The following is a 44,543-nucleotide window of genomic DNA, read 5'->3' on the forward strand; positions in this document are numbered from 1 at the left end:
AGTCGATGACGGCAGATTTACAGTCTGCTCCCTTTGGCCGCTCGGGAACCCCACCACGGGGTAATGCTTAGTACTGGCCTGCTTCCTTCTCGGGAAGCGGGGCGCATCATACCAAATGATGCGCCCCTGTAAAGCATTCCTTTGACAAAAATAAACTGGTTGCCTGATTTTTACCCGTAACGCCGTAAAGCTAACCAATTCATTTCTCAGTCGATTAAAGAATAATCGTCCGGTTGCCGTAGACGAAGACGCGCTGCGCCAGTACCTGATACAGCGCCCGGCTCAATACGTTTTTTTCGACATCGCGCCCGGCACGCATCATATCTTCTGCGGTATAAGTATGATCGACGTGAATGACGTCCTGCATAATGATGGGGCCTTCGTCCAGATTATCATTCACGTAGTGGGCGGTGGCGCCGATGATCTTCACGCCACGCTCATAGGCCTGATGATACGGACGCGCGCCGATAAACGCCGGCAGGAACGAGTGGTGAATGTTAATGATCTTGTTCGGGAAACGGGCGACAAATTCCGGCGTAAGCACGCGCATATACTTGGCCAGCACCACGTAATCCGGCTCGTGGGCGGCAATCGCGTCGCCCATCTGTTTGTCGTGCTCTTCGCGGCTCAGCCCTTCATGGCTGACCAGTTCAAACGGGATGCCAAAACGTTCCACCAGCGGGCGCAGGGTGTCATGGTTACCAATAACCGCGGCAATATCGACATCCAGCCCGCCGTAATTGGCTTTCATCAGCAGATCGCCGAGGCAGTGGGCCTCTTTCGTCACCAGAATCACCACCCGGCGGCGGCCTGCCGGATTGAGTTCACGAATCGAGCCTTCCGGCAGGGCGCTGTCCAGATCGGCCAGCAGAATAGCGTCGTTGAAAATGCCTTCCAGTTCGGTGCGCATAAAGAAACGACCGGTGCGGTGGTCAACAAATTCGTTGTTCTGCACAATGTTAAGTTCGTGCTTGTAGCAGATATTGGTGATACGCGCGATGAGGCCTTTCTGATCAGGGCAAATAGTGCGTAGTACTTTACGTTGTAATGAATGCATCGCGAGGAAAATCCTGTAGTGTTTGCAAGCGCTGCGGCAGCGTTACTGGCCGCAGCATTTTTTAAATTTTTTACCTGAACCGCAAGGGCAGGGGTCGTTACGGCCAATCAGCGGTCGTGTCCCGTCGATATAGTACCACTGTCCATTTTCTTTTAAGAATCTGGAACGTTCAATAATGGCGCCCGGGCGGTTATTGTCATTAAAGCGGGCGATAAAGCTGACAAAGCCTTCATTTGCGGCTCGTCCTTCATCGCTGGCGAACAGGGTTAAGCCCAGCCATTCTGTGTGGGCAAAGCCTTTCTCCAGTTCGGCGCGAAACTGCCGCGCCTGACAGGACGGATGCCAGGTTTTGATCAGATAGTCGGCATCTTTCATGACGAACGCGCTGTAACGGGAGCGCATAAGCTGTGACGGGCCTGGCGCAAGCTCAGCGCCGGACAGATATCGCTGGCAACATGAGCTATACTCCAGTGCGCTGCCACAGGGGCATAATTGCGACAAAACAGCCTCCATGGAAGAATGAGTAACGGCGCTTCTACGCCAAAGGGCTTTATGTTAACTGAGCCGTGACAATGTTGCCACGCTCAGAGTGGAAGGATAGTTATCAGTACTAATGAGAAAGCTTAAAATTGGTCTGGCGTTAGGTGCGGGTGCCGCCCGCGGATGGTCGCATATTGGCGTCATCAACGCCCTCCAGCAGGCCGGCATTGAGATTGATATCGTGGCCGGTTGCTCTATCGGTTCGCTGGTAGGGGCGGCGTATGCCTGTAACCGGCTCCCGGCGCTTGAGTCCTGGGTCTGCTCTTTCAGCAACTGGGACGTTCTGAAACTGATGGACCTCTCCTGGCGCCGCGGTGGACTGTTGCGGGGTGAAAAGGTATTCAATCATTATCGCCGCATCATGCCCGTGACCGATATCGAACACTGCGAACGGCGATTTGCCGCCGTCGCGACAAATTTAAGCACTGGCAGGGAGCTGTGGTTTACCGAAGGCGATCTGCATTTAGCGATTCGAGCCTCCTGCAGTATGCCGGGGTTAATGTCGCCGGTAAGGCATAATGGTTACTGGCTGGTCGATGGCGCGGTGGTCAATCCGGTTCCCGTGTCGCTTACGCGGGCAATGGGGGCCGATATCGTGATTGCCGTGGATCTGCAACATGATGCCCACCTTATGCAGCAGGATTTATTCTCCCTCGAAACGCCGCGGCGGGAAGCCGAAGCGAAGGAGGGGCCATGGCATACTCGTCTGCGCGCACGCTTGACGCAAATGAGTTCCCGCCGGACGGCCGTGACGCCGACGGCGATGGAGATCATGACCACCTCTATCCAGGTCCTGGAGAATCGTCTTAAACGCAATCGTATGGCGGGTGACCCGCCGGATATCCTGTTGCAACCGTACTGTCCACAAGTCTCGACGCTTGATTTCCATCGCGCCGGCGAGGCGATTACCGCAGGGCAGCTGGCGGTAGAAAAGAAAATGGATGAATTATTACCCTTAGTGCGTACCGCGATTTGACGCACGAGTACCTGACTTAAGCAAATTCTGACAGGCGATAGTGAGAATAGCGTGCCACTATTGAATTATCGTCAGCCAGGGGAGATATCATGACGCAGCCATTGGCGGGAAAACAGATTCTGATAGTTGAAGACGAACCCGTTTTCCGCTCACTCTTGCATGGATGGCTGACCTCGCTGGGAGCAACGACCTTCCAGGCGGAAGATGGCAAGGATGCCCTGCATAAAATGACGGAGGTGCATCCGGACCTGATGATTTGCGACATTTCGATGCCGAGAATGAACGGTCTGGAGCTGGTGGAGACGTTGCGTAATCGCGGCGAGCAGCTACCGATCCTGATGATTTCCGCTACCGAAAACATGGCCGATATAGCCAAAGCGTTGCGGCTTGGCGTTCAGGACGTGTTGTTAAAGCCAGTAAAAGATTTCAATCGCCTGCGTGAAACCGTTTATGCGTGCCTCTATCCTGCGATGTTCAGTTCACGTGTGGAAGAGGAAGAGCGTCTATTTGAGGACTGGGACGCGCTGGTCAGTAATCCTACCGCCGCCTCACGATTACTGCAGGAATTACAGCCGCCGGTGCAACAGGAAATGTCGCACTGCCGCATTCATTATCGCCAGCTGGTGTCGGCGGATAAACCCGGTCTGGTACTCGATATCGCGCCGCTCTCGGACAATGATTTGGCCTTCTATTGTCTGGATGTCACACGAGCAGGAGATAATGGCGTACTGGCAGCTTTATTATTGCGCGCGTTGTTCAATGGCTTGTTACAGGAGCAACTGGCGCATCAGGGACAACGGCTTCCAGAAATGGGGAGTCTGCTAAAACAGGTGAATCAGCTGCTGCGTCAGGCAAACCTTCCCGGTCAGTTTCCTTTGTTAGTGGGGTATTACCACAGCGGACTGAAAAATTTAATTCTGGTGTCGGCGGGGCTCAATGGCACGCTGAATACCGGTGAGCATCAAATTCAGATTAGTAATGGCGTTCCTTTGGGAACGTTGGGTGATGCTTACCTTAACCAAATTAGCCAGCGTTGTACCTCATGGCAGTGCCAAATTTGGGGGGCTGGAGGGCGTTTACGCTTAATGTTGTCTGCGGAATGAGCAATTACGGTTATATCTAAGCAGACGGGATTACCCGTTGCCCTTTAGCGGTGGTAACATCGAGCAGTTTTATGCGTAAAAGTCCTAATTCGAGGCTATCGGAAGCTTTTCAGACCAGTGAATACGCGGTTGACTGATATACTCGACACGTTATTTGTAACGAGAAGTTTAAAAAACAAACAGTCCAGGAGATTTCAATGGCTGCCCTTAATTCTAAAGTCAGAAAAGCGGTTATCCCGGTTGCGGGATTAGGCACCAGGATGCTGCCGGCCACCAAAGCGATTCCAAAAGAAATGCTGCCGCTGGTAGATAAGCCGTTAATTCAGTACGTTGTTAATGAATGTATCGCTGCAGGAATTACTGAAATTGTTCTGGTAACGCACTCGTCCAAAAACTCTATCGAAAACCATTTCGATACCAGTTTTGAGCTGGAAGCGATGCTGGAAAAACGCGTAAAACGCCAGCTGCTGGAAGAAGTGCAGTCTATTTGCCCGCCGCACGTAACCATTATGCAAGTTCGTCAGGGCCTGGCGAAAGGTCTGGGGCACGCGGTACTTTGCGCCCATCCGGTAGTGGGTGATGAGCCGGTCGCGGTTATTCTGCCAGACGTTATTCTGGATGAATATGAATCCGATCTGAGCCGCGATAACCTCGCGGAGATGATTTCTCGTTTCGATGAGACCGGCGCCAGCCAGATTATGGTTGAGCCTGTCGAGGACGTGACCGCCTATGGCGTGGTTGACTGCAAAGGTGAATCTCTGCAGCCGGGCGAAAGCGTACCGATGGTGGGTGTGGTAGAGAAGCCGAAAGCTGACGTTGCGCCGTCCAACCTGGCGGTGGTGGGGCGCTATGTCCTCAGCGCCGATATCTGGCCACTGCTGGCGAAGACTCCTCCGGGTGCCGGTGATGAAATTCAGCTGACTGACGCGATTGATATGCTGATCGAAAAAGAGACAGTCGAAGCTTATCACATGAAAGGCAAGAGCCATGACTGCGGTAATAAGCTTGGCTACATGCAGGCGTTCGTCGAATATGGTATTCGCCACAAAACGCTGGGTGACGATTTTAAAGCCTGGCTGGAAACCGCGGTCACGAAGTAATCTGCCGCGCTGTTGAAAGCACAAAACCGGGAGCCGCAGATGCGCTCCCGGTTTTTTATATCGGCCCTGGAGCAAAAAAAATCCCGCCGCAGCGGGATTTTTTATATCAAAACAACGGAGATTAGATCAGGAAATCGTCCAGTGATTTACCTTGCTCATCCATTGCTTTTTTGATCACCGCCGGGGTACGGCCCTGGCCGGTCCAGGTTTTGGTTTCGCCGTTTTCGTCGACATAGCTGTATTTAGCCGGACGTGCAGCACGCTTGGTTTTGGTACCGGCTTTAACGGCTGCCATGGTGCTCAGCAGTTCATTCGGATCAATACCGTCAGCAATCAGCATTTCACGGTATTGCTGCAGCTTGCGCGTACGTTCTTCAATTTCTGCTGCGGCGGCGTTTTCTTCTTCACGGCGCTCGTTAACAACGACTTCTAATTTTTCCAGCATTTCTTCGAGCGTTTCCAGGGTGCATTCTCTTGCCTGCGCACGAAGAGTACGGATGTTGTTCAAAATTTTAAGTGCTTCGCTCATTGTAGTAATCTCAAACTTATATTGTGGGGTGGTTTGTTGAACTAATAATAGAGCGATAAAATGCGTTGTGCAATAGGGGGGAATGTAAGGAATTCAAAATTACTGGTTATTTGTCGCGAGAATTAATTAATTTAAGTTAAAATTCCCGTGCCGCTTCACATCTTTCATCCTTATAGCGATGAGGAGAAGGTAAGCTAAAACACTGAGACGGTATGCTTTTTCTGAGCTACGGTGAGAAAAATTATCCTTTACATGGGTAAATAACCCTCGTCAGTATTAGCGCATTTTTGGTTACGAGACTTAATATAAAACAACGTGCGGCCCAGCTTATAGCCCCATAGTTAACCGCCCTATAAGCACGAAAAGACAATGGTTACCCCGCCAGTAGCGTAACGGGGCGCACAAATAATGGCCCTGTAAATTCAATTCATCCTCTTAATCCTTTGGCTTTGCAGGCTCTTCGGCTGCGATACAATACCCCTGCTAAACGGGCGGCTGTACGCATAAAATATGGTATAATCTCCGCCGCGATAAAACACTTTGATTGGGGTCACGCAGCCGATGGCACAACTTTATTTCTACTACTCTGCAATGAATGCAGGTAAGTCGACCGCTCTGTTGCAATCTTCGTACAATTACCAGGAGCGGGGGATGCGTACCGTCGTTTATACCGCTGAGATTGATGACCGCTTTGGCGCCGGAAAAGTTAGCTCGCGTATCGGTCTCTCATCGCCAGCCCGTTTGTATAATCCACAGACGTCGCTATATAACGATATTGCCGCAGAGCACAAGTTAAAACCGATTCACTGCGTGCTGGTGGATGAAAGCCAGTTTCTGACGCGCGAGCAGGTTCATGAGCTGTCTGAAGTTGTCGATACGCTGGACATTCCGGTGCTTTGCTATGGCCTGCGGACAGACTTTCGCGGTGAGCTCTTCACCGGTAGCCAGTATTTGCTGGCCTGGTCAGATAAGCTGGTGGAGCTAAAAACCATCTGTTTCTGCGGACGAAAGGCTAGCATGGTGCTGCGCCTCGATCAGGAGGGGCGTCCTTATAATGAGGGCGAGCAGGTCGTCATCGGCGGTAATGAACGATACGTTTCAGTCTGTCGTAAGCATTATAAAGAAGCGCTGAGCGTCGGCTCGTTAACCCAGGTACAAAACCAGCACCGCCCCTGCTAATACGCGCAGAAGCTCGTCCAGGCGCCTGTAGGCGCCTTTTTTATTGCCTGCGCTCCGTTGGGTTAGCAGGGTTAAAGCATGGCTGACGGCAGGCAAAAAAAAGCCCCGTCAGATGACGGGGCTTGCAGAACGTTTATGCTTGTTGATTAAGCGGATTTTTTCGCTTTTTTCTCAGCTTTCACTGGTGCCGCTTCGGCTTTCGCGGCGGCTTCGCCTTCGACGAACTCGCGACCGTAGTAGGTATCCAGCAGGATCTGTTTCAGTTCGGAGATCAGCGGGTAGCGCGGGTTAGCGCCGGTGCACTGGTCATCGAATGCATCTTCAGACAGCTTATCAACGTGGGCCAGGAAGTCAGCTTCCTGAACGCCAGCTTCGCGGATAGATTTCGGAATACCCAGCTCAGCTTTCACGCTTTCCAGCCATGCCAGCAGTTTCTCGATTTTCGCTGCGGTGCGGTCGCCCGGTGCGGAGAGACCCAGGTGATCGGCGATTTCAGCGTAGCGACGACGAGCCTGCGGACGGTCGTACTGGCTGAACGCGGTCTGCTTGGTCGGGTTGTCATTCGCGTTGTAGCGGATAACGTTGCAGATCAGCAGGGCGTTGGCCAGACCGTGCGGAATATGGAACTGGGAACCCAGTTTGTGCGCCATGGAGTGGCACACGCCGAGGAAGGCGTTAGCAAACGCAATACCGGCGATGGTGGCGGCACTGTGTACGCGCTCGCGGGCAACCGGGTTCTTGGAACCTTCGTGGTAGGACGCCGGCAGGTACTCTTTCAGCAGCTTCAGCGCCTGCAGAGCCTGGCCGTCAGAGAACTCAGAAGCCAGAACGGAAACGTAAGCTTCCAGGGCGTGGGTCACTGCATCCAGACCACCGAACGCACACAGCGATTTCGGCATATCCATCACCAGGTTGGCATCGACGATGGCCATATCCGGGGTCAGCGCGTAGTCCGCCAGCGGATATTTCTGACCTGTCGCGTCGTCGGTCACAACGGCGAACGGCGTAACTTCAGAACCGGTACCGGAGGTGGTAGTGATCGCTACCATCTTGGCTTTAACGCCCATTTTCGGGAACTTGTAGATACGTTTACGGATATCCATAAAGCGCAGGGCCAGTTCTTCGAAGTGGGTTTCCGGATGTTCGTACATGACCCACATGATTTTCGCCGCATCCATCGGGGAACCGCCACCCAGCGCGATGATCACGTCTGGTTTGAAGGAGTTCGCCAGTTCAGCACCTTTACGAACGATGGTCAGCGTCGGGTCAGCTTCAACTTCGAAGAAGACTTCAGTTTCCACACCCGCAGCTTTCAGTACGGAGGTGATCTGATCGGCATAACCGTTGTTGAACAGGAAGCGGTCAGTCACGATCAGCGCGCGTTTGTGACCATCAGTAATCACTTCATCCAGTGCGATAGGCAGGGAGCCACGACGGAAGTAGATAGATTTCGGAAGTTTGTGCCACAACATGTTTTCAGCTCGCTTAGCAACGGTTTTCTTGTTGATCAGGTGTTTCGGACCAACGTTTTCAGAGATGGAGTTACCACCCCAGGAACCACAACCCAGAGTCAGGGAAGGAGCGAGTTTGAAGTTGTACAGGTCACCGATACCACCCTGAGAAGCCGGGGTGTTGATCAGGATACGCGCCGTTTTCATCATCTGGCCGAAGTAAGCCACGCGAGCCGGCTGGTTATCCTGGTCGGTGTACAGGCAAGAGGTATGACCGATACCGCCCATGGCGACCAGTTTTTCTGCTTTGGTCACGGCGTCTTCGAAATCTTTCGCACGGTACATCGCCAGCGTCGGAGACAGTTTTTCGTGAGCAAACGGCTCGCTTTCGTCAACGTCGGTGACTTCGCCAATCAGGATTTTAGTCGTGGCCGGTACGGTGAAGCCTGCCAGTTCAGCGATTTTCGCTGCAGGCTGACCAACGATAGCGGCGTTCAGCGCGCCATTTTTCAGGATAATGTCCTGAACGGCTTTCAGCTCTTTACCCTGCAGCAGGTAGCCGCCGTGGCTGGCGAAACGTTCGCGAACCGCGTCATAAACGGAATCAACCACCACAACGGACTGCTCAGAAGCACAGATAACGCCGTTATCGAAGGTTTTAGACATCAGAACGGAAGCAACGGCGCGTTTGATGTCAGCCGTTTCATCAATCACCACCGGGGTGTTACCGGCACCTACGCCGATAGCAGGTTTACCGGAGCTGTATGCTGCTTTCACCATGCCTGGACCACCGGTTGCAAGGATCAGGTTGATATCCGGGTGGTGCATCAGGGCGTTAGACAGCTCAACAGACGGCTGATCGATCCAACCAATCAGGTCTTTCGGTGCGCCGGCAGCGATGGCAGCCTGCAGGACAATGTCAGCCGCTTTGTTAGTGGCTTCTTTAGCACGCGGGTGCGGAGAGAAAATGATGGCGTTACGCGTCTTCAGGCTGATGAGCGATTTGAAGATGGCTGTTGAAGTCGGGTTCGTGGTCGGAACGATACCGCAGATGATGCCGATAGGTTCAGCGATAGTGATGGTACCAAAAGTGTCGTCTTCTGACAGGACGCCACAGGTTTTTTCGTCTTTATAAGCGTTGTAGATGTATTCGGAAGCGAAGTGGTTTTTGATCACTTTGTCTTCAACGATGCCCATGCCGGATTCGGCAACGGCCATTTTGGCGAGAGGGATTCGAGCATCTGCAGCGGCCAGCGCGGCGGCGCGGAAGATTTTGTCGACTTGTTCTTGAGTGAAACTGGCATATTCACGCTGGGCTTTCTTGACACGCTCAACAAGCGCGTTCAGTTCAGCGATATTAGTAACAGCCATAATGCTCTCCTGATAATGTTAAACTTTTTTAGTAAATCAGTCGCTCGATTCGACATTATAGACAGGCTGTAAACAGCTTGCATGTAAATGTTTATGTAGGAAAATCAGGACGCTGTTTTACCGATTTACTAAAAAAGCTTTATCTTTTTAACTTTCAGGTACTGCTGCCTTCCACTCTGTTGGTGTCATCAAGATTACTCACTTCTGAGTACAAATTACGTGATTTAGATCAAGTATTGGCACTGCTGATACCTTTCAGCTGACTGCTTTTTGACCGGTTCGATCAAGTGTAATGGGAGGGTTTTGAAATTAAAAAAACGATTAGCATTAAAACTACAAATAGCTAACATTCGATACATATCACCGGGTTATGCATATTTATAATGAATATTGCATGCAAAAAGCGTATGTTTCGCGCAGTTATTTTATGCTGTTAACAGTCAACCGCCAATTTTGATGATGCTGCGGAGCCCATTGTGACTCAATCACTGTTCGATTTTTCTGCATATTTCAAGTTTTTCATCGGCTTATTTGCTCTGGTTAACCCGGTGGGCATTATTCCGGTGTTCATTAGTATGACCAGCTACCAACCGGCAGCAGTGCGCAATAAGACCAACCTGACCGCCAACCTATCGGTGGCGATCATCCTCCTGACGTCATTGTTTCTCGGCGATGGCATTCTGCAGATTTTTGGTATCTCCATTGATTCGTTCCGTATCGCCGGCGGCATCCTGGTGGTGACCATCGCGATGTCGATGATCAGCGGTAAGCTCGGTGAAGATAAGCAGAACAAGCAGGAGAAGTCGGAGACGGCGGTGCGGGAGAGCATCGGCGTGGTTCCTCTCGCGCTACCGCTAATGGCCGGACCGGGGGCAATCAGTTCCACTATCGTGTGGGGTACGCGGTATCACTCCTGGGTGCACCTCGTCGGTTTTTCACTGGCGATTGCCGTCTTTGCCCTCTGCTGCTGGGGGATTTTCCGCATGGCGCCGTGGCTGGTGCGTCTGCTAGGGCAGACAGGGATCAACGTTATCACCCGTATTATGGGCCTGCTGCTGATGGCCCTTGGCATTGAGTTTATTGTGACGGGGATTAAAGCGCTCTTTCCGGGGCTGCTGAGTTAGCTGGTTGCCACGCAGGCGGGTAGGTTCCCTTCTCGCCTGCGCGATTATTAGCAAAACCTATTAGCCAGCGCGTAACCGGCGGTAGGAATAACATTTTGCGATATCGCTATTAATTCCATAATTTTCATTAATATATGAAATATTTCTCTTAACATTCCCCTCACGTCTCCCCATCCTGTGATGTTATTTTCTTCACATCATTCTCTGGTACTTGCTGTCGGATCATCGAAATGATATTAGTAATTTTAACAAGGCTGTAGATGAATGTGCTAAAAAGTAATCTATTGTTAAATTTTTGTACAAAAAATCATCTTGCGGTCGTTGATCAGTATGTTGGCTGGTGAAAGCATCATAACTAAATGATTAATAATGATATTTTTCTATCGGTGTTTTGTGGCAACCGCGAGTAACGCTGGCAAAGCCGGCAATAAAAGAGAATCCGGTAACATATTTGCAAATTGCATTGGCGGAGGTGTTTACCTTTTGGTACTTTCCGCCGTTATCGTCTGCTGAATTATGTGCGTAAATGAGAATCATTTTTAATGCTCTCGCTATGCCGGAACTGCCCCCCAGCGAGGGGGAACGAATCGACGTTAAGACTGCCGTTCGAGCGGTCGTAATAAATAAGTCGGTGATAGCAATCTGCCAATCGCAAACACTCCTGCGCTGGACAGATCCCCTAAACGGGAAAAAAACAGGCTGGTTAAAAAACCAGTAATTATAATGACTGGAGTTACAACACAATGACCATCATCACTAAAAAACGTTTGATCGCCGCAGGAGTGCTATCCGCACTCATGGCCGGCAATATGGCTATGGCAGCGGATGTCCCGGCCGGTGTGCAGCTTTCGGATAAGCAAACGCTGGTGCGAAATAGCGGCGCCGAACCGCAATCGCTGGACCCGAATAAAATCGAAGGGGTGCCTGAGGCGAATATTAGCCGCGACCTGTTCGAAGGCTTGCTGAATACCTCGCCGAAAGATGGCCACCCGATCCCTGGCGTGGCAGAGAGCTGGGATAATAAAGATTTCAAAGTCTGGACTTTCCATCTGCGTAAAGATGCGAAATGGTCTAACGGCGAGCCGGTGACCGCCCAGGACTTCGTTTATAGCTGGCAGCGTCTTGTGGATCCGAAAACCGCGTCTCCTTATGCCAGCTATCCGCAGTATGGTCATATCGTGAACGTCGACGAAATCATTGACGGCAAGAAAGCTCCGAGCGAACTGGGCGTAAAAGCCATTGACGACCACACGCTGGAAGTCACCCTCAGCGAGCCAGTACCCTATTTTTATAAACTGCTGGTTAACCCGGCGATGTCTCCTGTCTACAAACCAGCGATTGAAAAATTTGGCGAGAAGTGGACGCAGCCTGGCAATATCGTCACCAATGGCGCGTACACTCTGAAAGACTGGGTGGTCAACGAACGTATCGTCATGGAGCGCAACCCGCATTACTGGGATAATGCCAAAACCGTTATTAACACTGTCACCTGGCTGCCGACCTCTTCTGAAGTGACCTATGTTAACCGTTACCGCAGCGGTGAGCTGGATATGACCTATAACCAGCTGCCGATCGAGCTCTTCCAGAAACTGAAAAAAGAGATCCCGAACGAGCTGCACGTTGACCCGTATCTGTGTACTTATTACTACGAAATTAACAACCAGAAAGCACCGTTCACCGACGTGCGCGTACGTACCGCGCTGAAGCTGGGTCTGGACCGCGACATTATTGCCAATAAGGTAAAAGGACAGGGCGATCTGCCGGCCTACGGCTACACCCCGCCGTATACCGATGGCGCGAAACTGACCGAGCCGGAATGGTTTACCTGGTCGCAGGAAAAACGGAATGAAGAAGCGAAAAAACTGCTGGCCGAAGCCGGCTATAGCGCCGATAAACCGTTGACCTTCAACCTGCTGTATAACACCTCTGATTTGCACAAGAAGCTGGCGATTGCCGCCGCCTCGCTGTGGCGTAAAAACCTGGGCATTGACGTGAAGTTGGTCAACCAGGAGTGGAAAACGTTCCTCGATACCCGTCATCAGGGTACCTATGACGTGGCGCGTGCAGGCTGGTGCGCCGACTATAACGAGCCAACCTCATTCCTGAATACCATGCTTTCAGACAGCTCAATGAACACTGCGCACTATAAGAGCCCGGCGTTCGATAAGATTATGGCTGAATCCGTGAAAGCATCCGATGAAGCGCAGCGCACTGCAGCCTATGCGAAAGCAGAGCAGCAGCTGGACAAAGACAGCGCGATCGTACCGGTCTATTACTACGTTAACGCCCGCCTGGTGAAACCGTGGGTCGGTGGCTACACCGGTAAAGACCCGATGGATAACGTCTATACCAAAGACCTTTACGTTATCAAACATTAATGGCAATACGTGGAGCGGGCCTGTGCTCGCTCCATCGTGTCTTATTTGAGAGCAGTGCAAAGGCACACGCCAGAAGGTACGGGCAATGTTAAAATTTATCTTACGTCGCTGTCTGGAAGCGATTCCGACGCTATTCATTCTTATTACCATTTCATTCTTCATGATGCGTCTGGCTCCGGGAAGTCCTTTTACCGGGGAACGCACGCTACCGCCGGAAGTCATGGCGAATATTGAAGCAAAATACCATTTAAACGACCCCATCATGACGCAGTACTTCAATTACCTGAAGCAGCTGGCGCATGGCGATTTTGGTCCCTCCTTTAAATACAAAGATTATTCGGTCAACGATCTGGTGGCGGCCAGCTTCCCGGTTTCGGCGAAACTGGGCTTCGCTGCCTTTTTGCTGGCGGTAGTGATCGGCGTCGCTGCGGGCGTTATTGCCGCTTTGAAGCAGAATACCCGCTGGGACTATGCGGTGATGGGGGTAGCCATGACCGGCGTGGTGATTCCGAGCTTTGTGGTGGCGCCTCTGCTGGTGATGATCTTTGCTATTACCCTGCACTGGCTGCCGGGCGGCGGCTGGAACGGCGGGGCGTTGAAATTTATGATCCTGCCGATGGTGGCGCTTTCCCTGGCCTATATCGCCAGCATCGCGCGAATTACCCGCGGCTCAATGATTGAAGTGCTGCACTCTAACTTTATCCGCACCGCGCGGGCGAAGGGGCTGCCGATGCGCCGCATTATTTTGCGCCATGCGCTGAAGCCGGCGCTGCTGCCGGTGCTCTCCTATATGGGGCCGGCTTTCGTGGGCATCATTACGGGCTCAATGGTCATTGAAACCATTTACGGCCTGCCGGGGATTGGCCAGCTGTTCGTTAACGGGGCGCTTAACCGCGACTACTCGCTGGTGCTCAGCCTGACGATCCTCGTGGGCGCCCTGACTATTCTGTTCAACGCCATCGTTGACGTGCTTTACGCCGTTATCGATCCGAAGATTCGCTACTGAAGCCGGAGTTCGCCATGATGTTAAGTAAGAAAAATAGCGAGGCGCTGGAAAACTTCAGTGAGAAGCTGGAAGTGGAGGGGCGTAGCCTCTGGCAGGATGCGCGTCGCCGCTTTATGCATAACCGCGCCGCGGTCACCAGCTTGATTATGCTGGTGCTCATTGCGCTGTTCGTGACCTTCGCGCCGATGGTGTCGTCATTCTCCTATTTCGATACCGACTGGGGCATGATGTCCAATGCCCCGGACATGGCCTCTGGCCACTACTTTGGGACCGACTCCTCCGGTCGCGATCTGCTGGTGCGCGTGGCGATCGGCGGGCGTATTTCGCTGATGGTTGGGGTGGCGGCGGCGCTGGTGGCGGTGATCCTCGGCACGCTGTACGGTTCGCTTTCCGGGTATCTCGGCGGCAAAGTGGATTCGGTGATGATGCGTCTGCTGGAGATCCTCAACTCCTTCCCGTTTATGTTCTTCGTTATCCTGCTGGTGACCTTTTTTGGTCAGAATATCCTGTTGATTTTTGTCGCTATCGGCATGGTCTCCTGGCTGGACATGGCCCGTATCGTACGCGGACAGACCTTGAGCCTGAAGCGCAAAGAGTTTATTGAGGCGGCGCAGGTCGGCGGGGTCTCCACAGCGAGCATCGTGCTGCGCCATATCGTTCCTAATGTGCTGGGTGTGGTGGTGGTGTACGCCTCGCTGCTGGTCCCCAGTATGATCCTCTTTGAATCCTTCCTCAGCTTCCTGGGGTTGGGGACGCAGGAGCCGCTCAGCAGCTGGGGGGCATTGCTCAGCGATGGCGCCAACTCAATGGAAGTCTCGCCCTGGCTATTGCTGTTCCCGGCGGGTTTCCTGGTGGTGACCCTGTTCTGTTTCAACTTTATCGGCGATGGTTTGCGTGATGCCCTCGACCCGAAAGACCGCTAAGGAGCGCTGCCATGACCATGATTGAAACGGCAAAAGCGCCGCAAGCGCAGAGTCACAGCGGCCTGCTGCTGGACGTGAAAGATCTTCGCGTCACCTTTAAAACGCCGGATGGCGATGTCACCGCCGTCAATGATCTGAACTTCACCCTCCAGGCGGGCGAAACGCTCGGTATTGTCGGGGAGTCCGGCTCCGGAAAATCGCAGACCGCCTTCGCCCTGATGGGGCTGCTGGCGGCCAACGGTCGCATCGGGGGTTCCGCCACCTTTAACGGTCGGCAAATCCTCAATTTGCCCGAGCGTGAGCTGAACAAACTGCGCGCCGAGCAAATCTCGATGATTTTCCAGGATCCGATGACCTCTCTGAACCCATATATGCGGGTGGGAGAGCAGTTAATGGAAGTCCTGATGCTGCATAAGGGGCTGAGCAAAGCCGAAGCATTTGAGGAGTCGGTCAAGATGCTCGACGCGGTGAAAATGCCGGAAGCGCGCAAGCGCATGAAGATGTTCCCGCACGAGTTCTCCGGCGGGATGCGCCAGCGCGTGATGATTGCCATGGCGCTACTGTGCCGGCCGCGGCTGCTGATTGCCGATGAGCCGACCACCGCCCTGGACGTCACTGTGCAGGCGCAGATCATGACGTTACTGAATGAGCTGAAACGCGAATTTAATACGGCCATCATTATGATCACCCATGACCTCGGAGTCGTGGCGGGGATCTGCGATAAAGTGCTGGTGATGTATGCGGGCCGCACCATGGAGTACGGTCAGGCGCGCGATGTCTTTTATCAGCCGTCGCACCCATACTCTATTGGGCTGTTGAATGCGGTTCCTCGTCTGGATGCCGAAGGCGATGCGTTATTGACCATTCCGGGCAACCCGCCGAACCTGCTGCGTTTGCCGAAAGGCTGCCCATTCCAGCCGCGCTGTCCGCATGCAATGGAACAGTGCAGCAGCGCGCCGCCGCTGGAGTCTTTCGCGCCAGGCCGCCTGCGCGCCTGCTTTAAACCGGTGGGGGATCTGCTATGAACGCCGTAACTGAACAACGAAAAGTCCTGCTCGAAATTGCCGACCTGAAGGTGCATTTCGATATTAAAGATGGCAAACAGTGGTTCTGGCAGCCGTCGAAAACGCTGAAAGCCGTAGATGGCGTGACGCTGCGTCTCTATGAAGGCGAGACCCTCGGCGTGGTGGGGGAGTCAGGCTGCGGTAAATCGACTTTCGCCCGCGCCATCATTGGCCTGGTGAAGGCCACCGATGGCAAAGTGGCCTGGTTGGGTAAAGATCTGCTGGGCATGAAGCAGGAAGAGTGGCGCGACGTGCGCAGCGATATCCAGATGATCTTCCAGGATCCGCTGGCCTCGCTGAACCCGCGTATGACCATCGGAGAAATCATCGCTGAACCGCTGCGTACCTATCATCCGAAGATGCCGCGTCAGGAAGTGCGCGACCGCGTGAAGGCGATGATGATGAAGGTAGGATTGCTGCCGAACCTTATCAACCGCTATCCGCACGAGTTTTCCGGCGGCCAGTGCCAGCGTATCGGCATCGCCCGGGCGCTGATCCTCGAGCCGAAGCTGATTATCTGCGATGAGCCGGTGTCCGCACTTGACGTGTCCATCCAGGCCCAGGTGGTTAACCTGCTGCAGCAGCTGCAGCGTGAAATGGGACTGTCGTTAATATTTATCGCCCACGATCTGGCGGTAGTTAAGCACATCTCCGATCGCGTACTGGTGATGTATCTGGGCCATGCGGTGGAGCTGGGAACCTACGATGAGGTGTACCATAATCCGCTGCATCCCTATACCAAAGCGCTGATGTCGGCGGTGCCGATCCCCGATCCGGACCTCGAAAAAACGAAAACCATCCAACTGCTGGAGGGCGAATTACCCTCGCCGATTAATCCGCCTTCGGGCTGTGTCTTCCGCACCCGCTGTCCGCTCGCCGGACCGGAGTGCGCCAAAACCCGTCCGGTGCTGGAAGGCAGCTTCCGCCATGCGGTTTCCTGCCTTAAGGTAGACCCGTTATAATCTCAGGGGCTGACGCAGGTCAGCCCTTTTTTTTGCGAGGTTAACGAAGTGGGTATGCTTTCTGCCGCTCGCCTGCGGCTTTATCATTTGCTTTTCGATCAAAACCGACGTTCCGGCCGCCGCTTCGAAGGTCTGTGCGGACTTTTCGCATTGCTCAGCGTGGTGGTGATATTTGTCGAGTCGGGGCTGGGCACGCAATATCATCTGACATTAGATGAATGGCATATTTTCGTCTGGCTGGAGCTGCTGGTGACCGCGGTCTTTACCCTGGAGTATCTGCTGCGTATTGCGACATGGCCCAATCCGCTCCACTACATTTTCAGCTTCTGGGGGTTTATTGACTTAGCGACCATCCTGCCGCTGTACGTGATGTGGCTGTGGCCGGAAATTAGCCTCAATTATGTCTTTGCCTGGCGGGCAATGCGGGCGATCCGCGCGTTGCGTATTCTCAAACTGTTGCGCTTTATGCCTTCGCTCAATGTGTTCTGGCGGGCGATTGTCAGCGCGCGCCATCAGCTGATCCTGTTCTATTCGTTTATCGCCATTGTGATGGTGATTTTCGGCTCGTTAATGTACCTGATAGAAGGGCCAGAGTATGGTTTTACCACGCTCAACGCTTCGGTCTATTGGGCCATTGTAACCATCACTACCGTCGGCTACGGGGATATCACGCCGCATACACCGCTGGGCCGCATCCTGGCCTCCATTCTCATCCTGATCGGATACTCCATTATTGCCATTCCGACCGGGCTTATCACCACCCATATGACCAGCGCCCTGAACCGGCGGCGTCAGCAGCGGGTATGCCCGCAGTGCCAGCAGGGCCACCATGACGATAACGCCCGGTTTTGTCACGCCTGTGGCCATGCGTTACCGCAGTAAACCCTCGGCATAAAAAAAGCCTGCCGGGAGGAACGCGGCAGGCTTTTCACTGGCTAGTCAGCGTTATTCACGCCACAGAATATGACACAGCTTATGATCTTTCTCGCGGCACAGCAGTACGCGGGCGAAGATATCATTGATTTCCCCGCCGTCGGTATCCGCCAGGCCAATCACCACTTCGGCGAAGAAATCCGGGTTCAGATCGTAATCCACATGCTCTTCCCAGTCTGCAGACGGGTCGAACAGCTCGGCGCCGCCGCGCTCCTCAAACTGCAGGTTAAACAGAATGATGTCCGCCGGGTCGAGGTTATCGGCCGCCAGTTCGAGGAAGATGTCGTATGCCTGCTCAAGCGTTTCGTCTTCGGTCAGACGGTTGTTTAAATCCATATCCATGATTGCTACTCATTCGGTATCTGATGGGCACGTTTTACAGCAACGGGCTGAAGAAGTAAAACAGTCGCTCGGCGATCCGCTGCCACAGCGGACGTTTTAACCAGCGACGGGCGTCCAGCAGGCGCGAGCGCGAGATATAGTCATCCTGGACCGCCGCCAGATCGCTGCCGAAGCCGGCGTCATCGATGACCAGCGTGATTTCAAAATTGAGCCACAGGCTGCGCATATCCAGATTCACGGTACCCACCAGACTCAGTTCGCCATCGACCAGCACGCTCTTGGTATGCAACAGGCCGCCTTCGAACTGGTAAATCTTCACCCCTGCTGCCAGCAGCTCGGTGAAAAAGGCCCGGCTGGCCCAGCCCACCAGCAGCGAATCGTTCTTGCGCGGTAAAATAATACTCACGTCCACGCCGCGCTGGGCGGCGGTACAGATCGCGTGCAGCAGGTCGTCGCTGGGTACGAAGTAGGGTGTGGTCATGATCAAATGCTCTTTCGCCGCATAGGCGGCGGTGAGGAGAGCCTGATGAATCAGATCTTCCGGAAAGCCCGGTCCGGAGGCGATCGTGTGAATAGTATGTCCGCTGGCCTCTTCGAACGGCATGATATTGACGTCCGGTGGCGGCGGCAGAATGCGCTTGCCGGTCTCGATCTCCCAGTCACAGGAGTAGACGATGCCCATCGAGGTCGCCACCGGGCCTTCCATGCGCGCCATCAGGTCAATCCATTGTCCGACCCCTGAGTCCTGTTTAAAGTAGCGGGGATCAACCATATTCATGCTGCCGGTGTAGGCGATATAGTTATCGATCATCACCATTTTGCGATGCTGACGCAGGTCCATCCGGCGCAGAAACACACGCATCAGATTGACCTTGAGAGCCTCGACCACTTCAATGCCGGCGTTACGCATCATTGCCGCCCATGGGCTGCGGAAAAAAGCCACACTGCCCGCGGAGTCGAGCATCAACCGGCAGTGAACCCCGCGACGGGCGGCGGCCATCAGCGATTCGGCGACGCTGTCGGCCATGCCGCCTGGCTGCCAGATATAGAAGACCATCTCAATGTTATGGCGAGCCAGTTGAATATCGCGGATCAGGGCCTGCATGACGTCGTCAGATTCCGTCAGCAGTTGCAGCTGGTTGCCTTTTACGCCGCCAATGCCCTGGCGCCGTTCGCACAGCTTGAACAGGGACTCGGCCACCGGGCTGTTATCTTCCGCGAAGATATGTTTGCAGGCTTTGAGGTCGTTTAACCATTTGGCCGTGGAAGGCCACATCGCCCTCGCGCGTTCTGCCCGCCGCTTGCCAAGATGCAGCTCGCCAAAGGAGAGATAGGCGATGATCCCCACCAGCGGCAGAATATAAATGATCAATAACCATGCCATCGCGGACGGCACAGCGCGGCGTTTCATTAGAATTCGTAATGTTACACCGGCGATCAACAGCCAGTACCCCAGAATGACCAGCCAGTTCACCACCGTGTAAAAGGTTGTCATAGATGTAAAATCCTTTTGAATGACGTTATGTGATGAGTTTACGCATCAGTATTTTTCTGGCAAATAAAAACGCAGCGAAAGCGGTGGTCAGCCGCAGGCAGAGGTTTATAATGGGGGCTGTTTTCACTCGTAGAGTCGTTGCAATGAAGCGTAGTAGAACGGAAGTAGGGCGCTGGCGCATGCTGAGACAGGTGAATCGCCGTAAAGCGCGCTGGCTGGAAGCCCAATCACGCCGCAATATGCGGATCCTCGCCATCAGGAAGGGGCTGGTGAAACGGCAGCGTCATGCACTGCTGTTTATTTTCCCCGACTGTTAAGCGAGCAGACTAACGGCACCGTGCGCGGTGCCGTTGTCGTTTTCTCAGCCCTGCGCCGAACTCCCTTTTAACATCGCCAGGTGGCCTAATAAAATATCTATGCGATATCTGTCAGGGTATGACGGGGAATTACCGACAGAACTCCTTATTCTGCGACAGACATAAACCGCCCTGCAGAAGCCTGAACAGGGCGCGGGGTTGCCGATCGTTTTTCAATTTCATGCTAACTATCGGGGTGACCACTCTGATTAAAATGCACCGCTTTTGTGGGTGTAAATTTATTTGGCATAGGCTTCCGTAGATAACGTGATGGTCACGTTATCACTCACCGCCGGAACATATTTATCAAGCTTGAAGTCTGAACGTTTTATTACCCCAGTGGCATCAAAACCAATGGCCTCTTTTTTCACCATCGGATGCATGTCCTGCTTGTTCAGGGTGGCATGCAATACTACCGGTTTGGTGATGCCTTTAATGGTCAGGTTACCTTCAACATCATATTTATTGCCGCCTTTACTTTCCACCCGGGTGCTCTGAAAGGTTGCCTCAGGATACGTTTTGACATCGAAGTACTCTTTGCCTAAAAACTCATCCGTTAACGCTTTGACATGCGTATCAATGGTTTTGACTGGCAGCGTGACGTGCACAGAGGATTTCTCTGGGTTATCTTTGTCAAAAGAGAGTTTCCCTGAAACATCAGAGATATAGGCGGTAGGGTTAGAGAAACCAAAATGGTTCCAGGCAATAACAACCGAAGTATGCTGTGGATCCAGGCTATATTCTGTCGCAGCGGCCTGTGATACAGGAATATATAAGGCAAGCAGAGAAAATAATGCGGTTTTTTTCAGGGTGTTCATACAAAAATCCTCATAAGCGTCAGGTGCATAAATGGTAGCCCAAAAAAATGCAGGGCTTATTGAAAACATTTGTTATTCCCGTTCAAATATTTTAACCAACCAATAATAACCCTACAATCACTCCGCGTGAATTTTACCTAACGAAATTAATAGGCATTAAAAAAATCCTCTGTAACGTAAATCTGGTCACGTGATCTTTATACGTTCATCCCTATGGGATGTGCCTGGATCAGCGCATTTTTTTATTTCCGGTTGCTTTCCAGACACCGCGATCCTGAATGCAGCAAGATAGGCGATATTTGGTCCTATGTCAGCTGAACCGGATATACATGCTTATTTACTCCAGGCGTTAATATCTGTTGCTGAGAATCCCTCTCTCTTTAACGATCTTCTTTCAACTGTGTTTAAGATTTACCGGACGATGTCGGGATGCGCTGGCATGCAAAGCAAGCGATAGATCCATGCAAGATCTCTGTCACAGACTTATTCAATATATTAGCCATTCAATATCATGCCCGGCGTCGACGTTTGGTCGGCATTTTCTGTTGCCGCAAAAGGCGAGGTGATGGTCGATGATGTCGTCGCTGGGGAAGAGATGTGCTCATCTTCCAGGCATCTCAGGCGGATAACAGCCAGCGCTTTCGTGCGGTTAAAAAGGGCGGCATTTTAATGTTGTGTAGCAAAATGCGCCCTTTCATCTGATGGCCTGGTGTGTTTTTGCGGTTAACCAGAAAAATAGCAGGGGATTTTTTTCAAAATACTTTTTTGTACGGCTTAACAGAGACCTGGCGGTAGACGCCAGCTGCAATGTACGGATCGTCATTGGCCCAGGCCTGAGCCGCTTCCAGCGATTCAAACTCAGCGATTACCGTTGAGCCGCTGAATCCAGCTGCGCCCGGTTCGTTGCTGTCAACGGCCGGCATTGGTCCGGCGGTAAGCAACCGACCTTCATCATGTAAAAGTTGTAGACGCGCAAGATGCGCGGGGCGAACCGAGAGCCGCTTTTCCAGAGAATCGGCGATATCTTCAGCGTAGATAACGTAAAGCACGGCAAAGCTCCTTATCAATAAACAGGCGAATTACGTTAAGTTAAACGACGATGGACTGCAATGCAAAGATGCGCCCCGGCGCCGAATGCCCTGCCGACGCGGCTTTTTTCCGCAAATGGCGGCAAAAATTGACTCAGGTTAAGACGGCTTATTGAATATGATTGCTATTTGCATTTAAAATCGGAGCATCATTTTTCAACAGAAACGACTATGAGCGCAATGACCCTTGATTTACCTCGCCGCTTCCCGTGGCCAACGCTGCTGTCCGTGGCTATCCACGGTGCCGTTGTGGCGGGGTTGCTTTATACCTCGGTACATCAGGTTATTGAACAGCCTTCCCCGACGCAGCCGATAGAGATCACCATGGTGGCGCCGGCCGATCTTGAGCCGCCCCCGGCGGCGCAACCCGTCGTGCAGCCCGTTGTTGAACCCGAACCAGAGCCGGAACCTGAGGTGGTCCCTGAGCCGCCGAAAGAGGCGCCGGTGGTGATCCATAAACCAGAACCTAAGCCGAAGCCCAAACCTAAACCGAAGCCCAAGCCGGAGAAAAAGGTTGAGCAGCCTAAGCGGGACGTCAAGCCGGCAGCGGAGCCGCGTCCGGCTTCACCGTTTGAAAACAACAATACGACGCCAGCGCGCACCGCGCCGAGCACCTCCACCGCAGCGGCCAAACCCACCGTCACTGCTCCGAGCGGCCCGCGGGCCATCAGCCGTGTCCAGCCGACCTATCCGGCGCGCGCTCAGGCGCTGCGCATTGAAGGGACGGTGCGGGTGAAGTTTGACGTCACGCCAGATGGCCGAATTGATAATTTGCAGATCCTCTCCGCCCAGCCGGCGAATATGTTCGAGCGCGAGGTGAAAAGCGCGATGCGCAGATGGCGTTACGAGCAGGCAAGACCGGGAACCGGCGTGACGATGACCATTAAATTCCGCCTCAACGGCGTCGAGATTAACTGATAATGCAGGGCGGCGGACCGGTGAGGTCCGCCGTAAACCTTGTCTAACGCGTTTTTTCCATCAGGACATCGTCCAGCGCCTGCTGGACTGTCTCCAGGTGCTGGCCACCGAACAATATCGCCCGGTTCAGCAGGGTATAAAGCTGGTAAATCGGCTGACGCTCGAGAAAACCAGCCGGTAGCGGCGAGACGGACTGATAGCCGTCATAGATCTGCGGGGGTTGTTCCGGGTGCATCGGCAGCATTGCTAAATCACACTCGCGGTCGCCCCAGTAGCAGGCCGGGTCGAAGATGTAGGGGCCATCCGGCCCTAAGGCGCAGTTGCCGGACCACAGGTCCCCGTGCAGCAGCGAAGGTTGCGGCTGATGGTTGGCCAGCCGCTGCTGTACCACATCGACTAAGGTATCGATATCGCCAAAGTGCAACCCTTTCTCCGCCGCCAGCTCCAGCTGCCAGCCGATACGCTGCTCGGCAAAAAACACCGACCAGCGACGCTGCCAGGCGTTGGGCTGCGGCGTGGTGGAAAGATCGTTATCAAAATCCAGACCGAACTGCGGCTGATCGCTCCACCGATGCAGGTGGGCTAACTGCTGGCCAAGCAGGAAAGCGTTATGCGCATCCAGCGGACGGGGAGGGAGGTATTCCATGACCACGAAGCTGTAGTCGCGATCGCTGCCGACGGCAAAGACCTGCGGTACGCGAACGGTTTTGCTTCGCGACAGCAGCTCCAGCTGATCGGCCTCGGCGGTGAAGATAGGCAGGAGTTCCCGTTCGTCGCATTTCACGAAGTAATCTTTGCCGCCGAAGCGCAAATGCCAGGCGGAATGGATCTCTCCGCCGGGCAGCTCGGTTTTCAGTTCGATTTCAGCGTCTTCGGTATGCCAATCGCGTAAAAGAGTACTGATTGCTTGCCACATGCTGTCTCTCCCCATGTTTTCCACCATATCATAAGGTTAGCGCATTACTACCGGGTAAACCTGGAACTGACGCACAACTGACGCTTTCCGTTGCGCTAAACGCATTTATTGAGCTTTTAACCACTCGGCGAATGTGCTGACGGCGATTTCTGCCGGACGGCCAAGGGCCGATTCCGCCAGGCCGGCGCTGAGAGCTTTCACTTCCTCGGCTGTTTGGGCGCTCAGCAGGCCAAAGGTATTGGTGCCCAGCTCATGGGGCGTGCCCTCTTCATCATTGAGCGTTAGTACAAACCCGGCACGGGTAAAATGGTTGCTGACCTCATTGATCTCCGTTAGCACCTGCTCATGGAAGGTTACGCTGACGACCCAGGCGGTAATTTCATTGCTCATCTCGACACCCCGTTGTTATGTATGGCCTTTCCAGCATAGACCATCCTGCAAATCTCGCGGCTCCCCTCCGCCGGCGCGGAGGGGCAGGGGAAATCAACGTCCGCAGAGATAATCGTAGATTTTTTGCGTATTGGCCTGCGAACAGAGGCGGGTACCCTGGTTGATGGTCGCGGCACTACCGGCGGCGACGCCAAAGCGTACCATGTCTTCGAGGCTGGCGTTTTCCGCCAGACGCAAGGTCATGGCGCCCACCATGCTGTCGCCGGCGCCGACGGTGCTCTGGCTTTTCATTGGCGGCGGCACCACCTGAACGCTGCCGCTGGCGTCAACCCCTAACGCCCCCTGCGGACCGAGGGAGACCACCACCCGGCGCACTTTACCGGACTGGATCAACGACTGAGCGGCAAGGCGGACGTCATCAGGCTGGCTCAGATCGCGCTGCACGAGGGCGCTGAGCTCTTTCTGGTTTGGCTTCACTAATTCAATATTGCCGACGTCCAGCGCGGCGGCCAGCGCATCGCCGGAGCTGTCGATAATGCAACGCAGGCCTTGCTGTTGCGCATTTTTAACCAGCTGCATCAGATTTTCGACGCTGATACCTGGCGGCAGGCTGCCGCTGATCACCAGCAGTGAGCCGGGGTCGATGGTCAGGACTTTTTCTTCCAGGCGGCGGAATTCATCGTCTGTCAGCGCGGCGCCGGGCATCACAAAGCGATACTGTTCGCCGCTGGCGGCCACGTGAACGTGCAGGTTCTGTCGCGTCCAGTCGCGGGTTTCGACGGTCTCGATCGGCACCTGCTCATCGGCCAGCAGGGCGGCAAGGTGCTCGCCGGTGGCGCCGCCAATCGGGAAAATGGCGGTGGCTTTGCCGCCGAGAAAGGTCACGGCGCGGGCGACGTTGATCCCGCCGCCGCCGGGTTCAAATACCGGCGCGCTGCAGCGGAGTTTCCCTTCCGGGTAGATCTGCGGGGTCTGGGTGGCGCTATCCAGCGAGGGGGCCAGCGTGAGCGTATAAATTTTGGTCATTCCTTCTCCTCCTTAATACGGCGACTGTGCTTTATTTAAGCATGGCACGATGATTCAGGGAGGGAAAGTGCTGTCCCTGAGAGATTTGCAAAGAAGCCTGTATTTTCATTATGAAATAAAGATTGTTTCCGGAGCTGTCTTATTCAAAAAACGAAAGAGTAAGTGATTGCTATGTTATTCGTGCTTTTTTATAATTTGCTACCTTTCTTAGGACCTGCACTCCGCGATCCTCGCGAAAGTTTCCGGGACCCACAGGTCTCTTTTATGTTGTACGGACGCTAAATTCAATGAGCCGGCATGGTTAGGCCTGTTCATCATTTGTACTGTCCTAAAAAAATGTATTTTAGAGAGTTATAATGAAGCTTTTAAAGACAGTACCCGCAGCGGTCATGCTGGCGGGGGGGCTTTTTGCGTCTGTTGGCGCAATGGCCGATGATTCTGTATTTACCGTCATGGATGACCCTTCCGCTGCCAAAAAACCGTTCGAAGGGGTGGTCAACGCAGGTTACCTGGCGCAGTCCGGCAACACCAAGAACTCCTCAATGACGGCTGATTCCACCCTGACCTGGTATGGCAACACCACCGCCTGGTCCCTGTGGGGCAACGCCAGCAACACCTCGTCCAACGATGAGCGCTCCTCAGAGAAATATGCAGTCGGTGGTCGTAGTCGCTATAACCTGACCGATATGAACTACGTCTTTGGGCAGGGCAGTTGGCTAACCGACCGTTATAACGGCTATCAGCAGCGCGATGTCCTGACGGCGGGCTATGGTCGTCAAATCCTCAACGGACCGGTGCACAGCCTGCGGTTTGAATTTGGTCCTGGCGTCCGCTATGACGAATACACCGACGGGGATACCGACACTCAACCGCTGGGCTACGCCTCCGGAACCTGGGCCTGGCAGATGACCGATAACGCCAAATTTACCCAAGGGGTATCGGTATTTGGCGCCGAGGACACCACGGTCAACTCAGAGAGTGCGTTAAACGTGGCGATTAACGCCCACTTTGCGTTGAAAGTGGCGTACAACGTCACCTGGAACTCGGAGCCGCCGGCGTCTGCGCCGGAGCATACCGATCGCCGGACCTCGCTCTCCCTCGGGTATAAAATGTAATATTTTCAGGCCGGGTTTCCCGGCCTGATCGTTTTAGATTTAGCAATAAGTGACATTATTTTTTCTGGCAATTCGTTTTAGTTTTTATAAAAAGAAACTGGCCTCCATTTTTTCTCCATTATTCTCCATTTGCTGACAAATATTCATTCTATTTGACACGAAAAGCTAAATATTCGACGGACAAATATGTGATCTGGATCTATACTAACAGCCACTGACCGAATGGAGACATTGTTCGGTCCGTCTTCCGTAATAAGAGAATAAACATCATGAAAAAAAGCCAATTTACCATCGCAGCCCTGGCGCTGTGCGTGCTTTCCTTTGGCGCATCGGCCGCCACGCCAGTTCCGCCGTCGGGTAACCAGGACCATACGCAGGTAGGTATCGCCAAAGCTACCGACGTTGAGGCCGGGTCGAATATTGCCCCCGGTTCCCGTAGCACCGGACAATCCATGAGCGATGCCTTTAATGTGCATACGCTGGTGGCAGGCGAGTGGTCTTAATATCGCAGGCTACTGCTTCACGGGCAGTCTATTAAGCCGGGTAAAGTGGTACCGGTTTAACGACCCGCGCTAAACATCACGCAGGCAATATCAACGCGTCTCTTTTAGTTTGTCCGCATAATATCGTCCGGCTTCGCTGGTGATTATTATCGCCCCTTCCTGGCGGATATTCTGCTTTTATCCGCGCCGCTCTTGTTTTCTCCGCATTCCGCCATCATTTATGCTATTGCGGCTTTAATCACGTACCAATGATGTGTAAACTACTCCCCGGTGTTATCAGCAGGCGGCAGCAGGCGGGAACGATCGCTCCGGTCGTGCTCCTCTTTTCGCAGAGTGAAGCGGGAACTGCGCCTTAACCTGGTGATAATTATGATTATATTGTTTTGTATGTGCTCTTTCGTGTGGGGCACCACTGCAAATAAGGACATAAAATGCCTGTAATTACGCTTCCTGATGGCAGCCAACGCCATTTTGATCACGCCGTCAGCCCGATGGACGTCGCGCTGGATATCGGCCCAGGCCTGGCGAAAGCCACCATCGCCGGGCGGGTAAACGGTGAACTGGTAGACGCCTGCGACCCGATCGAAACCGATTCCACCCTCTCTATTATCACGGCTAAAGATGAAGAAGGGCTGGAGATCATTCGTCACTCCTGCGCGCACCTGTTAGGCCATGCTATCAAACAGCTGTGGCCCAACACCAAAATGGCTATCGGTCCGGTTGTTGATAATGGCTTCTACTATGACGTAGACCTCGACCACACCCTGACTCAGGAAGATATCGACGCGCTCGAAAAACGTATGCATGAGCTCGCCGAGAAAAACTACGATGTCATCAAGAAGAAAGTGAGCTGGCACGAAGCGCGTGAAACCTTCGTGAAGCGCGGCGAAAGCTATAAAGTTTCTATTCTTGACGAAAACATTGCTCATGATGACAAGCCTGGCCTGTATCATCATGAAGAATATATCGATATGTGCCGCGGTCCGCACGTGCCGAACATGCGTTTCTGCCATCACTTCAAGCTGATGAAAACCGCAGGCGCGTACTGGCGCGGCGACAGCAACAACAAGATGCTGCAGCGCATTTATGGTACCGCGTGGGCCGATAAGAAAGCCCTGAACGCCTACCTGCAGCGCCTGGAAGAGGCCGCGAAGCGCGACCACCGTAAAATCGGCAAGCAGCTCGACCTGTACCACATGCAGGAAGAAGCGCCGGGTATGGTCTTCTGGCATAACGACGGCTGGACTATCTTCCGTGAACTGGAAACCTTCGTGCGCTCCAAGCTTAAAGAGTACCAGTACCAGGAAGTGAAAGGTCCGTTCATGATGGACCGCGTGCTGTGGGAAAAAACCGGCCACTGGGACAACTACAAAGATGCGATGTTCACCACCTCTTCTGAGAACCGTGAATACTGCATTAAGCCGATGAACTGCCCGGGCCACGTGCAGATCTTCAACCAGGGGCTGAAATCCTACCGTGACCTGCCGCTGCGTATGGCGGAGTTCGGTAGCTGCCACCGCAACGAGCCGTCAGGTGCGCTGCACGGTCTGATGCGCGTTCGTGGCTTTACCCAGGATGATGCGCATATCTTCTGTACTGAAGATCAGGTTCGCGATGAAGTGAACGCCTGTATTCGTATGGTCTACGATATGTACAGCACCTTTGGCTTCGAGAAGATCGTTGTCAAACTGTCGACTCGCCCGGAAAAACGTATCGGCAGCGACGAGACCTGGGATCGCGCGGAAGCGGATCTGGCGGTGGCGCTGGAAGAAAATAATATCCCATTTGAATATCAACTGGGTGAAGGGGCGTTCTACGGCCCGAAAATTGAATTTACCCTGTATGACTGCCTCGATCGTGCATGGCAGTGCGGTACGGTACAGCTGGACTTCTCTCTGCCGCAGCGTTTAAGCGCCTCCTATGTGGGCGAAAACAACGAGCGTCAGGTGCCGGTCATGATCCACCGTGCGATTCTCGGTTCTCTGGAGCGCTTCATTGGCATCCTGACCGAAGAGTTCGCTGGCTTCTTCCCAACCTGGATTGCGCCAGTGCAGGTGGTGGTCATGAATATCACCGATTCTCAGGCTGAATACGTTAACGAATTGACGCGTAAACTACAAAATGCGGGCATTCGTGTAAAAGCAGACTTGAGAAATGAGAAGATTGGCTTTAAAATCCGCGAGCACACTTTACGTCGTGTCCCGTATATGTTGGTCTGTGGCGACAAAGAAGTCGAAGCCGGCAAAGTGGCCGTGCGCACCCGTCGCGGGAAAGACCTCGGCAGCATGGACGTAAATGAAGTGATCGAGAAGCTGCAACAAGAGATTCGCAGCCGCAGTCTTCAACAACTGGAGGAATAAGGTATTAAAGGCGGAAAACGAGTTCAAACGGCACGTCCGAATCGTATCAATGGCGAGATTCGCGCCCAGGAAGTTCGCTTAACAGGTCTGGAAGGTGAGCAGCTGGGTATTGTGAGTCTGAGAGAAGCTATCGAAAAGGCTGAAGAGGCTGGAGTAGATTTAGTTGAAATCAGCCCTAACGCCGAGCCGCCAGTTTGTCGTATCATGGACTACGGCAAGTTCCTTTATGAAAAGAGTAAGTCTTCTAAGGAACAGAAGAAGAAGCAGAAAGTTATCCAGGTTAAGGAAATTAAATTCCGCCCTGGTACTGATGAAGGTGACTATCAGGTAAAACTCCGCAGCCTGATTCGCTTTCTCGAAGATGGCGATAAGGCCAAGATCACGCTGCGTTTCCGCGGTCGTGAGATGGCCCACCAGCAGATCGGTATGGAAGTGCTTAACCGCGTGAAAGACGATCTGGTTGAACTGGCAGTAGTCGAATCCTTCCCAACGAAGATCGAAGGCCGCCAGATGATCATGGTGCTCGCTCCTAAGAAGAAACAGTAAGGCCATCAAGAAACATTTCCGGTGGGCTTCGGCTCACTGGTTTTGTTCGCCTTTGTTTCGTTTATTAACAATGCGAAGTGGAAGTTATTAAAATGCCAAAAATTAAGACCGTACGCGGTGCTGCTAAGCGCTTCAAAAAAACCGGTAAAGGTGGTTTTAAGCACAAGCACGCTAACCTGCGTCACATTCTGACTAAAAAAGCTACCAAGCGTAAACGTCACCTGCGTCCGAAAGCCATGGTTTCCAAAGGCGATCTGGGCCTGGTTATCGCGTGCCTGCCGTACGCATAAGTCGTTAACGTTTAACTTTTTTAACTTAGAATAGATACAGGAGAGCACACATGGCTCGCGTAAAACGTGGTGTAATTGCACGTGCACGTCACAAGAAAATTTTGAAACAAGCTAAAGGCTACTACGGTGCGCGTTCTCGCGTATACCGCGTTGCCTTCCAGGCTGTTATCAAAGCTGGTCAGTACGCTTACCGTGACCGTCGTCAACGTAAACGTCAGTTCCGTCAACTGTGGATTGCACGTATCAACGCAGCAGCACGTCAGAACGGTATTTCTTACAGCAAATTCATCAATGGCCTGAAAAAAGCCTCTGTTGAAATCGACCGTAAGATCCTGGCTGACATCGCCGTATTCGACAAAGTAGCGTTCACCGCTCTGGTCGAAAAAGCGAAAGCAGCTCTGGCATAAGCCAGTTGAAAGAGGGAGCTTGTCTCCCTCTTTTCGTTTCAACACCATCAATACATTGACTTTTATCGGCGCAGGCTTTTCAATACAGGTCTGACGTTTCTTACCAGACAAGGTAATGCAAGCATGAATGCTGCTATTTTCCGCTTCTTTTTTTACTTTAGCACCTGAACTCAGGAGGCTAGCGCGTGAAAGAAGAAACGGAAAACAGCGCCAGAAAGCCTCCCCTGTGGAGGCTTTTTTCGTATATGGATTCGGAATATTAATTTCACTATAACCGGTGTCTGCACCGACATAATGAGGAAAACCATGTCACATCTCGCAGAGCTGGTTGCCAGTGCCAAGGCAGCCATTAACGAGGCATCAGATGTTGCTGCGCTGGACAACGTCCGCGTGGAATACCTGGGTAAGAAAGGGCATCTGACCCTGCAAATGACCACCCTGCGTGAGTTGCCGCCGGAAGAGCGTCCGGCAGCCGGTGCGGTCATCAACGAAGCGAAAGAGCAGGTACAGCAGGCGCTGAATGCGCGCAAAGCCGAACTGGAAGGGGCGGCGCTGAATGCTCGTCTGGCTGCAGAGACCATCGACGTCTCGCTGCCGGGTCGCCGCATTGAAAATGGCGGCCTGCATCCGGTCACCCGCACCATCGACCGTATTGAAAGTTTCTTCGGTGAGCTCGGCTTTACCGTGGCGACGGGCCCGGAAATCGAAGACGATTACCACAACTTCGATGCGCTGAATATCCCGGGTCACCATCCGGCGCGCGCTGACCACGACACTTTCTGGTTCGATGCCACTCGCCTGCTGCGCACCCAGACCTCCGGCGTGCAGATCCGCACCATGGAAAACCAGCAGCCGCCGATCCGTATTATCGCGCCGGGACGCGTCTATCGTAACGACTACGATCAGACCCACACCCCGATGTTCCACCAGATGGAAGGTCTGATCGTTGATAAAAACATCAGCTTCACCAACCTGAAAGGAACCCTGCACGATTTCCTGAACAACTTCTTTGAAGAAGATCTGCAGGTACGCTTCCGTCCGTCTTACTTCCCCTTCACCGAACCGTCCGCGGAAGTCGACGTGATGGGTAAAAACGGCAAATGGCTGGAAGTGCTGGGCTGCGGGATGGTGCACCCGAACGTGCTGCGCAACGTGGGTATCGATCCGGAAGTGTATTCCGGCTTCGCCTTTGGCATGGGCATGGAGCGTCTGACCATGCTGCGCTATGGCGTCACCGATCTGCGCGCGTTCTTCGAAAACGATCTGCGTTTCCTCAAACAGTTTAAATAAGGGCAGGACAGAACAATGAAATTCAGTGAACTGTGGTTACGCGAGTGGGTTAACCCGGCGATCGACAGCGAAGCGCTTTCCGATCAGATCACCATGGCGGGCCTCGAAGTGGACGGCGTTGAGCCGGTTGCCGGCAGCTTCAACGGCGTCGTTGTTGGTGAAGTCGTGGAGTGCGGTCAGCACCCGAACGCCGACAAACTGCGCGTCACTAAAGTCAACGTCGGCGGCGAACGCCTACTGGACATCGTCTGCGGCGCGCCAAACTGCCGTCAGGGGCTGAAAGTCGCCGTGGCGACCATCGGCGCCGTGCTGCCGGGCGATTTTAAAATCAAGGCTGCGAAGCTGCGCGGCGAACCGTCAGAAGGGATGCTGTGCTCCTTCTCCGAGCTGGGCATTTCCGACGATCATAGCGGAATTATCGAGCTGCCGGCGGATGCGCCGATCGGTACCGATATTCGCGAATACCTTAAGCTAGACGATAACACCATCGAGATCAGCGTCACCCCGAACCGCGCCGACTGCCTGGGCATCATCGGCGTCGCGCGCGACGTGGCCGTGCTGAACAAGGCGCCGCTGAACGCGCCGGAAATCACCCCGGTTGCCGCCACCATTGACGATGTGCTGCCGATTCAGGTTGACGCCCCGCAGGCGTGCCCGCGCTATCTGGGCCGCGTGGTGAAAGGCATCAACGTCAAAGCGCCGACGCCGCTGTGGATGAAAGAGAAACTGCGCCGCTGCGGGATCCGCTCCATCGACGCGGTGGTTGACGTAACCAACTATGTGCTGCTTGAGCTGGGCCAGCCGATGCACGCCTTTGACCGTGACCGTATCGAAGGCGGGATCGTGGTGCGTATGGCGAAAGAGGGCGAAACCCTGGTCCTGCTTGATGGCTCCGAAGCGAAGCTCGACAGCGATACCCTGGTCATTGCTGACCACAACAAAGCGCTGGCAATGGGCGGGATCTTCGGCGGGGAGCACTCCGGCGTTAACGACGAAACCCAGAACGTGCTGCTGGAGTGTGCCTTCTTCAGCCCGCTGTCCATCACCGGCCGCGCGCGCCGTCACGGCCTGCACACCGATGCCTCTCATCGCTATGAGCGCGGCGTCGATCCGGCCCTGCAGTATAAAGCGCTGGAGCGCGCCACGCGTCTGCTGATCGACCTCTGCGGCGGCGAAGCCGGCCCGGTGATCGACGTGACCAACGAAGAGACTCTGCCAAAACGCGCCACCATCACTCTGCGTCGTAGCAAACTGGATCGCCTGATTGGCCACCATATCGACGACGCGCAGGTCACCGACATTCTGCAGCGCCTCGGCTGCGAAGTGACGGTGGGCGAAGGCGAATGGCAGGCGGTGGCCCCGAGCTGGCGTTTCGACATAGAGATCGAAGAGGATCTGGTCGAGGAAGTGGCTCGCGTTTATGGCTACAACAACATTCCTGATGAGCCGGTGCAGGCGGGTCTGATCATGGGTACCCACCGTGAAGCCGATCTGTCGCTGAAGCGCGTGAAAACGCTGCTGAATGACAAAGGCTATCAGGAAGTGATCACCTACAGCTTCGTCGACCCGAAAGTCCAGCAGCTGATCCACGCGGGTGAAGAGGCGCTGATTCTGCCAAGCCCGATATCCAGCGAAATGTCGGCGATGCGCCTGTCGCTGTGGACTGGCCTGCTGGGGACCGTGGTCTACAACCAGAACCGTCAGCAGAGCCGGGTACGCATCTTTGAGAGTGGTCTGCGCTTTGTGCCGGACACCAACGCGCCGCTGGGCATTCGTCAGGATGTGATGCTGGCCGGGGCCATCTGCGGCAACCGCTACGAAGAGCACTGGACACTGGCGAAAGAGACGGTCGATTTCTATGATCTGAAAGGCGATCTGGAAGCCGTTCTGGATTTAACCGGAAAATTAGCGGATATCGAATTCCGTGCTGAAGCGACCACCGCGCTGCATCCGGGGCAGTCCGCAGCGATTTATCTTAAAGGTGAACGCATTGGTTTCATTGGGGTTGTTCATCCTGAGCTGGAACGTAAACTGGATCTGAACGGTCGCACTCTGGTGTTTGAACTGGAGTGGAACAAGCTCGCAGACCGCGTGGTGCCTCAGGCGCGCGATATTTCCCGCTTCCCGGCGAACCGTCGCGACATCGCGGTGCTGGTCGCGGAAAACGTGGCTGCCGCCGATGTTTTAGCCGAATGTAAGAAAGTTGGCGTAAATCAGGTAGTTGGCGTAAACTTATTTGACGTGTACCGTGGTAAAGGTGTGGCGGAAGGGTATAAGAGCCTTGCGATTAGCCTGATCCTGCAGGATACCAGCCGTACACTCGAAGAAGAGGAGATTGCCGCTACCGTTGCCAGATGTGTAGAGGCATTAAAAGAGCGATTCCAGGCATCATTGAGGGATTGAACCTATGGCGCTTACAAAAGCTGAAATGTCAGAATATCTGTTTGATAAGCTTGGGCTTAGCAAGCGGGATGCCAAAGAACTGGTCGAGTTGTTTTTCGAAGAGATCCGTCGTGCTCTGGAAAACGGAGAACAGGTCAAACTCTCCGGGTTCGGCAACTTCGATTTGCGGGATAAAAACCAACGCCCGGGACGTAACCCGAAGACGGGGGAGGATATTCCCATTACAGCCCGGCGCGTGGTGACCTTCAGACCCGGTCAGAAGCTGAAAAGCCGTGTCGAAAACGCGTCGCCTAAAGACAAATAATCTGAACTAATTAAAAAGGCCGCATCGCGGCCTTTTTCTTTTCTGTCGAAACTTACGCTTTAACGGCAGTGAGCATGATCTCCACCAGGATTTCTGGTCGCGCCATCTCCGCCTGCACGGCCGCTCGCGCCGGGCTATGGCCGTCCGGCATCCACTCCACCCACGCCTCATTGAACGCAGCAAAGTCACGTTCGATATTTTTCAGCCAGATCTGCGCGGAGAGAATGTGCCGCTTATCGCTCCCGGACTCTGCCAGCAGGGCGTCGATCTTCTCCAGCACTTCGCGGGTCTGCAAGGTGATCTCCTCCTCGTTGCTTTTCGGCGTCTGTCCGGAGAGGAACAGCAGATTGCCATACTCAACGCTGGCGGAAAGACGAGGTTGTGGATGATTGCGAATAATTGTCATGCGGTTTGTTTCCATGTGAGACCTTCTAAAGAAATGTCTGGCATCTGATTGTCGATTAACGCGCCCAGCACCACCGCGCTGCCGGCGGCGAGGGTAAAGCCGAGGCTTCCCTGGCCGAGGTTCATCCACAGGTTGGGGTAGCCGGCGCGTCCCAGCAGCGGTGGGCCGGCTGGCGTTGAGGGGCGCATGCCGGTCCAGGCTTCGGCCTTGTCCAACCCCTCGAGTTCGGGAAAGCTACGGGCGACGATGCTCTTCAGCGCCTGAATGCGGCTTTCGCGCAGTTCGTCGCCGTCGTAGCCGATGTCCACCATCGCTGCGATGCGCAACTGCTGGCCAAGGCGGGCATAGACAATTTTGTGCCCATAGTCGGTAACGCTGATGTCCGGCGCAATGCCCGTCTGTTGGGGATAGGGAAGGGTCAGGCTATACCCCTTCAGGGCGCAGAGCGGCACGCGAACGCCCAGATGTCCCAGCAGCGGGCCGCTGCCGTTTCCGGCGGCGACGACATACTCATCGCCGGTGATGCTCCCGCGGCTGGTCTCCAGGGCGCTGACGCGTCCGCCGCGCTTAGTGAGCTGCAGCACCTCACAGTGGGTCAGCAGGCTGAAGCGGCTGCTGGCGGTGAGCTTGTCGAGCAGCGCAAGGCAAAACTGATGGCAATCCGCCGTTTCATCCCCCGGCGAATAAATGCCGCCCTGTAGCGAAGGGCTGATATGTTTTAGCGCCGGCTCCAGCCGCAGGCAGGCTTCAGCATTCAGCACCTGCTGATATTGAGGATCTATCCCTTTTGCCGCTTTAGTAAAATCGTATTCCCGGCGATGGATAATTAATTTTCCGCTGCGTCGCCAGTGAAAATCGGCAAGCCTATCCTCTTCCCGCCACGACTGCATAACCTGCCGGCTGAGCAGCGACAGACGCAATATATGGTCGCCGTTTATTTTATTGGTCTGGCTATTACAGGCGCGCAGGAACTGCAGCAGCCAGCGCCACTGCTGAAAAGAGATATTGAGACGCATATTGAGCGGCGAATCGGCTTTACCCATCCATTTCATCCCCTGCAGGGGAACGCCGCTGTCGGCAAGGGGAGCGACGTAGCGGTAACTTAATTGTCCGCCGTTGGCAAAACTGGTGGCGCTGGCCGGTTCGCCATTGCGCTCCAGTAATTGCACCTGATGGCCGCGCTTAATCAGTTCCCAGGCCGTGGCCAGACCGACCACGCCGCCGCCGATAATGACAATGCGTTTGTTCATAACCCGATATATCCACCGCTGATCAATTTATCGGGTTATGTCAAAGCATTTACCCCAGCGGCGCAATTGACTTTTTATGGTCAGGGTATAACCGCAGGTTAATCTCCTTGAGCTGCTGGCGCAGGCGCTGGCAGAGAAAATCGACGAACTTTTGCGCCATCGGGCTCAGGGAAACGTCGGCCCGCCGTAACAGGCAGAGGTTAATCGCGATCGGCGGCGTAATGGGATGGATCATCTCGGGAGAAAGGTTGTGCTGGGCGGAAAAGATATCGGTAATGCTGCAGCCCATGCCGCGCTTCACGAACTCGGTGGCCATATAGTAGGTCTGGACGTTTAGCCGGGTAGTGGAAAAGTCGCGACGGGTGGCGATGGCGGCGGAGAGCGAGTGCGGCCCCGGCGAGATCCACCGCTGCTGGTCGATCTCGCTGATGTCCACCGCACCCTGACGATAATGACGGTCGATATATACCAGCGGCACTTCGGCAATCAGGGTGGTAAGGATCTCTCCCTGCTGCACCGGCTGCAGCGTCAGCGCTAAATCTATCTCGCGTAAATCCAGTTTTCTAACCAGCGTCTCGGTGTGTTCTGTGGTGAGCGTCATTACCAGGTTGCTGTTTTGTTGATAAAAATCGGTCACCAGCTCCGGTACCAGGCTTAACCCCAGGCTCGGCAGGCAGCCTAAGGTGATTTTAGCGCGCGGATCGCGGGCCAGGTTATCGGCCAGCAGGCGCAGGTTATCGAGGTCCTGATAAATAGTCTGCGCTTTTTCGAAAAGTGTGATCGCCTCGCTGGTCGGCAGCAGCTTGCCGCGCACCCGCTGAAAGAGGGTAAAGCCCAGCTTCAGCTCGGCGCTTTTTAACGCTTTGCTGGCCGCTGGCTGGGAGATATTGAGCGATTCCGCAGCCCGCGACAGAGAGCCGCAGGTCATGACGGCATAGAAGATTTCCAGATGACGCAGTTTCATGAACAGTTAACTCAGGGTTATAGCCTACCGATAAAAAGTCATTTTCTACTAACACTAAGTTAACATAAATTTAATCACCAATCAGCGCATTGGTTACATATTGTGCTGCTGGCCCCGCCTGATGGCGGAATAAAACGCTCTCAGAATCGTTTCCTTTGTACCCCACCAGACCCTCAGGCCGCGGCCAATAATGAAAAAGAGGGAGGATATTTTCTGAGCAGGCCCCAATACACCACCTGACCTTTACGGTCGGATTGATTGGCATTAAGGAGTGTTATGAGTGACTCAACGCTCGCAGGCAATACGCCTGTCAGACGAAATATCACGCGAAAAAACGTTATTACCGGTCTGTTATTGCTGCTGTTCGTGTTGATTGCGCTGTGGTGCCACGGTCGACCGGGCAGCGAGCTTGGCCTGCTGGGATTTACGCCGCTGGTGGCGTTAGCGATATTATCGCTGATCGGCGTCGATATTGTGCTGGCGGTCATCTCCTCGATTATTATCGCCATGATCATGACCTCAACCGGTCTGCCGGAAATGGGCGTGATGTTGGCGAAATCCACCGGGTCATTTATTGCCACCGTCGGGCTTATCATTATGCTCGGCGCCGGCGTGGGGGAGGTAGCCACCCGCACCGGCGCGGCGGTTGAGCTGGTGAAATTCGTGGTCCACCGTATTGGGCTGTCGAGCCAGACGCGGGTCAAGTTCGGCATTGTGGTGTCATCGATTTTAATTTGCGGTTCGCTGGGCACCATGGCCGGTGGCAACGCGATTATTGTCGCAGTGATTATCCCCGTAGCGGCGGCGGTACGCTTAACGCCGCCGACGGTGGCCGCGCTGATGATGACCGCCGGTTCCGTTGGACTCTTTACCGGGCCTTTCACCCCCAGCACCGTGACGATCCTCAGCCTTGGCGGACTGAGCTATCCGGATTATCTGCTGTATGTCGGCCTGCCGATGAGCGCCGTCACCCTGTTAGCCGGCTGGATCATGGCGGGACGTATCCAGAAGATGACCGAAGGCAAACTGTGCTATGAGGTCGATCTCTCGGAAAAGCCGCAAGAGGAACTTAACGCCGCGCAGCAGCGCCGGCGTAAATTAAGCGCGCTGGCTTTCGCCGCGACCATCATCGTGATGGCGGTAGTTGGAGTGGTGATTAAAGCCGGCTTTAGCTTTGCAATTATCGTCATGCTGCTGGTGGCGCTGATGACCGGGCTGGTGGGCGGCCTGCGGCCGACGCAGATCCTGCAGGCCCTCTATCACGGCTGCGGTCGTCTGGTGTGGATGTTTATTCTCTACTGGCTGTACAACCCGATCCTTGAGCTGATGGATGGCCTGCACGCCTATCAGGGGCTGCTGGAGTATACCCAGCCGTTGCTGGAGGGGATCTCCCCGGCCTGGCTGTGCTTTAGCATCTTCGCGTTCAATATTATCGGCCATGTGCCTGGCGCGGCGGTGGCCCAGATGACCTTTACTCATAAAATCTTTGGCCCAATGCTGATGGCCGCCGGCGTGCCGCCGCAGGGGACCACCGCAGTGCTGCTGGCCTCGTCTCAGGTGGACTGGTTCGGGCCGTTCCCCTCATCGGACATGTTCGGCCAGATGGGGCTGGCACAGTCTACTCATCTGAAATACATGCTCTATAACGGCTGGGCAATCGTGGTGGCGAACATCATTCTCTTCGCGCTGCTGTTTCAGATCCTGGTGTAAAGCGGGATGGTCGACGCGGGGGAGCCTCCTCCGCGTCGACGTTTGGCTGTGAGGTTTTCCTTTTCTCACCGCGACAGCCACCGTAAAATCAGCCTCTTGTTCCCAGTGCGTAATGGAATCTATGCTGACTCTCGCCCATCTCCAACAGCGCCGCAGCCGGCGTTGGCTCTTTGGTTTAACGCTGTTGCTGCTGGTCACCCTGCTGATCAGTCTGTGCGCGGGGGATCAATGGATCCCGCCCGGCGAGTGGTTCAGCGCCAAGGGGCAGCTGTTTATCTGGCAGATCCGCCTGCCTCGGACCCTGGCGGTGTTGCTGGTGGGGGCGGCGCTGGCGCTCTCCGGGGCGATAATGCAGGCGCTGTTTGAAAATCCGCTGGCGGAACCGGGTCTGCTGGGCGTCTCCAACGGCGCGGGCGTCGGGCTGATTGCCGCCGTCCTGTTGGGCAAAGGCCTGTTACCAGGCTGGGCGCTTGGGCTGTGCGCGATCCTCGGCGCGCTGCTGATCACCTTTATTCTGCTGCGTTTCGCCCGCCGCCATCTTTCCACCAGCCGTCTGCTGCTGGCGGGGGTGGCGCTGGGCATCATCTGCAGCGCCCTGATGACCTGGGCGGTGTACTTCTCCACCTCTTTTGACCTGCGGCAGCTGATGTACTGGATGATGGGCGGGTTTGGCGGCGTCGACTGGCAGCAGCTGTGGCTGATGATAGCCCTCCTGCCGGTACTCTGCTGGGTCTGTCTGCAGTCACAACCCCTGAATTTACTGGCGCTGGGCGAAGTCTCCGCCCGTCAGCTCGGGCTGCCGCTGTGGCTGTGGCGCAAGCTGCTGGTGGTGGCGACCGGCTGGATGGTCGGCGTGAGCGTGGCGCTGGCGGGGGCGATTGGCTTTATCGGCCTGGTGATCCCGCACATTCTGCGGCTATGCGGCTTGAGCGATCACCGGGTGTTGCTCCCGGCCTGCATGCTGGCGGGGGCAAGCGCTTTGCTGGGGGCGGATATTATCGCCCGGCTGGCGCTTTCCGCCGCTGAGCTGCCGATTGGCGTGGTGACGGCGACGCTGGGCGCGCCGGTCTTTATCTGGTTGCTGCTGCGCTCGCGGTGACGGGGATAGCGCGACGCCGTCTGCAGGGACGGCGCCGGCTCGGGCTTACCAGCCTTTGATCGCGTCGCCTTTGTAGACTTCCTTCGCTTTTTCCGCGACTTCACTGGTCTGGAAGGCGGCTTTCAGTTCCTGAATTTTCTTGCTGTCCTTGTTATCCTCGCGGGCGACGATCGCATTCACGTAAGGGGAATCCGGTCCCTCCATGAACAGGCCGTCGCGGGCGGCCGACAGGCCAGCCTGGGCGGAGAAGTTGGTGTTAATGATTGACAGGCTGACGTTCGGGTCATCCAGAGTACGAGTCAGCTGCGGGGTATCCACCTCCACAATTTTCAGCTGTTTTGGGTTGTCGATGATATCCAGCGTGGTGGGTAAATAGCCGACGCCCGGTTTCAGCTTGAGCAGTCCCTGCGCCTGCAGCAGCAGCAGGCTGCGGCCCAGGGTGGTGGTTTCATTAGAGATGGTCACTGTCGCCCCCTCAGGGAGCTCGCTGATATTTTTGATGCGATGTGAATAGGCGGCGATAGGGAAGACAAAGGTTTTACCCACCACCGCGAATTTATAGCCGCGCTCCTTCGACTGCGCCTCAAGGTAAGGCAGGGTCTGGAAGGCGTTGGCATCCACATCTTTGTTGTTCAGCGCTTCGTTAGGCAGCACGTAATCATTGAAGGAGACCACTTCGACGTCGAGGTGATATTTATCCTTCGCTACCTGCTCCACTACTTTCCAGATGGCTTCGTCCGGCCCGGTATTGATAGCGACTTTCACTTTATTATCTTCATCCGGAGAGCAGGCGCTCAGCAGGGCGACAGAGGCGGCGATTAACGCCAGGCTAAACAACTTCTTCATCAATAAAACTCTCTTAAATTAACAAGTAACAAAACCATATTACATTCATGGAACACTGTACACGGAAATGGTTGCCTGCCCAATTGAGAGGATTTCATGTTGCCGACGGGCAGCGAAGCGCTGTTACATCATGCGACAACTCGCGGGGATTGGCAGTAGAATGGCGGGCGCTGAATCCGCTACAGTAGATAGGGATCACCTTCACCGGAAACCGGTTTATCCATTGAGGACAGGCTATGCAACATGACATTCTGAATACCGAAGTGACGACCATTGATGGCGAGAAAACCACCCTGGCATCCTTTGCCGGCAAGGTACTGCTGATCGTCAATGTGGCCTCCAAATGCGGCCTGACGCCGCAGTATGAGCAACTGGAGGACCTGCAAAAGCAGTTTGCCGGCGAGGGCTTCAGCGTCCTGGGCTTCCCCTGCAACCAGTTCCTCGGCCAGGAGCCGGGCAGTGAAGAAGAGATTAAGACCTTCTGCAGCACCACCTACGGCGTCACCTTCCCGCTGTTCAGCAAGATTGACGTCAACGGCGAACATCGCGCGCCGCTCTATCAAAAGCTGGTTGCTGCCGCGCCGAAGGCGGTGGCCCCGGAAGGCAGCGGTTTTTATGAGCGGATGGCCAGCAAGGGCCGGGCGCCGCTGTACGTGGACGACATTCTGTGGAATTTCGAAAAATTCCTCGTCGATCGCCAGGGCAACGTCATTCAGCGCTTCTCTCCGGACATGACGCCGGACGATCCGCAGCTGGTGGCGGCGATTAAAGGAGCGCTGGCGAAATAATGTCGTTTCTGATGCAGCTACAGGATGTAGAAGCGGCGGGGCGTTTGGCCCCGTTTTCTGCGGCCTTTCGCGCCGGGGAGATCGTCCACCTGGTGGGGCCTAACGGCGCAGGGAAGAGCACGCTGCTGGCCCGCATGGCGGGACTGTCCGACGGCCCCGGTACGATTCATTTTAACGGACGACGGCTTGACGAGTGGCCGGCGACGGAGCTGGCGCGCCGTCGCGGATATCTGTGTCAACACCAGACCCCGCCGTTCGCCATGCCGGTGTGGCACTACCTGGCGCTGCATATGCAGCAGCAGGGTGATAGCGCCCGTCTGAGCGATATCGCGGCCCGGCTTGGTCTGGACAATAAGCTGGGCCGTCCGGTCAATCAGCTGTCGGGCGGCGAGTGGCAGCGCGTGCGGCTGGCGGCAGTGATCCTGCAGATCGATCCCTTAAGCAATCCCGTGGGTCAACTGCTGCTGCTGGATGAGCCGATGAACAGTCTGGATGTGGCCCAGCAGGCGGCGCTGGATCGGCTGTTACGCGAGCTAAGCGCGGCGGGAATTGCGGTGGTGATGAGCAGTCACGATCTCAACCACACTTTGCGCCATGCCGGACAGAGCTGGCTGCTCTGCCAGGGGGAAGCCATCGCCTGCGGGGAGACCGCCGAGGTGCTGAATGAGGAAAATTTAACCGCCGCCTATGCGATCCCGTTCCAGCGCGTGGAGGTGGCCGGTCATATTATGCTCATCGCGTCACAGTAGCACGCAGTTATCTTGTCACTATATTGATAAACAAGCTAAATTATTGCGATAAAGAGACTAGGGACAGAGGGATCATCTGAAATGCGCTTCTGGTTCATGTTGGCGGCGGCGTTAATTTTAGCCGGCTGCAGCAGCCATCGGGCACCGCCGCCGAATCCTCGGCTGGCTGACTCCATTACGGTGGTGGCGAATCTGAACGAGCAGCTGCGCAGCTGGCGCGGCGCACCGTATCGCTACGGCGGCATGACGCCGCGCGGCGTCGACTGCTCCGGCTTTGTGGTGCGCACGTTTCGCGATAAATTTGCCCTCCAGCTGCCGCGCGAAACCCGCGAGCAGGCGGAAATCGGTACCCGGATTGATAAGCGCGATCTGCTGCCTGGCGATCTGGTGTTCTTCAAAACCGGCTCAGGCGAAAGCGGCCTGCACGTCGGCATCTACGATACCGATAACCAGTTTATACATGCCTCCACCAGTCAGGGCGTCACCCGTTCCTCGCTGGATAACGTCTACTGGAACAAAAAGTTCTGGCAGGCGCGGCGTATCTGACGTCATTCAGCGGCCTGAGGGAAGCGAGCGCTTCCCTTTTTTATGCCGATAACCCTGCACTCCGCCCGTGTTAATCCGCTGTTCCAGGCACTACACTGGAGAGAGGAGGAACCATGACCCTTTCTTTTACCACCCACTGGCGGGATGAACTGCCGGACTTTTACACTTCCCTGTCACCAACGCCGCTGGATAACGCCCGACTCATCTGGCGCAACGCCCCGCTGGCGCAACAGCTGGGCGTCCCTGACGCGCTGTTTGCGCCTGAAAACGGGGCCGGCGTCTGGGGCGGGGAAGCGCTGCTCCCGGGCATGTCCCTGCTGGCGCAGGTATACAGCGGCCATCAGTTTGGCGCCTGGGCCGGCCAGCTGGGCGACGGCCGCGGGATCCTGCTCGGCGAGCAGCAGCTGGCGGATGGCCGTCGTTACGACTGGCATCTGAAAGGCGCCGGCCTGACCCCCTATTCGCGGATGGGAGACGGCCGCGCCGTGCTGCGCTCGACGATCCGGGAAAGTCTGGCGTCAGAGGCGATGCACGCCCTGGGGATCCCGACGACGCGCGCCCTGGCGATGGTGACCAGCGATACGCCGGTCTACCGCGAGCGCGTGGAGCCTGGCGCGATGCTGATGCGGGTGGCCGAGAGCCATGTCCGCTTTGGCCATTTCGAACATTTTTACTATCGTCGCGAGCCGCAGAAGGTCCAGCAGCTGGCCGACTATGTCATTCGCCACCACTGGCCGCAACTGCAGGATGAGGCGGACAAGTACCTGTTATGGTTCCGTGACGTTGTCACGCGTACCGCGCAGACCATCGCCAGCTGGCAAACCGTGGGCTTTGCCCATGGGGTGATGAATACCGACAACATGTCGATTCTCGGTTTGACCATCGACTACGGCCCGTATGGCTTCCTTGACGATTTTCAGCCGGACTTCATCTGCAACCACTCCGACTATCAGGGGCGCTACAGTTTTGAAAACCAGCCGGCGGTGGGGCTGTGGAATCTGCAGCGTCTGGCCCAGTCGCTGTCGCCGTTTATCAGCGCCGAAGCGCTGAATGCGACGCTGGATGAGTATCAGCACGCCTTGCTGACCGCCTATGGCCAGCGGATGCGCGACAAGCTTGGCCTGTTCAGCCAGCAGAAAGGGGATAACGACCTGCTCGACGGTCTGTTTGCCCTGATGATCCGCGAGAGAAGCGACTATACCCGAACGTTCCGCCTGCTGAGCCACAGCGAACAGCTCAGCGCCGCCTCGCCGCTGCGCGACGAGTTTATCGACCGTGCAGCTTTCGACAGCTGGTTCGCCGGATATCGCGCGCGGCTGCGTGATGAACAGGTGGGGGATGCCCAGCGCCAGCAGCGGATGCAGGGCGTCAACCCGGCGCTGGTATTACGTAACTGGCTGGCGCAGCGGGCGATCGAGCAGGCTGAGGCTGGCGATATGGGGGAGCTGGAGCGTCTGCATGCCGCGCTGGCCGATCCCTTCACCGATCGCGAGGACGACTACGTCCGCCGGCCGCCGGACTGGGGGAAACGTCTGGAAGTCAGCTGCTCGAGCTAACTCGCCTCGCCCCGCGCACCGCGGGGCGACTATTTGGTCAGGATCAACTTCCCGGCGTGGGTCTGGCGCAGCAGATAGCGCTGGCCGCCATGCTCAATGACTACCCGTCCTTCGCTGCCTAACAGAACCCGACTGCTGATCTGTCTGTCCGTCGCCACGGGATAGGGGGCATTGTCTTTTGGTTTTTCAGCTGTGGCAGTGTTATCCATACGCGTCATAGCTCTCAAAATAAGAATCAAATCAACAATGATAATCATTATCAATAATGTTGTTTTTGACGGCAAGCGTTATTTATCGTGTTACCGAATTTGGTAGGGAATGTCAGAAGGGGTTCGGGGGGGGGGGGGGGGGGGGGGGGGGGGGGGG

General features: G+C 54.9%; 46 protein-coding genes and 1 other annotated feature. Of the genes, 30 read left to right on the forward strand and 16 right to left on the reverse strand.

From position 1 onward, the window contains the following. Nucleotides 1–214 precede the first annotated feature (214 nt). Nucleotides 215–1,057: a formyltetrahydrofolate deformylase gene (gene purU / locus ABLV64_RS05005; RefSeq protein WP_004203178.1), complete on the reverse strand. Its 843-nt coding sequence runs from the start codon at nt 1,055–1,057 to the stop codon at nt 215–217. Between the two features lie 42 nt (nt 1,058–1,099). Beyond that, complete coding sequence (locus tag ABLV64_RS05010) at nt 1,100–1,558, reverse strand: YchJ family protein (protein ID WP_017900770.1); 459 nt, start codon at nt 1,556–1,558, stop codon at nt 1,100–1,102. Nucleotides 1,559–1,670: 112 nt separating this feature from the next. On the opposite strand from ABLV64_RS05010, the gene rssA reads away from it, so the two are divergent. The 3 genes from rssA (at nt 1,671) to galU (ending at nt 4,776) form a co-directional block, all read left to right on the forward strand. Beyond that, complete coding sequence (gene rssA, locus ABLV64_RS05015) at nt 1,671–2,573, forward strand: patatin-like phospholipase RssA (RefSeq protein ID WP_004203175.1); 903 nt, start codon at nt 1,671–1,673, stop codon at nt 2,571–2,573. Between the two features lie 89 nt (nt 2,574–2,662). Beyond that, on the forward strand, nt 2,663–3,676 hold the full coding sequence (gene rssB, locus ABLV64_RS05020; RefSeq protein WP_017900771.1) for a two-component system response regulator RssB: 1,014 nt from the start codon (nt 2,663–2,665) through the stop codon (nt 3,674–3,676). Between the two features lie 197 nt (nt 3,677–3,873). Beyond that, nucleotides 3,874–4,776, forward strand: coding sequence for a UTP--glucose-1-phosphate uridylyltransferase GalU (gene galU, locus ABLV64_RS05025; protein WP_004203168.1), 903 nt, complete (start codon nt 3,874–3,876; stop codon nt 4,774–4,776). 121 nt (nt 4,777–4,897) lie between these two features. Here the strand turns inward: galU and hns are convergent, their stop codons facing one another. Further along, a complete protein-coding gene (gene hns, locus ABLV64_RS05030) occupies nt 4,898–5,305 on the reverse strand; it encodes a histone-like nucleoid-structuring protein H-NS (protein ID WP_002910103.1) in 408 nt (135 codons plus the stop codon). A 561-nt stretch (nt 5,306–5,866) separates the two neighbouring features. Between hns and tdk the strand changes: the two genes are divergently transcribed. Next, entirely contained in the window at nt 5,867–6,484 is a 618-nt protein-coding gene (gene tdk, locus ABLV64_RS05035; protein WP_032431077.1) for a thymidine kinase, read from the forward strand. Nucleotides 6,485–6,630: 146 nt separating this feature from the next. Here the strand turns inward: tdk and adhE are convergent, their stop codons facing one another. Next, complete coding sequence (gene adhE, locus ABLV64_RS05040; RefSeq protein ID WP_004203165.1) at nt 6,631–9,306, reverse strand: bifunctional acetaldehyde-CoA/alcohol dehydrogenase; 2,676 nt, start codon at nt 9,304–9,306, stop codon at nt 6,631–6,633. A 77-nt stretch (nt 9,307–9,383) separates the two neighbouring features. Between adhE and ABLV64_RS05045 the strand changes: the two genes are divergently transcribed. From ABLV64_RS05045 to ABLV64_RS05080, 8 genes are all read left to right on the forward strand, one after another. After that, nucleotides 9,384–9,569 (forward strand): hypothetical protein, encoded by a 186-nt coding sequence (locus ABLV64_RS05045; RefSeq protein ID WP_032425908.1) that lies wholly within the window; start codon nt 9,384–9,386, stop codon nt 9,567–9,569. A gap of 213 nt (nt 9,570–9,782) precedes the next feature. Beyond that, on the forward strand, nt 9,783–10,430 hold the full coding sequence (locus ABLV64_RS05050; RefSeq protein ID WP_002910095.1) for a YchE family NAAT transporter: 648 nt from the start codon (nt 9,783–9,785) through the stop codon (nt 10,428–10,430). Between the two features lie 743 nt (nt 10,431–11,173). Continuing rightward, a complete protein-coding gene (gene oppA / locus ABLV64_RS05055; RefSeq protein WP_004203164.1) occupies nt 11,174–12,808 on the forward strand; it encodes an oligopeptide ABC transporter substrate-binding protein OppA in 1,635 nt (544 codons plus the stop codon). 85 nt (nt 12,809–12,893) lie between these two features. Then, the gene (gene oppB, locus ABLV64_RS05060) at nt 12,894–13,814 is read left to right on the forward strand and encodes an oligopeptide ABC transporter permease OppB (RefSeq protein WP_002910089.1); all 921 of its coding nucleotides are present in this window, start codon (nt 12,894–12,896) and stop codon (nt 13,812–13,814) included. A 14-nt stretch (nt 13,815–13,828) separates the two neighbouring features. Beyond that, nucleotides 13,829–14,737 carry an oligopeptide ABC transporter permease OppC gene (gene oppC / locus ABLV64_RS05065; RefSeq protein ID WP_004145396.1) on the forward strand — a complete coding sequence of 303 codons (909 nt, stop codon included), beginning with the start codon at nt 13,829–13,831 and terminating at the stop codon, nt 14,735–14,737. 11 nt (nt 14,738–14,748) lie between these two features. Further along, nucleotides 14,749–15,762 carry an ABC transporter ATP-binding protein gene (locus ABLV64_RS05070; protein WP_004151853.1) on the forward strand — a complete coding sequence of 338 codons (1,014 nt, stop codon included), beginning with the start codon at nt 14,749–14,751 and terminating at the stop codon, nt 15,760–15,762. Further along, nucleotides 15,759–16,763: a murein tripeptide/oligopeptide ABC transporter ATP-binding protein OppF gene (oppF, locus tag ABLV64_RS05075; RefSeq protein WP_002910083.1), complete on the forward strand. Its 1,005-nt coding sequence runs from the start codon at nt 15,759–15,761 to the stop codon at nt 16,761–16,763. Before ABLV64_RS05070 ends, oppF begins: the two co-directional genes overlap by 4 nt. 54 nt (nt 16,764–16,817) lie before the next feature. Further along, nucleotides 16,818–17,645 (forward strand): ion transporter, encoded by an 828-nt coding sequence (locus ABLV64_RS05080; protein WP_004203160.1) that lies wholly within the window; start codon nt 16,818–16,820, stop codon nt 17,643–17,645. A gap of 63 nt (nt 17,646–17,708) precedes the next feature. On the opposite strand, the gene ABLV64_RS05085 is transcribed toward ABLV64_RS05080, so the two are convergent. Together ABLV64_RS05085 and cls are read right to left on the reverse strand one after the other, a co-directional pair. Continuing rightward, complete coding sequence (locus tag ABLV64_RS05085; protein ID WP_002910079.1) at nt 17,709–18,038, reverse strand: HI1450 family dsDNA-mimic protein; 330 nt, start codon at nt 18,036–18,038, stop codon at nt 17,709–17,711. Nucleotides 18,039–18,072: 34 nt separating this feature from the next. Then, nucleotides 18,073–19,533 carry a cardiolipin synthase gene (gene cls / locus ABLV64_RS05090; protein ID WP_004203158.1) on the reverse strand — a complete coding sequence of 487 codons (1,461 nt, stop codon included), beginning with the start codon at nt 19,531–19,533 and terminating at the stop codon, nt 18,073–18,075. A gap of 143 nt (nt 19,534–19,676) precedes the next feature. Here cls and ABLV64_RS05095 point away from each other — a divergent pair, with 143 nt between their 5' ends. Further along, the gene (locus ABLV64_RS05095) at nt 19,677–19,850 is read left to right on the forward strand and encodes a YciY family protein (RefSeq protein WP_023290120.1); all 174 of its coding nucleotides are present in this window, start codon (nt 19,677–19,679) and stop codon (nt 19,848–19,850) included. Between the two features lie 278 nt (nt 19,851–20,128). Here ABLV64_RS05095 and ABLV64_RS05100 read toward each other — a convergent pair whose 3' ends face one another. Together ABLV64_RS05100 and ABLV64_RS05105 are read right to left on the reverse strand one after the other, a co-directional pair. Next, on the reverse strand, nt 20,129–20,776 hold the full coding sequence (locus ABLV64_RS05100) for a YceI family protein (protein WP_072206868.1): 648 nt from the start codon (nt 20,774–20,776) through the stop codon (nt 20,129–20,131). Between the two features lie 683 nt (nt 20,777–21,459). Further along, on the reverse strand, nt 21,460–21,756 hold the full coding sequence (locus ABLV64_RS05105; protein ID WP_002910042.1) for a YciI family protein: 297 nt from the start codon (nt 21,754–21,756) through the stop codon (nt 21,460–21,462). A 210-nt stretch (nt 21,757–21,966) separates the two neighbouring features. Here ABLV64_RS05105 and tonB point away from each other — a divergent pair, with 210 nt between their 5' ends. Beyond that, complete coding sequence (tonB, locus tag ABLV64_RS05110; RefSeq protein WP_004203153.1) at nt 21,967–22,713, forward strand: TonB system transport protein TonB; 747 nt, start codon at nt 21,967–21,969, stop codon at nt 22,711–22,713. A 43-nt stretch (nt 22,714–22,756) separates the two neighbouring features. Here tonB and ABLV64_RS05115 read toward each other — a convergent pair whose 3' ends face one another. The 3 genes from ABLV64_RS05115 to pfkB form a co-directional block, all read right to left on the reverse strand. Continuing rightward, on the reverse strand, nt 22,757–23,629 hold the full coding sequence (locus ABLV64_RS05115) for a fructosamine kinase family protein (protein ID WP_348843287.1): 873 nt from the start codon (nt 23,627–23,629) through the stop codon (nt 22,757–22,759). A 105-nt stretch (nt 23,630–23,734) separates the two neighbouring features. Then, the gene (ghoS, locus tag ABLV64_RS05120; protein ID WP_004203147.1) at nt 23,735–24,019 is read right to left on the reverse strand and encodes a type V toxin-antitoxin system endoribonuclease antitoxin GhoS; all 285 of its coding nucleotides are present in this window, start codon (nt 24,017–24,019) and stop codon (nt 23,735–23,737) included. 93 nt (nt 24,020–24,112) lie between these two features. Further along, a complete protein-coding gene (gene pfkB, locus ABLV64_RS05125) occupies nt 24,113–25,045 on the reverse strand; it encodes a 6-phosphofructokinase II (protein WP_004203145.1) in 933 nt (310 codons plus the stop codon). Nucleotides 25,046–25,401: 356 nt separating this feature from the next. Here pfkB and ABLV64_RS05130 point away from each other — a divergent pair, with 356 nt between their 5' ends. The 10 genes from ABLV64_RS05130 to ihfA all read left to right on the forward strand — a co-directional run bounded on the left by ABLV64_RS05130 (nt 25,402) and on the right by ihfA (nt 34,263). Next, entirely contained in the window at nt 25,402–26,160 is a 759-nt protein-coding gene (locus tag ABLV64_RS05130; protein WP_004203142.1) for a YdiY family protein, read from the forward strand. Nucleotides 26,161–26,429: 269 nt separating this feature from the next. Beyond that, nucleotides 26,430–26,663 (forward strand): hypothetical protein, encoded by a 234-nt coding sequence (locus ABLV64_RS05135; RefSeq protein ID WP_004203141.1) that lies wholly within the window; start codon nt 26,430–26,432, stop codon nt 26,661–26,663. A 431-nt stretch (nt 26,664–27,094) separates the two neighbouring features. Next, nucleotides 27,095–29,023 carry a threonine--tRNA ligase gene (gene thrS / locus ABLV64_RS05140; protein WP_017900777.1) on the forward strand — a complete coding sequence of 643 codons (1,929 nt, stop codon included), beginning with the start codon at nt 27,095–27,097 and terminating at the stop codon, nt 29,021–29,023. A gap of 3 nt (nt 29,024–29,026) precedes the next feature. Then, entirely contained in the window at nt 29,027–29,569 is a 543-nt protein-coding gene (infC, locus tag ABLV64_RS05145) for a translation initiation factor IF-3 (RefSeq protein WP_004189469.1), read from the forward strand. Nucleotides 29,570–29,661: 92 nt separating this feature from the next. Further along, a complete protein-coding gene (gene rpmI / locus ABLV64_RS05150) occupies nt 29,662–29,859 on the forward strand; it encodes a 50S ribosomal protein L35 (protein WP_001124225.1) in 198 nt (65 codons plus the stop codon). A 50-nt stretch (nt 29,860–29,909) separates the two neighbouring features. Then, complete coding sequence (gene rplT / locus ABLV64_RS05155) at nt 29,910–30,266, forward strand: 50S ribosomal protein L20 (RefSeq protein WP_000124850.1); 357 nt, start codon at nt 29,910–29,912, stop codon at nt 30,264–30,266. 118 nt (nt 30,267–30,384) lie between these two features. Beyond that, nucleotides 30,385–30,509: a sequence feature (Phe leader region), on the forward strand. Continuing rightward, a complete protein-coding gene (pheM, locus tag ABLV64_RS05160; protein WP_001386830.1) occupies nt 30,390–30,434 on the forward strand; it encodes a pheST operon leader peptide PheM in 45 nt (14 codons plus the stop codon). (Overlaps the previous feature by 45 nt.) Nucleotides 30,510–30,572: 63 nt before the next feature. Continuing rightward, on the forward strand, nt 30,573–31,556 hold the full coding sequence (pheS, locus tag ABLV64_RS05165) for a phenylalanine--tRNA ligase subunit alpha (RefSeq protein ID WP_002909105.1): 984 nt from the start codon (nt 30,573–30,575) through the stop codon (nt 31,554–31,556). A gap of 15 nt (nt 31,557–31,571) precedes the next feature. After that, nucleotides 31,572–33,959, forward strand: a complete 2,388-nt coding sequence (gene pheT / locus ABLV64_RS05170) for a phenylalanine--tRNA ligase subunit beta (protein WP_348843288.1) — start codon at nt 31,572–31,574, stop codon at nt 33,957–33,959. Nucleotides 33,960–33,963: 4 nt separating this feature from the next. Continuing rightward, a complete protein-coding gene (gene ihfA, locus ABLV64_RS05175) occupies nt 33,964–34,263 on the forward strand; it encodes an integration host factor subunit alpha (protein ID WP_002909098.1) in 300 nt (99 codons plus the stop codon). Between the two features lie 52 nt (nt 34,264–34,315). Here the strand turns inward: ihfA and ABLV64_RS05180 are convergent, their stop codons facing one another. The 3 genes from ABLV64_RS05180 to ABLV64_RS05190 are packed head-to-tail and all read right to left on the reverse strand — an operon-like array spanning nt 34,316 to nt 36,883. Continuing rightward, nucleotides 34,316–34,669, reverse strand: coding sequence for a RidA family protein (locus tag ABLV64_RS05180; RefSeq protein WP_004203134.1), 354 nt, complete (start codon nt 34,667–34,669; stop codon nt 34,316–34,318). Further along, complete coding sequence (locus ABLV64_RS05185; protein WP_322966467.1) at nt 34,666–35,931, reverse strand: D-amino acid dehydrogenase; 1,266 nt, start codon at nt 35,929–35,931, stop codon at nt 34,666–34,668. Before ABLV64_RS05185 ends, ABLV64_RS05180 begins: the two co-directional genes overlap by 4 nt. Before the next feature lie 37 nt (nt 35,932–35,968). Beyond that, a complete protein-coding gene (locus ABLV64_RS05190) occupies nt 35,969–36,883 on the reverse strand; it encodes a LysR family transcriptional regulator (protein WP_004203130.1) in 915 nt (304 codons plus the stop codon). A 276-nt stretch (nt 36,884–37,159) separates the two neighbouring features. Here ABLV64_RS05190 and ABLV64_RS05195 point away from each other — a divergent pair, with 276 nt between their 5' ends. Together ABLV64_RS05195 and btuC are read left to right on the forward strand one after the other, a co-directional pair. After that, complete coding sequence (locus tag ABLV64_RS05195) at nt 37,160–38,593, forward strand: hypothetical protein (RefSeq protein ID WP_004203129.1); 1,434 nt, start codon at nt 37,160–37,162, stop codon at nt 38,591–38,593. A 121-nt stretch (nt 38,594–38,714) separates the two neighbouring features. Beyond that, nucleotides 38,715–39,692 carry a vitamin B12 ABC transporter permease BtuC gene (gene btuC, locus ABLV64_RS05200; RefSeq protein ID WP_004203127.1) on the forward strand — a complete coding sequence of 326 codons (978 nt, stop codon included), beginning with the start codon at nt 38,715–38,717 and terminating at the stop codon, nt 39,690–39,692. A gap of 45 nt (nt 39,693–39,737) precedes the next feature. On the opposite strand, the gene ABLV64_RS05205 is transcribed toward btuC, so the two are convergent. Beyond that, nucleotides 39,738–40,538, reverse strand: coding sequence for a MetQ/NlpA family lipoprotein (locus ABLV64_RS05205; protein ID WP_004203125.1), 801 nt, complete (start codon nt 40,536–40,538; stop codon nt 39,738–39,740). Between the two features lie 236 nt (nt 40,539–40,774). Here ABLV64_RS05205 and ABLV64_RS05210 point away from each other — a divergent pair, with 236 nt between their 5' ends. The 4 genes from ABLV64_RS05210 (at nt 40,775) to selO (ending at nt 44,177) form a co-directional block, all read left to right on the forward strand. Then, nucleotides 40,775–41,326, forward strand: a complete 552-nt coding sequence (locus tag ABLV64_RS05210) for a glutathione peroxidase (RefSeq protein ID WP_004203124.1) — start codon at nt 40,775–40,777, stop codon at nt 41,324–41,326. Further along, nucleotides 41,326–42,075, forward strand: coding sequence for a vitamin B12 ABC transporter ATP-binding protein BtuD (gene btuD, locus ABLV64_RS05215; protein ID WP_017900780.1), 750 nt, complete (start codon nt 41,326–41,328; stop codon nt 42,073–42,075). Before ABLV64_RS05210 ends, btuD begins: the two co-directional genes overlap by 1 nt. A gap of 81 nt (nt 42,076–42,156) precedes the next feature. Continuing rightward, entirely contained in the window at nt 42,157–42,621 is a 465-nt protein-coding gene (locus ABLV64_RS05220; RefSeq protein ID WP_002909082.1) for an NlpC/P60 family protein, read from the forward strand. 113 nt (nt 42,622–42,734) lie between these two features. Next, the gene (gene selO, locus ABLV64_RS05225; protein WP_348843289.1) at nt 42,735–44,177 is read left to right on the forward strand and encodes a protein adenylyltransferase SelO; all 1,443 of its coding nucleotides are present in this window, start codon (nt 42,735–42,737) and stop codon (nt 44,175–44,177) included. Between the two features lie 29 nt (nt 44,178–44,206). Here the strand turns inward: selO and hemP are convergent, their stop codons facing one another. After that, nucleotides 44,207–44,386, reverse strand: coding sequence for a hemin uptake protein HemP (hemP, locus tag ABLV64_RS05230; protein WP_023290103.1), 180 nt, complete (start codon nt 44,384–44,386; stop codon nt 44,207–44,209). Nucleotides 44,387–44,543: the final 157 nt, after the last annotated feature.

The sequence above is a fragment of the Klebsiella sp. JB_Kp031 genome, assembly GCF_040064295.1.
GTDB classification, from domain to species: domain Bacteria; phylum Pseudomonadota; class Gammaproteobacteria; order Enterobacterales; family Enterobacteriaceae; genus Klebsiella; species Klebsiella quasipneumoniae.

Bases quoted from the DNA above. Each gene is read 5' to 3' on its own strand.
- galU (WP_004203168.1), top strand. From the start codon at position 3,874: ATGGCTGCCCTTAATTCTAAAGTCAGAAAAGCGGTTATCCCGGTTGCG.
- oppC (WP_004145396.1), top strand. From the start codon at position 13,829: ATGATGTTAAGTAAGAAAAATAGCGAGGCGCTGGAAAACTTCAGTGAG.
- cls (WP_004203158.1), bottom strand. From the start codon at position 19,533: ATGACAACCTTTTACACGGTGGTGAACTGGCTGGTCATTCTGGGGTAC.
- tonB (WP_004203153.1), top strand. From the start codon at position 21,967: ATGAGCGCAATGACCCTTGATTTACCTCGCCGCTTCCCGTGGCCAACG.
- rssA (WP_004203175.1), top strand. From the start codon at position 1,671: ATGAGAAAGCTTAAAATTGGTCTGGCGTTAGGTGCGGGTGCCGCCCGC.
- ABLV64_RS05190 (WP_004203130.1), bottom strand. From the start codon at position 36,883: ATGAAACTGCGTCATCTGGAAATCTTCTATGCCGTCATGACCTGCGGC.
- pfkB (WP_004203145.1), bottom strand. From the start codon at position 25,045: ATGACCAAAATTTATACGCTCACGCTGGCCCCCTCGCTGGATAGCGCC.
- ABLV64_RS05205 (WP_004203125.1), bottom strand. From the start codon at position 40,538: ATGAAGAAGTTGTTTAGCCTGGCGTTAATCGCCGCCTCTGTCGCCCTG.
- pheS (WP_002909105.1), top strand. From the start codon at position 30,573: ATGTCACATCTCGCAGAGCTGGTTGCCAGTGCCAAGGCAGCCATTAAC.
- adhE (WP_004203165.1), bottom strand. From the start codon at position 9,306: ATGGCTGTTACTAATATCGCTGAACTGAACGCGCTTGTTGAGCGTGTC.
- rssB (WP_017900771.1), top strand. From the start codon at position 2,663: ATGACGCAGCCATTGGCGGGAAAACAGATTCTGATAGTTGAAGACGAA.
- ihfA (WP_002909098.1), top strand. From the start codon at position 33,964: ATGGCGCTTACAAAAGCTGAAATGTCAGAATATCTGTTTGATAAGCTT.
- ABLV64_RS05180 (WP_004203134.1), bottom strand. From the start codon at position 34,669: ATGACAATTATTCGCAATCATCCACAACCTCGTCTTTCCGCCAGCGTT.
- ABLV64_RS05070 (WP_004151853.1), top strand. From the start codon at position 14,749: ATGACCATGATTGAAACGGCAAAAGCGCCGCAAGCGCAGAGTCACAGC.
- thrS (WP_017900777.1), top strand. From the start codon at position 27,095: ATGCCTGTAATTACGCTTCCTGATGGCAGCCAACGCCATTTTGATCAC.
- ABLV64_RS05115 (WP_348843287.1), bottom strand. From the start codon at position 23,629: ATGTGGCAAGCAATCAGTACTCTTTTACGCGATTGGCATACCGAAGAC.
- ABLV64_RS05135 (WP_004203141.1), top strand. From the start codon at position 26,430: ATGAAAAAAAGCCAATTTACCATCGCAGCCCTGGCGCTGTGCGTGCTT.
- hns (WP_002910103.1), bottom strand. From the start codon at position 5,305: ATGAGCGAAGCACTTAAAATTTTGAACAACATCCGTACTCTTCGTGCG.
- rpmI (WP_001124225.1), top strand. From the start codon at position 29,662: ATGCCAAAAATTAAGACCGTACGCGGTGCTGCTAAGCGCTTCAAAAAA.
- selO (WP_348843289.1), top strand. From the start codon at position 42,735: ATGACCCTTTCTTTTACCACCCACTGGCGGGATGAACTGCCGGACTTT.
- ABLV64_RS05210 (WP_004203124.1), top strand. From the start codon at position 40,775: ATGCAACATGACATTCTGAATACCGAAGTGACGACCATTGATGGCGAG.
- ABLV64_RS05100 (WP_072206868.1), bottom strand. From the start codon at position 20,776: ATGTTTTCAATAAGCCCTGCATTTTTTTGGGCTACCATTTATGCACCT.
- ABLV64_RS05195 (WP_004203129.1), top strand. From the start codon at position 37,160: ATGAGTGACTCAACGCTCGCAGGCAATACGCCTGTCAGACGAAATATC.
- ghoS (WP_004203147.1), bottom strand. From the start codon at position 24,019: ATGAGCAATGAAATTACCGCCTGGGTCGTCAGCGTAACCTTCCATGAG.
- ABLV64_RS05085 (WP_002910079.1), bottom strand. From the start codon at position 18,038: ATGGATATGGATTTAAACAACCGTCTGACCGAAGACGAAACGCTTGAG.
- pheT (WP_348843288.1), top strand. From the start codon at position 31,572: ATGAAATTCAGTGAACTGTGGTTACGCGAGTGGGTTAACCCGGCGATC.
- tdk (WP_032431077.1), top strand. From the start codon at position 5,867: ATGGCACAACTTTATTTCTACTACTCTGCAATGAATGCAGGTAAGTCG.
- oppF (WP_002910083.1), top strand. From the start codon at position 15,759: ATGAACGCCGTAACTGAACAACGAAAAGTCCTGCTCGAAATTGCCGAC.
- purU (WP_004203178.1), bottom strand. From the start codon at position 1,057: ATGCATTCATTACAACGTAAAGTACTACGCACTATTTGCCCTGATCAG.
- btuD (WP_017900780.1), top strand. From the start codon at position 41,326: ATGTCGTTTCTGATGCAGCTACAGGATGTAGAAGCGGCGGGGCGTTTG.
- ABLV64_RS05130 (WP_004203142.1), top strand. From the start codon at position 25,402: ATGAAGCTTTTAAAGACAGTACCCGCAGCGGTCATGCTGGCGGGGGGG.
- btuC (WP_004203127.1), top strand. From the start codon at position 38,715: ATGCTGACTCTCGCCCATCTCCAACAGCGCCGCAGCCGGCGTTGGCTC.
- rplT (WP_000124850.1), top strand. From the start codon at position 29,910: ATGGCTCGCGTAAAACGTGGTGTAATTGCACGTGCACGTCACAAGAAA.
- ABLV64_RS05220 (WP_002909082.1), top strand. From the start codon at position 42,157: ATGCGCTTCTGGTTCATGTTGGCGGCGGCGTTAATTTTAGCCGGCTGC.
- ABLV64_RS05080 (WP_004203160.1), top strand. From the start codon at position 16,818: ATGCTTTCTGCCGCTCGCCTGCGGCTTTATCATTTGCTTTTCGATCAA.
- oppA (WP_004203164.1), top strand. From the start codon at position 11,174: ATGACCATCATCACTAAAAAACGTTTGATCGCCGCAGGAGTGCTATCC.
- hemP (WP_023290103.1), bottom strand. From the start codon at position 44,386: ATGGATAACACTGCCACAGCTGAAAAACCAAAAGACAATGCCCCCTAT.
- oppB (WP_002910089.1), top strand. From the start codon at position 12,894: ATGTTAAAATTTATCTTACGTCGCTGTCTGGAAGCGATTCCGACGCTA.
- ABLV64_RS05095 (WP_023290120.1), top strand. From the start codon at position 19,677: ATGAAGCGTAGTAGAACGGAAGTAGGGCGCTGGCGCATGCTGAGACAG.